The organism is bacterium (assembly GCA_030690305.1).
Classification (GTDB): Bacteria; Patescibacteriota; Minisyncoccia; order Phycocordibacterales; family JAGLPS01; genus JBBUCK01.
Genome location: JAUYHB010000020.1, coordinates 1 through 54,585, shown reverse-complemented (window position 1 = coordinate 54,585; position 54,585 = coordinate 1). Strand labels below are relative to the sequence as shown.

The following is a 54,585-nucleotide window of genomic DNA, read 5'->3' as shown; positions in this document are numbered from 1 at the left end:
AATATTTCAACCCTATGCCCAGGCTGTCTGTCTTTTGTCTCTTAGACAGGTTTATGTTTTTATCCTTATTTTCAGCAAAAATATCAACAGAAAATTTGAAAAATGTTAATAACTCTGTTGATACCGTGTATAAAAGACAAGGGAGATGTCTCTGAATAATAGACAAAAGGCCTAATATAAGCCATTAAATTATAAAAGACGTTGTAAAGAACAAAAATACGATAAAAGGTTTCACGTGAAAACTTTTAAATGTTTGACATGAAACAAAGACATCTAGAAGTTGGTCGTTTGGGAGAAGATATTGCCTGTCGATTTTTAAAATCTAAGGGATATTTGGTTTTCGAAAGAAATTTTAGAAAGAAACAAGGAGAAATAGACATTATCGCCAAAAAGGACTCAAAGACTTATTTTTTTGAAGTCAAAACTGTTTCATGTGAAAACATCGAACATGATGTTTCTTATGAAACAAAAGACACTTACAGACCGGAGGACAACATTCATCCTTTAAAATTAAAGAGACTTTCTGAAACCATATCCCTCTACCTGATAGAAAGAAAAATGGAAGATGTTGAATGGACGTTCGGGGCTGTTTCAATTTATCTCGACAGAGAGGGGAAAAAGGCAAAAATTGATTTACTCGAAGATTTAATCCTTTGATTTTAAAGGACAACTTTCGGCAATTCCTTTGCTGTGCTAGACTTCTTGCGACGGGGAATAGTGCAACGGTAACATACTCGCTTTGGGATCAATTTTGTGTCGGGGTGTAGTACAATGGTAGTATTCACGCTTTGGGAGCGTAAGACCCGAGTTCGATTCTCGGCACCCCGACAGAGAATTGATCGGATATTCGGGGAATATCCGTGGCTCCGAAGGAGAAACGACTCCGGGTGAAGCGTGCTGGGAGCGCGCTGCAAGACCTTGAGCATTTTGTTTTCAAAATGCGAAAGGTGTACAGAATCTGTAAGATTCAAATCCCGGTTCCCCGAATTTCAAGATAAAGACCTAATCGTGGACTAAATCCATGATCCTATCCTCAGTTTTTGTTTTTTTCCGCTATTTTATCCAAGAGAATTTTTTGTAAGGAAGGGAATTCAAAGTCTCTAAAAAACTTCATTTTTTCCTGAAGATTTTGAGAGAAGAATAATGGAATTGATTCACCAACTTCTTCAGAGAAACTTCGGTTGACGTGGCCTGTGGTTATTGCTCGCAACTCTCTTGTCTCGGTTTCCGATTCTTGGGTTGCTGTTGCAACAATTCCGGCAAGTTTTCCCTTCTCGTTGACCACTGCTCCCCCTGACGACCCTTTTTGAGAAACAATACTTCCACTTATGGAAAGCAGGTCAACCGTGGTCTCCTTGAAAGTAAAAATATTTGCAATATTATTTATGGTTGAAAGAATCGACAGACCATTTTCAATTGTTAATCCTCCCAAAAAGCCTGCGGCATATCCGGCAATGAGAACCGCATCATTTTGCTGAGGCTCATTCGTAAGCTCCATTTCAAGGTGGGGGAATACGCCCGGTAACTGTGAATTATTGGTTGTTTCTGTCACCAAAAGTAAGGCGTAATCGTTTTCTCCCGTACCCTTAGGATTGTCCGTGACGATACTCTTTGAGTTTTCCACTACCCATCTTTTTGAGATATACAGGAGAGAGGCTTTGTATTTTGCCGTTGCCGGACTTCCGGTTCTGATGAAGCAATCAACAAAATTATCAAGCAGAAAATATTGCCCTATATGGGCATTTGTGAGAATGACGCCCTTTTCGGACACAAAAACTCCGCTGCCGGTAATGGGCAGAAGACCTCCTCCTTTCGCAAGACAGAGAACATTTACCAAAGATTCTCGAGCCCTTGTGTTGATTGTTTCAAAGTCAATCGTGCTTTTTTCAGGTTGAGTTGCCACAATACTCACTTGTGGTTGCTCAGGCAAGTTTCCACTGGAGACCACGAGCATTTCAGGTTTTTCGGGAGTTTTCGTGTCTAAAACCGACTCTTTTTCTTTAATGGTTTCGGGGACTTTTTCTTCAGTTTCTTGTAAAAGAAAATCTTGTTTTTGGTCGGAAGCAGGTGTGGTAAATGAAAAATTTGTAGCGAGAGCAATAAAAAAGAGGATAAAAAATCGAAAAAATATGTTCATATGTTTGATTATAACAATCGGTAAAAAATTGCCCAACAACTGGATTTTTGCTACTATAGTTTTTACTTCGTCGAGCGAGAAGCGCCGCGAAAACTTCTAGGTTTCATGGTGTCCGAGCGACAACGAAGCAAAGGTGAATACCTTTATCTGCGGGTATAGTTTAGTGGTAAAACAACAGTTTTCCAAACTGTGGTCGGGAGTTCGATTCTCCCTACCCGCATAAAAACAAAATCCGCCTTCTGGGCGGATTTTGTTTTTTCCTCTAGAGAAAAATTTTACTTGACTGCATCTTTAAGAGCCTTGGCGGGTCGGAACTTCGGAACTTTCATCGAAGGGACCTGAATAGTTGCACCAGTTCTTGGGTTACGAGCTTGTCGCGCTGCACGTGTTTTGGTTGCAAAAATTCCCAAACCAGCTATCGAAACTTCTTCGCCTTTTGTCAAAGTTGAAACAATAGAGTCAATAAAAGCGTCTACAGCTTGTTCTGCTTGGGTTTTCGTTACGCCGATTTTTTCCGCGACAACGTCTACGATTGATTGTTTGTTCATAGATTCCTTGTAGGTTTACTAATAATTCTCTCGACCCCCTGGAACCCAAGCTCTAAGAACAGCGAAAAGCCTGAGTTAAGCCTTAAAGTAATTATATACAAGGGTTTTTCTCCCGCAAGGGCTTTACACAAAGGTTTTTTATTGCCTAGAGAGTGAGCGGAAAGAAAAATTCTTATTTTTACTTCCCGAACGAGCGACGGCAACAAAGGATTAATATCCTTTATCGTGCGAATTCAATAGCGCGCGTTTCCCTGATAACGTTTACCTTGATTTCACCGGGGTATTTAAGCTCCTGTTCTATCCGTAGAGCTATATCACGAGCCAGTTTTTGGGCATCGAGGTCGGAAATTTCCTCCGATCTCACGAAAATTCTTACCTCACGACCGGCGGAAATGGCGTACGCCTTCTCAACGCCGGAAAACGAATTGGCAACAGCCTCAAGGTCTCCAAGCCGTTTAAGGTAATTTTCCACGGTATCACGCCGCGCGCCTGGACGGCTTCCGGAAATCGCATCTGCGGCCTGCACAACGTATGATTCCGGCGTCTCATAGGGGTATTCGTCATGATGAGAACGCATCGCTTTGATAATTTTTTCATCGGCACCGAATTTTTGGAGTATACGGATACCTATTTCAACATGCGTTCCGGCAACTTCATGGTCAACCGCTTTTCCAATATCGTGAAGCAATGCTCCTGCCTTGGCAACATAGACATCGGCGCCTATCTCCTCGGCAATCATACCTGCGATATGCGCCATTTCAATCGAGTGCTGCAAAACATTTTGTCCGTAACTGGTGCGATAGTGGAGGCGTCCAAGAATGGCAACAATACGTGAGTCAAGATTGTACACTCCGCATTCATACACGGCCTGCTCACCCTTTTCTTTTATTGTTTCATTGATTTCCTGCTTTGCTTTTTCCATCATTTCCTCGATTTTTGCAGGTTGAATACGCCCGTCCGCGATAAGTTTTTCAAGAGCTACTTTGGCAACTTGACGTCGTACGGGGTCGAATGATGAGAGGGTAATAAGTCCCGGCGTGTCGTCAACAATAACTTCAATACCACTCGCGCGTTCAAATGCTTTGATATTCCTTCCTTCTTTCCCGATGATTTTTCCTTTTATTTCATCCGACGGAATGGCAACTGTTGTTGTCATGATGTCCGAAGAGACGGAGTTGGCATACCGGTGAATGGATGTCGTGAGTATTTCACGCGCTCTGCGCTCAAGCTTCTCTTTTCCAAAAGCCTCAAGTTTTTGCATCCGGACAAGAAGATCTTCCTCGGTTTCCTTCTCGACAATTTCCATAATTTCTTTTTTTGCTTCCTCCGCGCTTAATCGGGCCACTTTTTCAAGAGCGCCCTTTCGTTCGACTTCAAGAGCGTCTGTTTTTTCTCGAATCGTCTTTATTTCGGTGATTTTCTGCTTTATATTCTCGACTTCTTTGTCGATATCAACCTGTCGTTTATCGAGGAATTCTTCTTTTTTAACGAGACGCTCCTCGGTTTTTTTAAGACTGTCTTCTTTTCCCTTTATCTCTACCCGAGCCTCTTTTAGAGTTTCCTCGGCTTTCTTTTCTGCCTCAGCGGCAATGCGCGTGGCTCCGTCTTTCGCCTCAAGCAACATCTGCTTGATTCGCAGCTCCATGGACGTCTTGTTTCCCAGCGAGATAATCCATCGCAGGAAATAACCAAACGCCACTCCAAGGAGTGCTGCCGAAAGAGCGAAGAGAAGCGCTATTTTTAATGACATGGTAGCGTTACCCCTCGCTTTTTAGAATCCCAGCCTTATTACATTTAAGGAAATAGATAGAAAAACCTCTGATTTTAACGAATATCCTCTAGATCATCCAGATTGTCATCTTTTCTCCTCTGAGTGTGAAGGTAGGGGTGCATACCAAAAAGCGGAAGCGTAAAAATTAATTTGATTAACGCCCTAATAGTATAAGGTTTTTTCTGTTTTGTAAACGGGCCCGGTTTTTGCGAAAACCCCGCCGAGAGGCGGGGTTTTGTTATTGTCTAGCGAGTAAGTGGAATAAAAAAGCTCCCTTTTTTATTTCCGAACGAGCGACGACAACAAAAAGTTCAAAACTTTTTATTTTTGTTTCTTTTCAAGTACCATATCCGCGACTCCATATTTAACCGCTTCCTCGGCACTCATGAAAAAGTCGCGTTCCACGTCTTTTTCTATTTCCGAAAGAGATTTCCCCGTGTTTTTTGACATTATTTTATTAAGCTTGTCTCGCAGTTTGAGTATGTGTTTTGCCGAAATTTCAATGTCGGTTGCCTGCCCTTCTGCGCCGCCCAACGGTTGATGAATCATAACTTCTCCGTTTGGCAGGATGGCACGCTTGCCTTTTGCCCCGGAAGAAAGAATCCAGGCTGCTCCCGATGCGGCAAGACCGATGCAAAAGGTTTTAACGTCGGGTTTGATGTGGGTCATTGTGTCTATAATGGCAAGGGTTGCGGTAACGGAGCCGCCGGGAGAGTTGACATAAAGTTCCACATCCTTTTTAGGGTCTTCGGATTCAAGAAAGAGAAGCTGGGCAATGACGATGTTCGCCACGTTGTCGTCAATCGGCCCTCCGAGAAATATGATTCTGTCGCGCAAAAGGCGGGAATAGATGTCATATGCCCGTTCTCCAAACTGTGATTTTTCGATAACTGTTGGAATTAACATGGTTGTTTCAATGATTAATGTCAACACAATATAACAAGTTGACGATAATTTCAAATAACTTGCGCAAGAAGAATGCTTTGCCCATACTGACCCTATGCGCATTCATAGATTTTTTATTGACTCATCTTTTGCATCAAAAAAGACGCTTGATATAGAAAACACCGACACTCTTAATCAATGGCGGAATGTGTTTCGTTTTAAGGCGGGGGAGCGCGTTGTATTGTTTAACGGTTCCGGTTTTGATTTTTTATGTGAAATCTCCGTTTTAACAAAACAAAACGCAGTCCTTTCCGTTTTGAGCTCTCAAAAAAATATTGTCATACCAAAACGGGAAGTCTGGCTTTATTCCTCTCTTATAAAAAAAGATAAATTCGAATGGGTGGTTGAGAAGGGAACTGAAATCGGCGTGTCGCACTTTGTTCCCGTTATCTCCGAAAGAAGCGAAAAAAAGAATTTAAATCTCGAACGGCTGAAACGTATTCTTGTGGAGGCGGCGGAACAATCCGGGCACGCCGTGCTTCCAACCCTGCACCCGGTTGTTTCTTTGAAAGAGGCACTTGAGACACTTTCCGTACCCGCTATTTTTTTTGATGCTGCGGGGGCGGTGTTTACCCACTCTGCCTCAGAAAACACCGTGGCCGTATTTATCGGGCCGGAAGGAGGTTGGAGCGAGAAAGAAAAAGAAATCTTCGGAGAAAAAAATATTCCGTCGCTCAGTCTTGGCACAATGACTCTTAAAAGCGAAACGGCGGCTCTTGCCGCCGCCTCACTTTTGCTTATTGTCTAAACAACAACAAAAGGCTCGGTACTTTTTATTTCGGCGAGCGAGCGGTGTCGCGAGAGCGGTACTGTGCTCTCATGACCTGCGAGCGAAGACGAAACAAAGGTTAATTCCTCGGGGCTTTGCCCTGGGAATCTTTATTCGCTTTCTTTGGCGAGGCCTGATTCAAGAAACTCAAAAACCTTTTCGTTTCTTAAAATTCCTTTGACGTACACACGAGCCCGTTCCGGGTCGGCTTTCGGATAGTGGGAGAGAATATGTTCCACCTCCTTTTTCACCTGGTCTTCTTCCGGCTCTATTTTTTCTTTTACGGCGATTTCATCCAAAATAAGCTGGGTTTTAGCTCTTTTTTCTGCTGTCGGTCTCCATTCGTTTTTGAGCTCTTCCTCGGTTTTTTTTGTCTGCGCAAGGTAATCATTCCATGTGATTCCCATGTGCTCGACTTCGCCCGTAAATTGGGAAAGCATTTTTTCAAGTTCGTTTACAATCAAAATTTTCGGCAACGTTATCGAGGATTTTTTTAGAAGTTCGTCTATCGTTGCCCCTCTTTTTTTCTCTCTCGCTTTGATTTTTTTCTCGTACGAGAGATTTTCCTTTATTTTATTTTTAAAATCTTCAACATGCTCAAAATTTCCGAGGGATTTCACAAATTCATCAGTAAGCGCTGGAAGTTCGTTTTCTTCCGAAGCGTCTTTTTCTTTTTTCCCCGCTTTTTGTTTGCGTATTTCCTCAATGACGCGGTCGATTTCTTTCTCTTCCACCTCGACACTGTCTTTTTTCTCCATTTCGGTTTTAGCGATACGCATATAGTCGGGGAGCGTTATCGTCGGCATAACCGCAGTATGTAATTTGAATCCAAGGGGGTTTCCGGGGGCGAGTTTGGTGATATGAATATGAGGAAGCCCGATAGCGTTTATTTTTTCATTGAACAGAATAATCGGATATTCCTCCTGCAGAGCCATTTCCGCGGCTTCTTCAAGGAGGCGCATTTCTCCGACTTTCTTAACCACGATTTCAGTTGGCGCCTTGCCTTTGCGAAAACCGGGAATTTCAATTTCTTTTGAAATTGTGTCGAGCGCCTTATTTCTCAAATCGTTCATTCTTTGGGCGTCAATTTCACCCTCAATTTCCACTTCCGCATCCGGAAGCGCGGTCACTTTGATATTTTGGTAATGTGTTTTTTGTTCCGACATAATTAAGTTCTTAGTCTATCCGTTCTTCTTTTTGTTGTCTAGCAAAAACCACCCCGCTTGAAACGGGGTGGCGGGCAGAAATGGACACTAGAGCCCGGATGCTTCCAAATCGGAGTTTATTTGGTTGAGCTCGGCGTCAAGATTCTCAAGATCGGTGTTATCTATATCCGCTTCAATGGCAGTAAGGTCGTCCGATGAACTTTGGTTTTCAAGAGATTGAGTCATCGCATCATTCTCAAGCATTGGATCTATTCCGCTCCTGTCTACTCGTTGTCCCCAAAAATACATCCCACCGAGAACAATAATAATGACGACGATAATTATTCCGACGAGCGGTCCGACGGAAGAAGCCACTGGCTTGTTTGGGAGAGGATTTTGCATGTTATCCCTCGAATTCATGTTTGTATTTGAGATATTTTGGTTATCCATAATGATAAGAAATTAGTTTATTGATGGGGTAGTGGAAGCGTCCGACTGTGATTCCTTGACCATCTCCATAAGGCTTCCGATCGCTTTTTTCGCATTATCATGCGCGCTCTGTATCTCTCTTTTCGCTTCTTCAATAATAGTTTTCACATTTTCAAACGCTTTACGCATTTCTTCCGCAAGCAAACTTTCTTCAATTGCTTCCGGGATTTTTCCTACGAGTGCTTTTGCTTCGGAAATATCGGTTTTCATGGCTCCAAGATATGTTTCAGCCTCCGTGGTATCGATTCCGGTCACTTTTATTTTTTCGATTCGGGATGCGATTCTCTCGGCGATTTTCTCCATTCGTTCAATTGCGGCTCCCAGCCGTCTTTCCATTTGTTGGACAAAACCTCTTATTCTTGCTTTCAGTCTGTCTTTTATTTCTTTTGATAAAGCCTCACGGCGATCTTTTAGTGATTCTTTTTTCTCTTCCACATTCGTTCTGATGCCATCTTTTTTCTCTTGGATAGTTGCTCTACTCCTCTCCTTTTCGTCGGTTGTTGTTCCTGTCGCCGTATTTGTAATTTGGGCAAAAACACTGTTGCCCGCAAACAGGAAAGCGACAGAAGCTAAAACAAGGAATAACGATTTGCCGCACATTTGGATGTTCATAGTGTATACAGACGAATATTAAATTTATAACTTTCAAAACGGAGGGCTTACAAGAAAGGTGTTCTGAAATTATAAATAAAAAACCCCCGACAAACAATGTCGGGGGAGTGAAGAGTCACTTTTAAATTAAACTGTTAAAGCAGAAATGGCGCCAACAACAGGGCCACGATGTTCATTACTTTAATAAGAGGATTGATTGCCGGTCCCGCCGTGTCTTTGTACGGGTCGCCTACGGTGTCTCCTGTCACGGCAGCCTTGTGCGCCTCACTTCCTTTTCCTCCGAAATTTCCATCCTCGATATATTTTTTGGCATTATCCCATGCAGCACCTCCGGATGTCATTGAGATGGCCATGAAAAGACCCGAAATGATAACACCCATAAGTGCGCCGCCAAGGGCGATTGGACCGAGGAAAAAACCAACGAACAACACCGCCGCAATCGGCAAGAGGGAAGGAATAATCATTTTTTGCAAAGCTGCTTTGGTGACAATGTCCACGGCGCGGCTGTAGTCGGGTTTTGCCTTAAACTCCATAATGCCTTTTATTTCCCTGAATTGTCGGCGCACCTCTTCAACTACCGAACCCGCAACCTGTCCGACCGCTTGCATAGCAAGCGAGCCGAACAAATAAGGAACCGTGCCTCCAATGAAAAGGCCTGCGACAACCAACGGATCCCCAAGACTGAAAGAAATTTCTTTTCCGGCGCCTGCAAGTTCTTCGACATAGCCGGCAAACAATACAAGAGCGGCAAGACCCGCCGAACCAATAGCGTATCCTTTTGTAACCGCCTTTGTCGTGTTTCCAACCGAATCCAACGCATCGGTAATCGTTCTTACACCTTTGTCTGCGCCGGACATTTCCGCGATTCCGCCCGCGTTATCGGTAATCGGGCCGAATGAATCAATGGCAACAATAATGCCCGCAACCGAAAGCATTGCCGTGGCGGCAATCGCAATTCCCAAAAGTCCGAGTAAAGAATGACTCAATAAAATTCCCGCGACGATAACGATAATCGGTAAGAAGGTCGCTTCCATCCCGACAGCGAGACCGATGATGATATTTGTTCCGTGTCCCGAACGCGATGCTTCGGCAATAAGTTTAACGGGTCTGAAATTTTTTGCCGTGTAATAGTCGGTAATGACAACCATGGCAACGGTTACGGCAAGACCAATGCATGTGCTTAAAAATACCGGCCATGTTTCACCCGGGAAAAACATTGAACTTGCGAAGTAAAATAATCCGAGAGAAAGAAGAAGTGCCGCTCCCATACCCTTATAGAGTGCGCCCATAATATTTTGTGAGCTCGATAAACGGACAAAAAGTCCCCCAATAACCGAGGCAAGAATTCCCAAACCTCCCAGTACAAGGGGAAACCAGATTTGAGTGCCTGTGAATGTCATTAAACCGATAAGCATTGTCGCGGTAAGTGTGACGACATATGTTTCAAAAAGATCGGCAGCCATTCCGGCACAATCCCCGACGTTGTCCCCGACGTTGTCCGCGATAACCGCGGGGTTGCGTGGGTCGTCTTCCGGAATTCCCGCTTCAACTTTCCCCACGAGGTCCGCTCCGACATCGGCGGCTTTAGTGAAAATCCCTCCCCCAAGACGGGCGAAAACGGAAATCAAACTGGAACCGAACGCAAGGCCTATAAGAGATTTAACGTCTCCCGTATAAGCAAAAAATCCTGCGACTGCGAGAAGTCCGAGGGCAACAACGAGAAGCCCGGTAACCGAACCCGCTTTGAATGCAAGAGAAAATGACGCCCCGAGCCCTTGTTTGGCCGCTTCGGCGGTTTTACTGTTACTGCGAACCGAGATATTCATACCCACATACGCGGCAAGTCCGGAAAGGAAAGCTCCGAGAAGAAATCCCGTTGCCACAGTCCAATTAATCAAAAATCCGATAAGAAGAAAAAGGGCCACAGCAACTATTCCGATAGTTTTGCTTTGACGATTAAGATACGCGGACGAGCCCTCCTGAATTGCCTTGGAAATGGCGACCATTTTCTCGTTACCGGCGGGCTGGCGTCTGAGCCACAGAATAATATAGAGACTGTATAAGACCGCGATAGTGATTGGAGCGAATACGAGCCAGTATATTGTAGACATAACGTGTTAAAAAATAATTAATTATTACGTTTTAATTTTTTGATTTATTTCCGAACGAGCGACGGTAACTAAGGGTTTAATACTCCTTATACAGCCTCTTCTTTCTTCTCTGTTTTAACCGTTTCCGATACATCAACATGTTCACCGTCGGTTGCGGCAACGGACTCTCCTTGGGGAGATTGAATATCTATTTTCCACCCCGTTAATTTTGCTGCGAGCCTCACATTTTGTCCACCTTTGCCGATAGCGAGGGACTGTTGGTCTTCCGAAACCTCAACCCGAACCTTTCTTTCGTTCTCATCAATGATGGCCACACTTAATACTTTGGCGGGAGACAGCGCATCCTCAATAAACTGCTTCGGGTCCTCGGACCACTCTATAATGTCGATTTTTTCTCCACCCAATTCGCTCATAACGGTTGAAACACGAACACCACGCTGTCCAACCATTGAGCCCACAGGGTCCACATGCTCGTCTTTTGAATATACGGCAACTTTTGTTCGGGAACCTGCTTCGCGTGCGATAGCTTTAATCTCAACAACTCCCGCTCCTATTTCCGGAGTTTCAACTTCAAATAGTTTTTCAAGAAATTTCGGGTGTGAGCGGGAAAGACGCAAAAATACTCCTTTGGGAGTTTCTTCCACCTTATATAAATATGCCCTGATGCGTTCCCCGGGTCGGTAATGTTCTCCTCTGATTTGTTCTTCATACGGCAAAAAACCTGTTGCCCGTCCCATATCGACAAAAATATTTCCCCGTTCAACTCGCTGAACAGTGCCGCTTACGATTTCTTCTTCACGTTCCCCGAATTCTCCGAGTACGGATACTTTTTCGGCCTCTCTGATTTTTTGAATAATGATTTGTTTCGCGGTTTGCGATGCGATGCGGCCGAAATCTTCCTTTGCTTCAAGAGGAAAGATGATTTCTTCTCCGAGCTCTGCGTCCTTTTTTATTTTTTTCGCATCATTGAGGAAAATATGCTTCTCGGAATTAAAAACTTCTTTTACTTCACCCTCTTTACCTTCAATGCTTGTTTCTGTAACAGCCGCTTCCTCGTCCATGATGACCTGAGAAGGATCAACCACAATTTTTACCTGGTAGAAATTTGTTTCTCCGTTTTCCGCGTTGAAAGAGGCCCTGACAATTTGGCCCTTTTTTCCGTACTCTTTTCGGTACGCGGTTGCTAACGCCATCTCAATGGCTTCAATAACTTTTTCTTTTGGAATTCCCCGTTCTCCTTCAAGTTGCTGGAAGACCGAGTGAATGACTTTTAGATCAAATGACATACGTTATAAAAAAATGAGTCCGCCGTGAGGCGAACTTGATAATGCCTATATCATACACAATTAGCGCAATAAGTCAATCTGCGGCGCGGCTATGGTATAATTTTTGTACATATCGCTCCATGCACATTGAGGAAACCCAATTAAAAGAATTTATCCTTGATTCCGACCTGATTTCTCGGGAAGATTTTGAGTCCGCGGATAAAAAAGCATCCGAGCGCAAAGTAAGCGTCGGTCAATTACTCGTGGAAGAAGGAAAAATTACCGATGACGACCTGAGGAAGATTCAGGCGCATATTCTCGGTATTCCTTTTGTGGACTTGAAGGGAGAAAAAATAAATTTTGACGTGCTTTCTCTCATCCCTGAGCCCATCGCGCGCAACCACAATATTATTCCTTTCCGGGTCGCGGATAAAACTCTTGAAGTCGCAATGCTTGATACCGAAGACCTGGCGGCTATCGACTTTATCAAGAAAAAAACCGGTTTAAAAATTCTTCCGCGGCTTACCGACAAGGAATCGATGAAAAGTGCTCTGTTGCAGTATCAAAAGAGCCTCAAGGCGGAATTTGGCGACATTATTCAAAAGGAGGCGACCTCTCTTAAGATGATTTCGGAACAGGGGGGGGAGGGAGATGCGTCGGAAAGCGACCTGAAGAAACTTGCCGAAGACATTCCTGTCATCCGTATTGTCGATACACTCCTCAAACACGCAATTATTCAAAATGCCTCTGACATTCATATTGAACCGATGGAAGAACAGTTGCTTGTCCGATACCGTATTGACGGTTTGTTGCATGATGCCATGGTACTTCCCAAAAACAGTGCACCCTCCATCACCGCCCGTATCAAAGTGCTTTCAAATCTTAAACTTGACGAAAAACGTCTTCCGCAAGACGGGCGTTTCAAAATCGAGCTGAACGGTGAAAATGTGTCATTCCGCGTATCCACGCTTCCGACATATTTTGGTGAAAAAACCGTGATGCGCGTGCTCCGCGAAAGCGTTTCCGGGTTCACCCTTGAAGCACTTGGTTTTCACGGAGAGGCGCTCGAGAGTATTCATACCGCAATGAATCTCACGACGGGAATTATTTTAACCACTGGTCCGACGGGTTCAGGAAAAACAACAACTCTGTATACGATGCTTGATATTCTCAATACCCCCGATGTGAATATTTCAACCATTGAAGACCCGATTGAGTATCAAATGAAACGAATCAACCAGACGCAGGTAAAACCGGAAATCGGATTTACGTTTTCAAGCGGCTTGCGCACGCTTGTCCGTCAGGATCCGGACATTATCATGGTTGGTGAAATCCGCGACGGTGAAACGGCTTCTCTTGCCGTTAACGCCTCTCTTACCGGTCATTTGGTTCTTTCAACTCTGCACACAAACTCGGCTGCTGGAGCCATCCCTCGTCTTGTTGATATGAAAGTCGAACCATTCCTTCTTGTGTCGGTTTTAAACATCGTCATTGCCCAACGTCTCATCAGAAAACTTTCAGGTGCAAAAGAAGAGTATTTCCTAAGTAAGAACGAAATTAAATCTCTCGAAAGTTCCGTTGATATGGAAAAAGTTCTAGGTTTTCTCAAAAAGGAAAAAATTGTCAAAGAAGACGTCGATTGGTCGCAAGTTCCTCTGTATCATCCAAAAAAATCCGCGGATGCTCCGGACGGATATGCCGGTCGCATAGGAATCTATGAAGTGCTCCGAGTGACTCCTCCAATTAAGGATCTTATTATTAAAGGCGCGCCGGTGCAGGCCATAGACGATCAGGCAAAGAAGGAGGGCATGATGACCATGATTGAAGATGGGCTGTTTAAATCCGCACAGGGGCTTACCACCGTTGAAGAAGTTTTGCGGGTCGTCTCCTCGGAATAATTTTATTTTCACAATGCCACTATTCACTTTCAAAGCCATAAATAAGGAGGGACAGTCCTATGAGGGAACAATGGAAGCCCAAGACCGTGCCGGCGTGTACCAAAAAATAAAAAATGACGGGGAAGCGGTTGTATATGTCCATGAAATCGGGCAAAAAAATTCTTTTCTCAGCATGTTTCGCCTTGGAAATATTTTTGCCGGTAAAGTCAAAACACAGGAGAAAATACAATTTGCCCGCAACCTCGGTTCAATGATTGACGCCGGACTCTCGGTTTCCCGTGCCCTTTCGGTTTTGGAACGACAGACGAAAAACAAGAAACTCAAGGAAGTGCTCGCGGAGCTCATTGCATCAATTGATAAAGGAGAGACGATGAGTCAGGGAATGCAAAAATTTCCGGATGTATTCACCTCGCTCTTTATTTCCATGGTTAAGGCGGGAGAGGAAAGCGGAAATATGTCGCAATCCCTCAAAGTCATTGCCATGCAAATGGAGAAAATATACACCTTACAGAAACGCATTCAGGGGGCCATGATGTATCCGGCGGTCATTGTCGCGCTGATGGCCGTGATTGCCGTTCTGATGCTTGTATTTGTTGTACCTACCCTTACTTTAACGTTTAAAGAGCTTGGCGTTGAGCTTCCTCTTTCCACGCGTATTCTCATCGGAGTGAGCGATTTTTTGAGTAATAATTTTATTCTCACTATTCTATTTGTTGTTCTTTTCTTTTCTTCCATTACCGCTTTTGCCCGCACCAAACAGGGCTCGCGTCTTATTGATGTCATTATGCTCAAAACGCCCATCATAAACGGTCTTACAAGAGAAATAAATTCGGCGCGCACCGCACGAACACTTTCCTCCCTTCTGTCTGCCGGCGTCGATTTGATTATTGCCATACGTATTACCGGGGACGTGCTGCAAAACTCTTTCTACAAGGATCTTTTGAAAAAAGCGGAGATGCAGGTTGAAAAAGGAGAAAATATTTCCGAAGTGCTTTCCCAGCGAACCGACTTGTATCCGATTTTCGTATCCGAAATGGCAAGTGTCGGAGAGGAGACGGGGAAATTGACCGACATGTTCATGGGTGTTGCCCAGTTTTATGAAGACGAAGTCGACCAAAAGACAAGGGACATGTCGACCATTATTGAACCGCTTCTCATGATTTTTGTCGGAATCGGTGTCGGGTTCTTTGTTTTCGCCATGATCGGTCCGACGTACTCGCTTGTCGATGTTATTCAGTAGAATGAAAAAACAAAAAACAGGTTTTACGCTTGTTGAAACGCTCATTGGGGCCGCGTTGTTTTTGGTTATTGCCGTAAGTGTTTATCAGGGCTACTTGTCGGTGCTTCAGGCGGTCCGTCTTTCAACGTCCAAAATAGTCGCGGCAAACCTCGCAAACGAACAGTTTGAAATCATTCGGAATCTTCCGTATAGCGATGTCGGTATTATCGGAGGTTTGCCTTCAGGGAAAATCCCGTATCAACAAACGATTGTGCGCGACTCATACACGTTTCTCGTTACCTCAACCATCCGTAATGTTGACCTTTCCTTTGACGGTACTATCGGCGGAAGTCCGAACGACCTTTCCCCGGCTGATAATAAACTTGTCGAAATAACCGTTGATTGCACGACGTGCAATATATTTACACCGCTTACATTTACAACCCGAATTGCCCCGAAAAATCTTGAAACCGCCTCGACGAACGGTGCTTTGTTTGTTCGTGTGTTTGATGCAAACGGGGTAGACGTACCCGATGCCTCCGTCCATATTGAAAGCGTCTCGGGAACTCCCGCCATAAATATAAACGACGTGACCAATTCGCAAGGAATGCTCCAGATTGTCGATATCCCGCCCGGAGTTGAGCGGTATAAAATTACTGTTTCCAAGGAAGGATATTCAACCGTAACCACGTATTCAAGCAGTGAAGTCAATAATCCGGTTTCTCCGCATGCGACAGTGGTTTTACAGCAGGTGACTCAGTCAAGTTTTGCCATAGATCACACCGCAACGCTGTATCTTTCAACGGTGCGTGACAATTGTGCGGCTGTGGTTGACGTTCCTTTCACGCTCACAGGGTCAAAACTTATTGGGGCCGACCCGAATGTCATCAAGTTCAGCCAGAATTACCAAACTGACAACTCCAACGGAACAGAAACAATCACAGGCTTGGAATGGGACACCTATACATTGGTGGTTACCGACGCGTCCCACGATCTCATCGGTTCGAATCCCTTATTTCCTTTTGACGCCAATCCCGGGGCGATACATAACGTCCAAATCATACTTGCTCCGGAAAACCCCGACAGCCTTATGGTGACGATAAAAGACTCTGCGACGGGACTTCCTTTATCGGGGGCATCGGTTACTCTGGATGACGGTGCTTCGTATACGGAAACTCTTGTGACCGGACGAGGTTTCTTAACCCAAACTGATTGGTCGGGCGGTGCAGGACAAGCGTTTTTTGTTGACACGAATAAATACCTTGATTCCGACAGCAATATTGAGACCAACAACCCTGCCGGTATCATGACCCTTAAGCAAATATTCGGTTCATATGCTTCCGATGGGTGGCTTGTCTCATCGACATTTGACACGGGCTCGGAAAGTAATTTTTACAATATTATGTGGCAACCCCAAGACCAACCGCCGGCGACCGGAGCGGAGAGTGTGCGCATCCAAATAGCGACGACAAATGACCAGGCTACAACAACGTGGAATTATCTCGGTCCGGACGGTACGGCGGGCACATATTATACGGTTTCAAACTCCAACATTGCTTCTGCCCACAACGGCGACAGGTATTTGCGGTATAAAATATTTTTACACACCGATAATTCCTCCTTCACTCCGACTGTTGCCGATATTTCTTTTACTTTCACTTCCGAATGTACCCCTCCCGGGCAAATTATTTTTTCGGGAATTTCCGCAGATACCTATACATTGACGGTTTCCAAGCCCGGATACGATACAACTGTTGTTGAGGGTGTGCTTGTGAGTAGCGCGTGGCAACAACGAGAGGTTATTTTAATTCCAAGTCCGTAAAAAATGTTCAATAAGAAAAAAAACCAAGCGTACCCACAAAAAGGAATGTCTCTCCCGGAACTTGTTGTTGTGGGAGCGATTGCCGGCATTCTCATCCTTGCCGTGGGAACATTTCAGAGGAACATTCTTTATTTCGCGGGGTTTATAGACAAAAGTTTGCTTGGAACACAGGATGCACGTTCCGTGTTGCGTATTATGGTTCGTGAAGCGAGAAGCGCTTCGCCATCGGGCATCGGGGCGTATCCGATAGCCGAGGCGGGAACGCAAAGTTTTGCCTTTTACAGCGATATCGACAATGACGGTATTCAAGAAAGGGTGCGGTATTTTCTGTCCGCGACCGATCTAAAAAAGGGAGTGATTGAACCGACGGGGAGTCCTTTGCAATACAATCCGGCATCCGAACAGGTAACAACACTTCTTGCTCGTAACGTTCAAAACGGAGCACAGCCCGTTTTTACCTACTACGATACGAACTATGACGGCACGACCGCACCTCTTTCTCAGCCCGTAACCACCGCAACCATCCGTCTTGTGAAAATCAGCATTGTTATTGACGCGGACCCTAATCGGGAACCTGCTCCCAAAACATTCACAAGCCAGGTATCACTTCGGAATCTGAAAGATAACCTATGAGAGACGACATAAGAAAAAAGAATAGGGGAGTCATCATCGTTAACGTCCTTGTTTTCGCTTTCATCGCAATTGTGGTGACAACGGCCTTTGTGAGTTGGACTTCGCTTTTGCTTAAGGCTATCCGGCACATTGAAGTCCGGGAACAGGCGTTCCAAATTGCCGAAGCCGGCGCCGACTATTATCGTTGGCATCTTGCTCATGACGCCGATGATTATCAGGATGGAACCGGAGGTCCCGGCCCGTATTATCACGATTTTTACGATAAGGACGGAAACACAATCGGACAGTACAGACTCGATATTACTCCTCCTGCTACGGGCTCAACCATAGTGACTGTTCGGTCAACAGGAATTGTCACGTCGCCTATTTCCGTGTCCCGTGCCATAGAGGTCCGTCTTGCCATTCCGTCTTTTGCTAAATACGCTGTAGTGGCAAGTGACAGAATGCGCTTTGGAGAAGGGACCGAAGTGTTCGGGCCCATTCACTCGAATTTCGGAATCCGTTTTGACGGTTTGGCCCACAATATTGTCACAAGCGGTCAAAGTACAACAACAGACAGCGACTCCGATGCGTGTACCGTCGCCTCATGGGCGGTGCACACGTGTCTTTCCCCAGCGGATCCTGTGCCTCCTACGAACCCGCCATTGCGTCCCGATGTCTTTGAGGCCGGACGGCAATACCCGGTCGCCCCCGTTGACTTTTTGGGAATCACTTCGGACCTTTCCAATATAAAGGCCCTCGCGCAATCCGGTGGAAGGTATTTTGCCGCGTCCGGTTCACTCGGATACCATATTGTGCTTAAAACAAACGACACGTTTGACTTGTATCGCGTCAATACGGTCGTCTCGACTCCGTCGGGATGCGCTTCATCTCAAGAAAACTGGGGAACGTGGAGTATCAATACCCAGCAACTTCTCGGAACATACGCCAATCCGGCAAATGGTCTCATTTTTCTTGAAGACCATGTGTGGGTAAATGGAACCATAAATACGGCCCGTCTCACTATTGCCGCGGGACGTTTTCCGGATAATCCGACACAACGCCGCGACATTACCGTAAATAATGATCTTCTGTACACAAATTATGACGGCCAGGACGTTATTGCCCTTATTGCCCAACGAAATATAAACATAGGTATGGTATCCGAAAACGATTTGCGTATTGATGCCGCTCTTGTTGCCCAGAATGGTCGAGTCGGACGGTTTTATTACGCTCCACCTTCAGGAGGTTCCCAACGTTGTTCCCCGTATCATGACAGAGACACTATTACTTCGTATGGAATGATAGCCACGTACCAACGTTATGGTTTTGCGTATACCAACGGTACCGGCTATGAAACAAGAAACATTATTTACGACGGCAATCTCTTATACGGCCCTCCACCGAACTTTCCTTTGACCTCCGACCAGTATTCAACGATTTCCTGGAAAGAAATCTGAAGACCGCCCCACACAAGTGGGGCGGTCTTGCTATAATGGGGGAATGAAAAAATCAGAGAAACTCATTGTGGGTAACTGGAAACTTAACCCGACAAGCAAAGAAACGGCTAAAAAAACCTTTCTCTCTATCCGCAAAAAGCTCGCAAAAATAAGGAAAAGCAAGGTGGTAATCTGCCCTCCGTTCCCGTACCTTTCTTTATTACAGCCTCTTGTAAAAGGAAAGATTATTCTTGGTGCACAAAATGTTTTTTGGGAAAATGAAGGAGCGTTTACCGGGGAAGTGGGGTCAAAAATACTTAAAAACGTTGGGGTAACATACGTAATCATCGGCCACTCCGAACGGCGCGCTCTCGGCGAGACCAATGAAATAGTCAATCAAAAAATAAAAATTGCTCTCAAAGACGGACTCAAGGTTATTCTTTGCGTCGGAGAACGGGAACGCGATACTCACGGAGAATATCTTCAATTCCTCTCTTCCCAAATAAAACAGTCTCTCGACAAGGTCCAAAAAAAATCTCTTGAGAACGTTATTGTTGCCTACGAACCTGTCTGGGCGATTGGCAAAAGCGACAGTGAAGCTATCACGGGCGCCTCGCTCCATGAAATGGTGCTTTTCGTAAAAAAAGTCGTGTCCGATGTATACGGATACAGTGCGGGAATGAGTATGGCGGTTCTCTATGGGGGTTCGGTAAGTCCCCGCAACGCCGAAGACATTTTGGGCAAAGGTGAAGTTGACGGTCTTTTGGTTGGACGACAAAGTCTTGAACCCGAAGGTTTTGGAGAAATTCTTTCAATCGCGGAAAAATTGTAAAACATGCGTACCATTAAAGACATAGACAATTACGCGGGTGTCAGAGTTTTTCTGCGCGCTGATTTCAATGTGCCTGTTCTCTCGGGAGCCGTCATGGACGATTTCCGTATTGCTTCCGCGCTTCCCACCATCCGTTTCTTAAAAGAACGCGGCGCAAAAATTATTCTCGCAAGCCACTTTGAAGGAAAAGAGGAAAACTCTTTGTATCCGGTATTTGAATATCTGCAACAATTTTTCCCGCTTACTTTCGAGAAGGAGTATCTCGGCTCATCCGCTTTTGTGGATACAATGAAGGGGGGTGACATTGTCCTCCTTGAAAACCTGCGTCTCAATCCGGGAGAAAAAGAAAATAACGAACAGTTCGCCAAATCCCTTGCCTCTCTTGCCGACGTCTACGTCAACGAAGCCTTCCCCGCCTCCCACAGAACACATGCCTCAATCGTTGGCGTACCAAAATTCATCCCCGGATATGCGGGATTTCGTTTTATTGAAGAGGCAACCCAGCTTGGGGGGATAATGAATCCGGAGCATCCTTTCACATTTATTTTGGGTGGCGCAAAATTTGACACCAAACTGCCTCTTATAGAGAAATTCTTTTCTCTTGCCGATACGGTTGTTGTCGCGGGCGCACTTGCAAATAATTTTCTCAAAGAAAAAGGATTGTCAATCGGAAAATCCTTGTATACCGAGGGAGACTTTAACCTTGGAAATTTTTTAAATGACGAACGCCTTATCCTTCCGGAAGATGTCGTTGTAGAAAGGCGTGGCACGTCTCTTTCGATTCCTGTTTCTCACATCCAGGACAATGACAGAATCGTCGATGCGGGAGAACACACGCTTGAAAAAATCGTTGACGCGGTCAAGCGCTCAAAATCACTTTTATGGAACGGACCCTTGGGTGCCTATGAAGAAAGTTTTACCGAAGGGACGCTTGCTGTTGCAAAAGCCATTGCCGATTCTGATGCGCACTCTGTTGTCGGAGGAGGGGACACAATCGCTGCGATTGCAAAACTCAAACTAAACGATAAGTTCTCCTTTATTTCCACGGGAGGAGGAGCAATGCTTGATTTCTTGGCAAAAGGAACATTACCGGGAATTGAGGCACTGTCGTAGTTTCCCTTGACGCATATAGAATTTGTATTAGCATTGGCAAAAAGCTCTTTGATTGTGAACTAAAAAAAGGAGGTTCAGAATGTATTCCCAGTTTAAGCTCGACATACTTGCCATTCTTTGCACTATCTTACAAATTTTGTTGCTGGTAGTTATTTATATGATACTCTCTTTAGAATCCTCCGGTTTGCCTGTGTCTCGCTATCTCTATGAGGCAGTCGCAATTTGCGGATTTGCTTCAATAGTGAAGTTTTTTCTGCCACCCCCGCCAAGTGATAATCTCGCATTCCGATCGGTTGTAGCAATATCCGGTTTTGGGGTGATCATTATTTCTATGTTCTCTTGAATGTATTCTTGAATCCTAATCGCCACACATATGTATGTGTGGCGATTTCTTATTTTATTTTTTACAATGCCTTTTTTATATTCTCGGCGGCTTCTTTGAATTGTTCAGGAGTGAAATTTGGTTTTGCCGGCCAATGATGAAAACCGTCGTTTGAATAACGGGGAATGATGTGAACGTGGATGTGGAAGACAAGCTGTCCCGCTGCAGGTTCGTTGTTGTTGGCAATATTTATTCCTTCCGCGCCCATCCCTTTCTTCACGGCCAGAGTCACTTTCTTTACGGTTGCCATTATCTGTCCCAGAACTTCATCGGGGGTTTCATATACGTTTTTGAAATGCTCCTTTGGTATAACAAGGCTGTGTCCGAGGTTGTTCGGTTCAATGTCTAAAAAAGCGAACGTGTGTTCGTCCTCGTAAATTTTATCCGAGGGCACCTCTCCCCGCGCGATTTTGCAAAAAATGCACTCTTTTTCTTCCATGTTACACTCATTATACATGAGGAAGATTGTCTTCAAAAAACAGGAAATTCCGAAAGAACTGATGGATTTACCCGTTCTTCTTGCTACCCTCCTTTCCAATCGTGGAGTGAACAACGCAAAAGAGGCGGACATTTTTTTAAACCCCGACTATGAACGAGACCTCCATGACCCGTATCTATTGAAAGATATGGACAAAGCCGTCAAGCGCATTCTTTCGGCGGTTGAAAAAGGAGAAAAAATCGTTATTTACAGCGATTATGACGCGGACGGTATTCCGGGCGCAGTCATACTTTCGGATTTTTTCAAATACATCGGTTACACAAATGTTTCCGTATACATTCCGCATCGCCATGACGAAGGGTACGGGGTGCATAAAGAGGCGATTGACGAATTTTCGGAGCAAAATGTTTCTCTCATCATTACCATAGACTGTGGTACGACGGATGTTTCACCCATCACCCTCGCCCAATCTCGCAACATCGACGTCATCATTGTTGATCATCATGTGCCGGGAGAAAAACTTCCTCCGGCATATGCGATTCTTAACCCAAAAAGAGACGGATGCGAATATCCCGAGGACATGCTGTGCGGAGCGGGAGTGACGTTTAAACTTATTCAGGCGCTTCTTTTGGTAAAAAACTTTAATCTGCCGAAAGGAAAAGAAAAATGGATGTTGGACATGGTAGGTATCGCAACACTTTCCGACATGGTGCCTCTGACGGGTGAAAACCGCGCACTCGCTTTTTATGGTCTTACCGTTTTGCGTCACGCACGACGTCCAGGAGTAAAAGCGTTGCTTGAATCGGTGAAAATTTTCCCGTCGAAACTTTCCGAAGACGATATTTCTTTTATGATTGCCCCGCGCCTCAATGCAGCCTCGAGAATGGGAGACCCGTATGACGCGTTCAAATTATTGTCGACGGATGACAGACAGGAAGCACAGATGCTTGCATCGCATTTAAACTCCATAAACGATGAACGCAAAGGAATCGTTTCTTCTCTCGTTAAAGAAATCAAACACGTGCTTTCGGAACGGAAACTTTCAAATGTTGTCGTGGTTGGAAATCCTAAATGGAAACCGTCTTTGCTCGGTCTTGTTGCAACGCGTATTGTCGAAGAATATGAACGACCGGTTTTTTTGTGGGGACGAGCGGAATCGGAATCCATAAAAGGCTCGTGCCGTTCGGAGGGGAATACGGATGTTGTGTTATTAATGGAAGGTGCGAAAGACCATTTTCTGAAATTCGGCGGGCACAAACTTGCCGGCGGATTTTCCGTTTCGCACGAACATATTCACACACTTGAAGACAGTCTCAATAAAGTATTCAAAACGATTGAACACGTGGCCGAAGAATCGCTTATGCACGTTGACACAACCCTTTCTCTCGATGAAGTGAACGACAGAACATACGGTATTGTTTCGTCGCTTGCGCCGTTTGGAATTGCCAATCCCAAGCCGACATTTCTTTTCAAACAGGCGGATGTTTTTGACGTTTCACTGTTCGGCAAAGGAAAAGAGCATCTCAAACTCACGCTCTCGTCTCCCAACGGCAATCGGGTTTCAGCCATCGGATTTTTTATGAAACCGGAAAATCTTTCTTTCCCCGTTGAAAAAGGAGAAAAAACAAATCTTGTAGCGACGCTTGAAAAATCTTATTTCGCTGGTCGAACGGAATTACGCTTGCGCATCATTGATACGGTAGGATAAATCTTTCTTGTTATACTGAGTGTAATGAAGAATCAGACGATTATTTTTGCGGACGGTGCTTCATCGGGGAACCCAGGTAATGGGGGATGGGGAAGTATTATTGTCCAAAATGAAACGGTTGCGGAATTGGGAGGTGCGGCAAAAAACGTAACAAACAATGCCATGGAATTGGAAGCGGTTGTGCGGGGACTCTCGGCTGTGAAAAATGATACGCCGATCATCTTATTTACCGATTCCGCATATGTCGTGAACGGAGCGCAGAAGTGGCTTACGAACTGGCAGACACGCGGATGGAAAACAAAAGCCAAAAAAGAAGTCGCTAATCTTTCTTTGTGGCAAGATCTTGCCCGTCTTATTTCAGAGAAACAGATTGAGTGGAGGCATGTTTCCGGACATAGTGGACTTCCCGGAAACGAGCGAGTGGATATGATTGCCGCATCATTTTCAACGAGCACGGATATGAAACTCTATATCGGCCCGCTTCCCAAATATGGCATTGATATTTTAAATACCGACTATGACGAAGGAAAAAGAGAAAAACGCGAAGAAGGCAAGTCAAGAAAAAACGTGAAAGCGTACTCGTATGTGAGTCTGCTTGACGGTGTTATTCGGATTCACACAACATGGGGCGAGTGCGAGAAGGCCGTGAAGGGAAAACCTGCCCGGTTTCGAAAAACAAGCGACGACTTGGACGAGACGGCGCTCATAAAGGAATATGAAGGGCTTGGCGGCAGGGTTGTATAGTTTATTTTTCGGCTTTGTGGGCGGAGTTTTCCTCCGCTCTTTTGTTTCTCTTGATATTTATTCAATTTGTTTTTTCTTTCTCATTTCCTTTTATCTCTTTGTGTATTTTTTCTTTCTGAAGAAAACGCGCGGAAAAATCTTTGTGCCGCTTGCCTCTCTGGCAGTTTTCTTTTTGGCATTTGCTTTCGGGTCATTACGTTTCCATTTCGCTGTTCCGCAAGAGCGTTTCACGGATTTTGTTTCAGAACGTATTTCCGTTTCCGGGATTATCGTTGATGAGCCGCGGGAAGGGGACACGACCGCTCGGATTATCCTTCTCGCGCAGAACATAAATGGGACTGAAATTCCGGCCAATTTTTCCAAGAAAAACAAAATTCTTGTTACCACAGATCCATATCAATCGTTTCAGTACGGCGATACGGTTTTCCTTTTAGGCATACTTGAAAAGCCGAAGTCATTTGAAAATGAATATGGAATTACCTTCGATTATGTTTCGTATCTGAAAAAAGACGGCATTCTGTATACGATAAAAAATGTGCAGATACAATCGGTTTCGCCGAGTGCAAGTTTCTCTTTAAGACGGGAATTGCTTGCCATGAAAAAGACATTCACCCAAAGCCTTATCCGCACTCTTCCGGAACCGCACGCTTCCCTGGTTGCGGGAATGTTGCTCGGTGAAAAACAGTCTATTCCGAAAGATGTTGAAGATGAATTCAGGAAAACGGGCATTATTCATATTGTCGTTTTGTCCGGTTACAACATTTCTCTCGTGGTGCTGGCAAGCCTTTGGCTTTTCTCTTCTTTTCTTCCGCGTACAATCGCATATGTCCTCGCGTCGACATTTGTGTTGCTGTTCGTTTCAATGGTTGGTTTTGAAGCGAGCATTGTCCGCGCGGCGCTCATGGCCCTTGTTGTTATTCTTGGGAAATTGCTTTATCGGCATGCCGCTCCGGTGCGGCTGTTATGTCTTGTCGCTTTTCTTATGATACTTTTCAATCCTTATACCGCCGCTTTCGACCCGTCATTCCAGTTGTCTTTTCTTGCCACACTCGGGCTCATAGCAATTTCTCCCCTCATAGAAAAATATTTTTCAAAAATTCCGGCACAGTTTAAAGAAATTGCCGTTGCAACCATTGCCACGCAACTCCTTGTCTTACCTTTGATTGTTTACCGGGGAGGGGAGTTCCCGCTTATGGCGTTTCCGGTCAATCTTTTAGTCCTCCCTCTTACTCCGCTTATCATGTTTAGCGGTTTTGTGACGGCGTGTGTCGGTTTATTTTCTCCCGTGCTTGCAGCGCCATTTTCTCTTTTCACTTCTATTATTTCTTCATATGTTTTTGCCGTTGCCCATTTCTTTTCAAATCTTCCGTTTTCCGTCGCGGTGATTCATTTGTCCGGTTTTGTAACCGCTGTGTTATATATTTTTATTTTTCTATTTTTATTTCGACGAGCGAGAAGCGTGTGAGCATGTCTTCATGTTCATAGCGTTCGAGTCGAAGTCGAAACAAAGTGTTTAATACCCTTTATTTCCAAAAAAAAACAGCCCGTCTTGATGTATATCAAGACGGGCTGTGAGTTTTTGAGAGAGTCGTTTATAGAATATTTCCTATAACCCGATTGAGGCCAGCCTCCAATTCCGGTAATGCTTGAGGGAATTTCAGGTTGACCTTGTTTGCCGTGCTGACTATCCGAGTCCTGTAAATTATCCAATCCGACTCGTCGCTGACGTTCTGCGTCAGAGAGGTCGATGTTCCTTGCCTTATGCTCCCGGCCATTTGTTGAGAAACTTTTTTATTCGAATGGGCGGAAACCTGCACGTCCGTAACCATCATATAGGTTACGTCCTTCACGCTCGCGTTTATCATTGTTTCAATCAGTCCTCCCAGAAGTGCACCGCCGATACCTCCTGCAGCCGCAGTTCCGTATCCTCCGCGAGATCCGATAGATGCTCCGGCCACTCCGCCGACAAGCGCTCCGCCGTAGCCGTTGAGAAGCGATTGCTGTGCGGCCGAAAGCGATGTCTTTTCGGCTTGTAGCAAATTAACCTGAAGCCTTAGGTTGTGAGGCTCTTTGTAACTTGAGACTATTCTATAGCCCCTTGCTTGAAGAGTTGAAATGATTCCTCCAAGGTCGACGTCTTTGTCGGACGTGTTTTTCAAATCAACCCAAACGGTTTTGTCCCCCAATTCCTCGGGAGACAGAAAGATGGTGTCAGACATTTTTGTCTGAACATCAAGGTTTTTGTGCTCCATTGCAATCTGGGTTGCGGCGCATCCGCAGAGCGAAAAGATTGTAACAATTGCAATAACAAAAAGCATAAAGGTTCTATACCTCATAGCCCCCTCCTTTTTCGGTTGGCAATGAACTTAATCTTTAAAATAGACTCTCAAACAGACTCTCTCTTCTACTCGTAGAATAGTCTTGTTTTGCAAGAAGTCAAATGACCTCTTTCAATCTTTTTTCCACAGTCTCCCAATTAATGTTGGAAAGAAAGGCTGTAATATGCTCTTTTTTTTGTGCGGGGAGATAGTCCACCATATATGCATGCTCCCACATATCCATAGCCAAAATTACAGGCAAAGAACCGAGGTGCCCGATGTGATGTTCGTCTACCCAAATGACATGAGGAGTTTTGCCAATGGGGTCGTAGTAGAGAATTGACCAGCCGTTTCCGCGCGTGAGTCCGACGGTCGTAAAGTGCTCGATAAACTTTTGCCAGCTTCCGTATTTTTCGGAAACGCTTTTTGCCAATTCGCTTTCGGTATTCGCTTCCTTGGAGCCTCCTTCAAATGATGTGAAATAAAATTCGTGCAAACGCATGCCGTTGAATTCAAAAGCGAAGCGACGACGGATTTCCGAAGCAAGATAATTATTCTTTTCCGGCTCGGTGTTCAATTCCTGTATCCGCTCGCGGATGAGGTTGACGTGCTTGACGTATCCATCGTAGAGGACCAAGTGTATATCAATCTGCTTTTGCGAGATTCCTTTTAACGTCGGGATGCTGAATTTTTGTGGTGAGTATGTATGCATAATATTCCCATTTTATCACATTTGTGTTTTTTGAATTCAAAAAGTCAGATAATTTTTGGCCTTAAATATTGATTTTTCCATTGATATGTGGTATTATTATGAGATGAAACGCGAGAAAGAATTAAAACCGAGCGAAATGCAGATATCTCTTTCTGCTTTTTTGGAATTCTATAATAAAAATATGCCCGAAGGCTATCCGCGCGCCTCTGTCGAGTTGTTAAAAAAGTTTCAAAGCGCACACTCAATGCTTTTTAAGCACGGCAACCTATGGTCGCTTGACCAGCATCGCAAAAAACTTATCGATTGGCTTCCACGAAACGTCAACGTTTCATAATCAAGCCTAAAGAAATTAAGAAAATCTCCTTGTGCTAAAATAGGTTAACTAAAACATTGTATTAATAACACACGTAGTCAATTTGCATGTACATAGACAGCGAAGGAAACATTTTTGGTATCCATCAGGCCAACAAAAACGCGAAGTACCCACTTGAAGAAACGTAAACACAGAAGTAGTTTCCAATGAATTACTACACACGTTTCAGGGTTTTTGTTCTCGTCTTTCTTTTTATTGTCAATGGTTTTATATGGTATGCGGTTTATGGCGAAGAGAGGGGACATCTTACTGTCACCTTCCTTGATGTCGGACAAGGTGATGCAATTTTTATTCAAGCACCAAACGGAAATCAAATGCTTATTGACGGCGGAAAAGGGAAAGCGGTGCTCTCGCAGCTTTCCAAAGTGATGCCCTTATATGATAAATCTATAAATATCGTGCTTGCCACCCACCCTGACGCCGACCATATCGGTGGGCTTCCCTCGGTGTTTGAACATTTCAATATAAAAACTTTTATTGAACCGGGAGTTTCCTCCGATACGGCGATATATAAGACACTTGGAAAATCTGTTGCTAATGAAGGTGCTAAAAAAATTCTTGCAAGGCGCGGAATGAAAATCAATTTGGGAAGTGGCGTCTCTTTTCTTGTCCTGTTTCCTGACAGAGATGTCACTGATTTTGAAACGAATACCGCCTCTATCGTGGGAATTCTTACTTATGAGGAATCATCCTTTCTTTTAACCGGGGATTCTCCGAAAGAAATTGAAAATTATCTTACATTTCTTAACGCAACAGGCGTTGATGTTGATGTCTTAAAAGCCGGACATCACGGGTCAAAAACTTCCACGGGAAAAGCATTCGTAAGCGCGACTTCTCCGGACTATGCCGTGATTTCCGCGGGTGAAAATAATTCATATGGGCATCCGCACGCGGAAGTCCTTCAGACCCTCTCCGATTTTGGCGCACAAATTGTACGAACTGATGAAATGGGAACAATCATATTCACCTCTGACGGGGGAGAACCCGTACTTGCAAACTAAAATCCGCCGAGAGGCGGATTGGGTTAGATAAGGCCTGCTTTTTTTAGAGTGGCGAAAGCACCGTTCTTTTGGATTGTCTTTATTGCTTTTGTGGAAAGCATCAGAGCAATTGTTTTCTTGAGTTCCGGAATATAGATTTTCTTTTTCTGAATGTTGACCTGCTTCCGGCTTTTCCCGACAGGGTTAAACTGCGTGGCACGCGTTCTGTTGCTGTAGCCACCGCCGTTTTTCGATGATTTGTTTGTTATCGGGCAAATATTAGCCATATTTTTGTAATTTAGTACCTGATGGTATCATTAACGACATTACTATGCAAGAGTTGGACTTCATTTTTGCCATAGCCATTCTTATTATGTCCGTTGTTTCTCACGAGGTGTCGCATGGCTATATGGCCCTTGCTCTGGGAGATGATACGGCAAAAATTTCCGGAAGACTGACACTTAACCCGTTTCGCCATATCGACCCCCTCGGATCGGTAATTGTTCCCGCGATTTCTTACTACGCGGGAGGATTTATTTTCGGGTGGGCGAAACCGGTTCCGTACAATCCGTACAACCTTAAAAGTCCAAGGTGGGGAGAGGCCCTCGTCGCCGGCGCCGGTCCTGCAACAAATCTTGTACTCGCTAGCGTATTTGGGCTGCTCGTGCGTTTCGGTCTTTTATACGGATTTCTTCCGGAAACTTTTCTTTCAATCGCGGTGCTTCTTGTTCAGATAAATCTTATATTGGCGGTTTTTAATCTTATCCCTATCCCACCGCTTGATGGTTCAAAAATCCTTTTTGCCCTTTTTCCGCACCGTCTCTATGAGTGGCGGGCCCGCATTGAGGAATGGAGCCTTTTTCTCCTCCTTATATTTGTATTCTTTCTTTGGGGATTTATTACGCCAATTGTCGCCTTTCTCTTCTCTCTTATTACCGGTATTTCGTTCCAATGATGCTTGCATTTTTAGGCCGACCATATTAAAGTATTGGCTACTAAAGCGGAAGCGCTTTTTTGTTTATTTTGACGAGCGAGGAGCGGCATTCCTGCTCATATGTTTCCGCAACGTTAAAACAAAAATCAGGTTTTTATTTTGACAAGTATGTCGACGATCAACCAATTGGTAAAACACAAAAGAAAAAGCCCAAAACGGAAGTCAAAGACCCTTGCTCTGACACGCGGTTTCAACGTGCTCAAAAACCGTCCCATTGCTTACAACTCTCCTTTCAAGAGAGGTGTGTGCACGAAAGTAACGACCAAAACTCCAAGAAAGCCTAACTCCGCTATCCGTAAAATCGCCCGTGTGCGTCTGACAAACGGAATGGAAGTAACCGCCTATATCCCCGGGGAAGGACACAACCTTCAGGAACACTCGGTTGTGCTTGTCCGCGGAGGAAAAGTTCGTGACGTCGGTCTCCGTTATACAATCGTTCGCGGTATTCTTGACGCGTCTGGAGTTGAAGCCCGCCGAAAAGAGAGAAGTGAATATGGAACCAAGAAACCAAAATCTTCATAACATATGCGCAGAAAACTAAGTAAAAAAATAGAAATTCGACCCGATTCGACCTACCAGTCCGTAAAGATTTCGAAATTCATCAATTACATAATGAAAAGCGGGAAGAAAAACACCGCACGCACGCTTGCGTACGCAACATTTGACGTGCTGAAAGAAAAAGGGAAAACCGAAAGCCCGCTTGAAATTTTTGAAACCGCACTCAAAAACACCGAGCCTTTGGTTGAAGTCCGTTCCCGACGTGTCGGTGGGGCAAACTATCAGATTCCCCGCGAAGTTCGTCCGGAACGAAGACAGTACTTGGCAATGAAGTGGATTCTTGACGCCGCCAAAGCAAAAACCGGAGTACCGATGCACATGCGTCTTGCCGATGAAATTCTTTTGGCAAGCCAAAATCAAGGCGAGGCCGTCAAAAAACGAGAAATGACTCACAAAATGGCCGAAGCAAACAAAGCCTTCGCTCATTTCGCCTGGTAATTATTTTTTAATAGAGCAGTATACATTTAGTTTTTTATGAATCGCGATTATCCCCTAGAGAGAGTCAGAAATTTCGGTATCATCGCTCACATTGACGCCGGCAAAACAACGACGTCAGAGCGTGTTCTCTTTTACACGGGAATGACGCACAAAATCGGGGAAGTGCACGAAGGAGACACAGTAACGGACTGGATGGAACAGGAACGAGAGCGCGGCATTACGATTACCGCCGCCGCCATTACTTGTTTTTGGAATCCAACCTACATGAAGACGGATGTTTCGGAAAAATGTCGCTTTAACATTATTGATACTCCCGGGCACATCGATTTTACTGCCGAAGTGAAACGCTCTTTGCGTGTTCTTGACGGTGCGGTTGTCGTCTTTGACGGCGTTGCCGGAGTAGAACCGCAGTCCGAAACAAACTGGAGGTATGCCGACGAAGGGAACGTGCCCCGTATTTGTTTTATCAACAAACTCGACCGAATGGGAGCGAGTTTTGAACACTCGTATAAAACAATTCTTGACCGACTAAGTAAAAAAGCCGTGCGCATGCAAATTCCCATCGGTCATGAAGAAAATCATAAAGGAGTTATTGACCTGCTTACAATGAAAGCGTTTTACTTTGACGGACAAATGGGAGAGGAGGTCCGCGAAGAAGAAATTCCGGCGGAGTTTCTCGACGATGCGAAAAAACATCGCGCGGAACTTATTGAAAGAATCGTTGAACACGATGACGCTCTCACGCACGCATACTTTGAAGGAAAAGAAATCAGCCTTGCGGATTTGAAGAAGACGTTGCGCAAAGCCGTTATCGAGGCGAAAATTTTCCCTGTTCTTGCAGGCTCCGCTCTCAAAAACAAAGGAGTTCAGCTTGTCTTGGATGCTGTTGTGGACTATCTTCCATCTCCTCTCGACATGCCCGCAGTCGTAGGGACCGACCCCAATACGGGAGAGAAAATTACCCGGCACGCGTCAGACGAAGAACCGTTTGCCGCTCTCGCATTCAAACTTCAAGTTGACCCGTTTGTCGGACAACTGACATTTTTCCGCGTGTACTCCGGAACGATTGAAGCGGGGACATACATTTACAACGTTTCAACGGGGAAAAAGGAGCGCCTTTCCCGCATCGTGCGATTGCAGGCGAATGCACGTGAAGAAGTGCAGACGGTTTATGCCGGGGAAATTGCCGCGGCTGTCGGACTAAAAGACGCAAAAACTTCTCACACGCTTTGTGATGAAAATAATCCTATCATTCTTGAAGCGATTAAATTCGTTGACCCTGTTATTTCCTTGCGCATCGAACCTAAGACCAAAGCCGACCAGGAAAAAATGGGCATGGCGCTCAAACGTCTTTCCGATGAAGACCCGACGTTTAAAATTTCTTCAAATCCCGAAACGGGCGAAACCATTATTTCAGGCATGGGCGAATTACATCTTGAAATCATGGTTGACCGCATGAAGCGGGAATTCCATGTTGAGGCAAACGTCGGCAAACCGCAGGTTGCATACAAGGAAACCATTACCATGGAAGCGGAAGCCGAAAACAAATACATCAAGCAGTCAGGCGGAAAAGGCCAGTATGGCCACGTCAAAATTACGGTTAAACCTCTCGAAAAACTTGTTGAGGGGAAGAAAATTCCCAAAAATACATACCGCGAAGACCACTTTGAATTTATAGACTCCATCAGAGGAGGCATTATTCCCGCTGAATTTATTCCGGCCGTAAAGGAAGGTGTTAAGGAAGGAATGAGTAGGGGAGTTGTTGCGGGGTACCCGATGGTTGATGTTTCAGTCGAACTGACATTCGGTTCATATCACGATGTTGACTCTTCAGAAATCGCATATAAAATTGCCGCATCACAGGCGTTTCAGGATGCCGCCCGCCGCGCTAAACCGGTATTACTTGAACCGATTATGAAAGTTGAGGTGTTGACTCCGGAAAAATTCATGGGTGATGTTACAGGAAGCCTCAGTTCAAAACGTGGTCAGATTGAAGGAATGGATGACCGCGCGGGTCTCAAAGTAATTCGGGCGAAAGTTCCTCTTTCCGAACTTTTTGGCTATGTCACTTCTTTGCGTTCAATGACGGAGGGCCGTGCAAGTACCAACATCGAGTTCGATCAATACGCCATTGTTCCTCAAAATGTCGCTTTAACTATCGTTGAAGCAAGAAAATAAATTAAAAATCCGCCGAAAGGCGGATTTTCTTTCCGAGAGCACGGCCTACTGGTTGACTATTGTAAGCCTTCTGTTATGATGTGTTCTACGCTTACGCGTGGTGTTTTTGTTTTTATTTAACACCGCAAGTCGATTATTAAAAGAGAGGTTAACTGTCTAAATTGAGCAACCTTCTCGCGCGCTCAATTTATACAGTTAATCCAGCTAAATTGTAAATTACACATGGCAGATTTTGATCGTTCAAAACCGCACATCAACGTGGGTACAATCGGACACGTTGACCACGGCAAAACGACGCTTACTGCGTCCATCCTCCGCACACTCGACCTCAATAAAGACAAGGGGTACGGTGCGCGTGTTGAGGCGGTCGACCAGATTGACAATGCTCCCGAAGAGAAAGCGCGTGGCATTACCATCGCCTTGCATCATTCGGAGTATTGGACCCCTACCCGTCACTACGCTCACATTGATGCACCGGGACACGCGGACTACATTAAAAACATGATCACCGGTGCCGCCCAGATGGACGGTGCGATTCTTGTTGTTGCCGCAACCGACGGTGTTATGCCTCAGACTCGCGAGCACATTCTCTTGGCTCGTCAGGTTGGTGTACCGAAAATTGTCGTATTTCTAAACAAATGCGATATGGTTGCCGACAAAGAACTTATCGACCTCGTTGAAGAAGAGGTGCGAGAGCTTCTCTCCAAACAGGAATATGACGGAGCAAACGCCCCGATTATCCGCGGCTCGGCTTTAAAGGCTGTTGAAGCCTCTTCTGCCGCCGATGAATGGTCTCAGAAAGTTCTCGAACTTATCAACACACTCGACACGTACATTCCGATGCCGAAACGAGAAGTCGACAAGCCGTTCCTAATGCCTGTCGAAGACATCTTCTCTATTGAAGGCCGTGGAACCGTTGCTACCGGAAAAATCGAACGCGGTACCGTGAAAGTCGGAGAAGAAATCGAGCTTGTTGGTCTTAAACCTACCTCAAAAACTACCGTTACCGGAATCGAAATGTTCAACAAGTCTCTCCAGGAAGGTATGGCGGGAGACAACGCCGGAATTTTGCTCCGTGGATTGAAAAAAGAAGACATTCACCGCGGACAGGTTCTTGCAAAAACAGGTTCGGTCACTCCTCATACGGAGTTTGAATCGGAGGTGTATGTCCTCAAGAAAGAGGAAGGAGGACGCCACACGCCGTTCTTTACCGGCTACAAACCTCAGTTCTACATCAGAACGACAGACGTGACAGGAGATGTCACCTTGGCGGAAGGAGTAGAAATGGTTATGCCGGGAGACAATGCCAAATTCAAAGTAAAGCTTGTTGCGCCGATTGCTCTTGAAGAGCAACAGCGTTTCGCTATCCGTGAAGGTGGTAAGACGGTTGGTGCCGGTGTTGTTACAAAAATCATCGCCTAACCCATGAGCAAAGAGACGACAGGCACAAAAGCAAAAACGACAAAGGCGGCAAAGACTTCCAAAAAAGAAGGTGTGCCGCAGCGTTTGCGGATACGGGTGAGCGCGTACGAGTATAAAATTCTCGATGTTTCGGTAAAGCAGATAATGGACACCGCAATCCGCTACGATGCGGAGGTGCAGGGCCCTATTCCGCTTCCAACGGAAATCAAGAAATATACCGTTAACCGCTCATCCTTTGTCCATAAAGATGCGCGAGAGCAGTTTGAAATGCGAGTTCATAAGCGTCTCATTGATATCATGAATCCGACACAAAAGCTTATAGAGTCGCTCACAAACTTGAGCTTGCCGTCCGGCGTCAACATAGACGTCAAAATGCTCTAACATTTAATGAGCTTTCATCCGGCTCTTCTCTCCTTCGGGGGAAGAAGGGCCGGATCCTAAGCTCCTTAACCTCTTTTTGAAGGGGGATAGACAAATGATTGAAAAATCGGTAGCATACGGAGTTTAAAGACACAATATGAAATTTCTTATCGGAAAAAAAGAAGCAATGACACAGATTTTTTCGGAGGACGGGAAAGTCCATCCGGTGACTGTTATTGAAGCTGGACCTATTGTTGTTGCACAAATTAAAACCAAAGAAAAAGACGGATATAGCGCGATTCAATTCGGTTTTGGTGCTGCAAAGGAAAAACGAATGACTAAGGCCGAAAAAGGTCACCTTAAAGAAGTCGGCAATCTTGCCGTACTCAAGGAATTTCGTGTCACGCAAGAAGAAGCTGGAAAAATGAAGAACGGAGACCGTCTTGACGTCTCAATTTTTTCTGAAGGAGAAAAGGTTACCGTATCTGCAATTTCGAAAGGAAAAGGTTTCCAGGGCGGGGTGAAACGACATGGTTTCCACGGAGGACCCAGAACCCACGGTCAGAAACACTCGGAACGCGAACCCGGTTCAATCGGCGGAGGTCTTCGAACCCGTGTTCCGAAGGGAATGAGAATGGCCGGACGCATGGGAGGGGACAGAATTACGGTCAAAAATCTCAAAGTGATTGCGGCAAATAAAGAAAAGAATCTGCTTCTTGTACAGGGAGCGGTTCCGGGGCGCCGTGGCACCGTAGTTGAAATCAAAGGATAATCATCATGGAAGCAAAAATTTACAACCAGGAAGGGAAAGAAGTAAAAACAGTCGCGTTACCGGAGGATATTTTTTCGGTTGACTGGAATGCCGACCTTGTGCATCAAGTTACAACTTCAATTCTTTCGAATGCTCGCAATCCGATTGCTCATACCAAAGACAGAAGTGAAGTACGCGGTGGAGGAATCAAGCCATGGCGTCAAAAAGGCACCGGCAGGGCTCGTCACGGCTCAACCCGTTCCCCGATATGGGTGGGTGGTGGAGTAGCTCACGGTCCTCGAAACGAGAAGAAATATGGCAAAAAGGTAAACAAGAAGATGAGAACGAAAGCGTTATATGCCGTGCTTTCAAGAAAGCATAAAGACGGAGAAATTTTATTTATTAACTCGATTGCAATTTCCAAACCCTCGACCAAGACAGCCAAAGGGGTTGTAAGTGCCCTCTCCTCAATCAAAGGTTTTGAGTTTTTTACATCACGAAAAAGAAACCTTGCCTACATTGCTTTACCCAAACAAGAAGATGCTGTTGAAAGAAGTTTTCGTAATTTCGGGAACTTGAGTATAGAGCCGGTATCGCAACTCAATATAGTGGATGTTCTCAATAACAAATACCTTGTTGTTGTCGGTCCCGATGTATTTTTCAAAACCGTGCAAGATAAGAAAAAATAAATAATTTTCAATGGTCACACTCAAGGTAAAACAAAATAAAGCTCCGAAAGCAGAAAAAGCGGAGAAAAAAGAAAAAAACGAAAAGGTAATTTCGTCTCATGACAGCCGAATTGAATCGGTTATCAAACGTCCTCGTATTACCGAAAAAGCGACTTTTTCCGCCTCAAAAAACGTCTATGTATTCGAGGTTTCTCTGGAAGCGAACAAAATGGAAGTAGCAAGAGCGATTAGACATGTGTATTCGGTTACTCCGCAAAAAGTCCGTATCGTAACCATTCCTTCGAAACGTGTTTTTGTCCGTGGTACGTGGGGCATAAAAAAAGGAGGACGAAAGGCCTACGTATACCTTAAGAAAGGAGACAAAATAGAAATTGTTTAACCATGAAAAAATATAATCCTATCACCCCATCACAGCGGCAAATGACCGGTATACTCTACCGAAAGGAATTGACCGCATCGGAACCCAAAAAATCTCTTACCAAAGGGGTACACCGTTTTGTGGGAAGAAGCAAAGGAAGAATCAGTACCCGACACAAGGGAGGCGGACACAAACGCCTTTTCAGAGCTGTTGATTTTATGTTTGATAAAAAAGATATTCCGGGAAAAGTAACTACTATCGAATACGACCCTAACCGCAGCGGCTTTATCGGTCTTCTCACATATGCCGATGGAGAAAAACGGTACATATTGCTTCCTCAAAAAGTAGTGGTGGGTGAAACACTTATCGTATCGGAGAACGCCCCTCTTAAACCGGGGAACCGACTCCCTCTTTCCCGTATTCCTCTCGGAACATTTATATATAACGTAGAAATCAAAAGCGGAGGAGGGGCAAAGCTCGGACGCAGTGCCGGAACCTATATCCAAATATTGGCTAAAGATAACGGCTACGCCGACCTGAAGATGCCGTCGGGAGAAGTGAGAAAAGTTCCGGAAACAGCCTGGGCATCGCTCGGAGAGGTTTCCAATCCCGAAAGCAAGCTTGTCGTCATAGGGAAAGCGGGGCGCTCCCGATGGCTTGGCATTCGTCCGACGGTTCGGGGTAATGCCATGAACCCTGTTGATCACCCTCACGGTGGTGGTGAAGGACGCCAGGGCCGCGGACGAAAACGCGCGAAGAGCAAATGGGGTAAACCGACAGGCAAAGGACAAAAGAGCCGAAGAGCAAACAAATATTCAAACAATCTTATTGTTTCCCGACGCGGAAAGAAAAAAGCATAATACCAAAACACTCTCCAAATTTCTCGGAGAGTGTTTTTTATTCGATTCTCGATTATAATATTCCATATGCCGAATAACGTTGAGTTCTACGAAGAAGAAAACTTTGGCGTCGTAAGACGCTCGCGCCAACTGCGCCCACTTTTTGTAAAGTGGGTTATGAGTACCGGTATAGCCAAAAATGAAGACCAGGCGAACGTTATTCTTGTCATCCTGGCCATTTTCATATTTGTTCTTAGTGTCTTTGTTTTCATTTCGATTTTCAGCGGGAATGGCAATATTCCTGCCGAAGGGCAAAGTCTCGCCTCTTTTTGAAAGGTCGGAAGTGGGGGAAAGAAGCCCGTAGAAAGGCCGCAACTTGACTATTAAAATCGGTTTGTTATCATTACGTCTACGCGTTTTTACGCGTTTTTTGTAATTGTTTTATTCAACAACCTATAGCCCATGACCCGATCACTACGCAAAGGTCCATACGTCTACGAAAGACTTCTAAAAAAAATTGGAGGTAAAAAACCGGAACAGGCCGGCGTTGTTAAGACGTGGGCCCGTGATAGCCAAATTGCTCCCGAAATGGTCGGCTTCACCTTTGGCGTGCATAACGGAAGGGAACATATTCCCGTACTCGTAACCGAAGACATGGTGGGACACCGCTTTGGCGAATTCGCTTTGACACGCAAGTTTGTTAAACACGGAGGAAAGATGCAGAAAGAGCTTGAAATAAAACAAAAAGAGTCGGAGATTGCAGCTGCTCAAGCCGCTAAAACAACAACCACTCCGGGTGCAGCCGCCGCACCGGCCGCTAAATAAAGACTATGGCAACAGCGATTCTTCGTAATTTAAGGCAGTCACCAAGAAAAGTACGATTACTTGCCGATGTTGTGCGTGGGAAAAAAGTTCCTGCCGCTCTTATAATTTTAAAACACGCGACGAAACGCAGCGCCTCTCCTCTTTTGAAACTTCTCGAGTCGGCAGTTGCAAACGCAAAAATGCAGAACCTTTCCCCTGAATCTCTGATAGTTAAGGAGATAACCGTCAATGGAGGCGCTATCGCGTACCGTCAAATGCCTCGGGCTCGCGGTACGGCTTACCGTATCCGAAAAAGAACAAGTCATATTTCTATGACGTTGGAGGAACCCGTGACAAAGAATAAGAAAAAGACCGCCAAAGAAAGCCAAGAAAAGAAATAAACATCATGTCTCATACCGTTCACCCATATGCGCATAGATTAGGCATCATCAAGGATTGGAAATCCCGTTGGTTTTCCACGGGTAAAAAATATCGGGAATTTCTTAAAAGCGACATCCTCATCAGGAAATATCTTGAAGAAAGATTGAAAGGTATGTATGTGGCGTCCATAGAAATGGAGCGTAGCGAAAAAGCCCTACGGGTTATTATCGAAACTTCACGTCCCGGAATGATTATTGGACGAAATGGGGAAGGAAGCACCAAGCTTCGCGACGACCTTGTTGCTTTTATACAAAAAAACAAACTTTCAGCGGCGGGTGAAATCAAAATAGACATCAAAGAAATCCGTTCACCGGAATCGAATTCCGCTATTATTGCTCAAATGATTGGGGAAGGTCTCGTAAAACGCTTGCCGTTTAGACGTGTGGCAAAACAAACTCTTGATAAAGTGATGGCAAACCGGGATGTGCTGGGAGCGAAACTTATTCTTTCGGGCCGTCTCGGAGGAGCCGAAATGGCCCGTATAGAAAAATTGAAGCGAGGACGCATTCCGCTTCAAACGTTCCGAGCCGATATAGATTACTGCGCATATGAAGCGCTGTTGCCCTACGGGAAAATCGGTATTCGGGTATGGGTGTATAAGGGAGAAGTGTTTGAGAAAAAATAAACCACCACCATGTTATTCCCTAAAAAAGTAAAATATCGCAAGTGGCATACGTTCAGAGAACATCCGACAAAAGTCGGTGTTGCTTCTCGCGGCACAGCAATCTCTTTCGGTTCTTTCGGCCTTAAGGCAATGAGTCCGAGACGTGTCACTTCAAACCAACTTGAATCCGCCCGAAAGGTACTTGCTCGCGGAGCCGGAAAAACGGGCAAAGTATGGCTTCGTGTTTTCCCGGACATGCCATTCACAAAAAAGCCTGCCGAAGTAAAACTTGGAAAAGGGAAAGGAGATCCTTCGGGATATCACGTTCCCATCAAACCGGGACGCGTTATCTTTGAGATTGACGGAGTATCGGAAGAGGCCGCCCGCGAAGCGCTTCGCAAGGCGGGAACCAAACTCCCGCTCAAGACAAAAATCGTCAGTCGGAAAGGTTGACGTAAGCGGTTAGTCGGGTAATATGGACAACCATGACTTCTTTTAAAGAATTACAAGAAAAAAACGAAAAAGATTTGATTAAACTGCTCGCCGAAAAGCGGACGGCTTTGAGAAATTTTCGTTTCGGGGGAACCGGAAGTAAAACCAGAAATGTAAAAGAGGGAATGTTTCTTCGCAAGGAAATCGCTCGTGTTCTCACAGCCCTTAAAGGTAAAAAGTCCTAAATTTTATAATGGAAACATCACACGAACAAAACAATACGCCGCGGCAAAACAAGACTTTTAAAGGCGAAGTCGTTTCCGTTTCCATGAAAGATACGGTTGTGGTTCGGGTCTCAGACTACAAAAAACACCCAAAGTATAAAAAATTTCTCGTACACCGAAAACGTTATAAAGTGCACGATGCCGGCAATACATGCAAACTTGGTGATGTTGTGGAGATTGAGGCGACAAAGCCGATTTCCAAAGAAAAGCATTTTAAAGTAAGCCGCATTGTCTCAACGAAAACAATATGATACAGCCACGCTCATTGGTAAAAATTGTCGACAACTCCGGAGGTAAAATCGGCAGGATTTTCAAAATTGTCGGAAGTACGCGCAAACGCTACGCCCAAATAGGGGACATGGTTATTCTTTCCGTCCAAAAAGCGGACCCCCGCAAACTTGTCAAACACCACGATGTTTTGTACGCGGTGGTAGTCCGCCAAAACAGGGCATTCCGAAGAAATGACGGTTCCTATATTCGCTTTGACGAGAACGCCGTCGTGATTCTTGAAAAAGGGAAACAAGATCCGATCGCTGCCCGTGTTTTCGGGCCGATCCCGAGGGAAATCCAGGAGCGAGGATTCCAGAAAATTGCGTCATTGGCTCCCGAAATCGTTTAACGAATACATTTTATATACATGAAAATCAAAAAAGGCGACAATGTAATAATTATTTCCGGAAAGGACAAAGGAAAGACCGGAAAAGTGACTCGCGCGTTTCCCAAAGAGGGAAGCGTAGTTGTCGCCGGAGCAAATATTAAAAAACGTCACCGTAAGGCAAGAAAAAGCGGAGAAAAAGGACAAATAATTGAAAAAAGTCTTCCAATTCCCGTTTCAAATGTAATGTTTGTCGATCCGAAAACTTCAAAACCAAGCCGCATCGGCAAGAAAAAAGTCGGCGATAAATGGCTACGTATAAGCAAGAAAAGCCAGACGGTTCTCGATAAATAAAACGCCATGGAAATGACCAAAGAAAAAGTAAAATCAGCGTTTGCCGCCCTTAAAGAAAAAATGGCGTATAAAAACCCTATGCAGTCTCCTCGCCTTGTTAAGGTTGTATTGAACGTTGGAACCGGATCAGTGCAGGATGCAAAGAAAAAAGAACTCATTGCCGACAGGCTCAATCGTCTCACCGGACAAAAGCCATCAATACGCGGAGCGAAACAATCGGTTGCATCTTTTAAAATAAGACAGGGTGACAATATCGGGTACAAGGTAACCTTGCGGGGACCGCGCATGTACGATTTTCTCGACAAACTAATCCATATCGCATTACCTCGGACAAAAGATTTCAGAGGAGTCTCGCCCACAGCTCTCGACGATATGGGAAACTACACACTTGGAATCAAAGAGCATACTATTTTCCCTGAAACATCCGATGAGGATATCAAGGACGTCTTCGGCATGGCCATTACGGTAGTGACAACGGCAAAAGGGAAAGAGGAGGCAAAAGCGTTCCTTTCCCATCTCGGATTCCCTTTTGGGAAGGTTCCGGAAAAGAAGGAAAAAGCCAAGAAAGAGGCTAAAAAGAAAGCAAAATAAGCCTTTGACAAGGATATACCTTCTTGCTAGTATGGAGTCCACGCTTTTATTTGAAAGGCATTTTTAATTTATATGGCAAAAAAATCAGTCATTGCACGATCGAAGAAACCCGTAAAATACAAAACGCGCGTGGTTCGTCGTTGCTTTAGCTGCGGACGGAAACGAGGGTATATGAGAGACTTTGATTTATGCCGTATTTGTTTTCGGGAGTTTGCGAATCAAGGAAAAATTCCCGGAGTTAAAAAATCATCCTGGTAAACCATGCACGATCCCATTGCCGACATGATTATACGCCTCAAGAATGCCCAAGATGTTGGAAAAACATCGATTGTTTTTCCGTATTCAAAAATGAAATTGGCTGTCGCGGAAATTTTACAGAAGACGGGGTATATTAAGTCAACCCTGAAAAAAGGGAAAAAAATCGCAAAATCGATAGAAGTTGAATTGGTGTACGACGGCGATTTGCCGAAAATTCGCGGAGTCAAAAGAGTTTCAAAATTTTCTCAAAGAATATATAAAGGTGCAAAAGATATTTTCCCTGTAAAGCAGGGGAAGGGTATGTCAATCATTTCAACTCCTCAAGGAATTCTTACCGACAAAGAAGCAAGGAAAACAAACACCGGAGGCGAAATTTTATTTGAAATTTGGTAACAAACGCCATGTCACGAATCGCTAAAAAAACAATTCCCGTTCCCGCAAAAACCGAAATTACCGTTTCGGGAAACGTGGTGCGTGTAAAAGGGCCCCTCGGTGAAGCGTCTCGGGTATTTCGTCCGGAAGTAATTTCCGTTGAAGTGTCATCCGAAGGCGTTACCTTAAAGCCCGTTCGAATGACGCTTGAGGCCGAGTCGTTGTGGGGCACGTACGCATCACACATCAAAAACATGCTTGCCGGAGTAAACACCCTTTACCAGAAGACTCTTATCATTGAGGGAATCGGTTTTAAGGCGGAGGTGCAAGGGAATAACATGGTTTTTGGTTTGGGTTTTTCACACCCCGTTAAGATAGCAATTCCTGCCGGACTTAAAGTGACAAGCGAAAAAAACATCATTACAATTTCGGGAGTGGACAATGAGACGGTCGGACAGTTTGCCGCGATATTGCGCGACCTCAAAAAGCCCGAGCCGTACAAAGGGAAAGGTATCCGGTACAGCGATGAAGTGATTCTTCGAAAAGAAGGCAAGAAATCGGCAGTATAAACCACATACCATGAGTGCACATAAAGAAAAAATATTAAAACGAAAACGAAAACACGCGCGCATCCGAGCGAAAGTCCACGGTACGGCAAAAAGGCCGCGTCTTGCCGTTTTTGTTTCAAATCGATACTCATATGCCCAATTGATCGATGATGATGGCATGAACACTATTTTCCAGGTTACTTCAAGGGAAGTGAAGAAGGGTACGATGCTTCAGAAGGCAAAAGAGGTGGGAAATTTAATCGCCAAAGGAGCGAAAGACAAAAAAATCAATGAAGTTGTTTTTGACCGCGGAGGCTTTCTTTACTCGGGGAAAGTGAAAGCAATCGCTGAGGGGGCGCGCGAAGGAGGCCTTAAATTTTAATTTTTTCATGGAAACAAAAGAAATTACAACTGAATCCGTTCCCGAAACAAAAGACGTAAAAGTCGTTTCTCAGGACGTACCGAAAAACAAGCCCGCCGACGTAAGACCCGCATTCGGAAGAGACGTGCGAAAGAACATGAGACGCAAGCCCTCTCGTCGCAGTGCTCCTCGTTCCGAGTACGACCAAAAACTCATCAGCTTAAGACGTGTGGCGCGTGTTGTTGCAGGTGGTCGCCGATTTACTTTCAGTGCTTCCATTGTCATAGGAGACAAGAAGGGAGGGGTTGGAGTCGGAGTCGGAAAGGGTGCTGATACCGCGCTTGCTATTGAAAAAGCCCTCCGGGATGCAAAGAAAAACATGGTGCGCCTATCACTTACCAAAACCATGTCCATTCCGTACGAAGTGTCGGCGAAATACGCAAGTGCCTATGTATACATCAAGCCTGCGGCGGAAGGCCGTGGATTGGTTGCCGGCCGTGCCGTGCGCACCGTGCTTGAGCTGGCTGGCGTTAAGGACATTGTGTCTAAAATTCTTTCCGGCAGCAAAAACCAGCTTAACAATGCCCGAGCCGCCGTAGAAGCCCTCTCTGAATTTTCCTCATCGAAGAAATAATTTTTATTACCATGCAGTTACACAACATACAACGTCTTCACGAAAATAAAAAAGCCCGCCAAGTAGGCCGTGGTGGCAAAAGGGGAAAAACATCGGGGCGGGGCACGAAAGGCCAAAAAGCGCGCGCCGGAGGCAAAATTCGTCCGATCATGCGGGATATAATCAAGAAAATACCCAAGCGCCGCGGTTACCGTTTTAAGAGTTTCCAAGTAAAACCCGTTACTGTCAGTCTTGCCGTTCTTGAAAAAGCATTTTCAGCAAACGATAGCATTACCCCCGCAACACTTGCTTCCAAAGGATTTGTTTCTTTGAGCAAAGGGAGATACCCGAAGGTGAAAATTCTTTCACAGGGTGAAATCTCCAAAAAGTTTAAAGTTTCCGGATGTATTTTGTCTGCCGCCGCAGCGGAAAAAATAACAAAGGCGGGAGGAACAGTCGGAGTTTAAAAAACAATGAACGAATTTTTAAGAAAAATAGCCTTTGCCGTCGGAGATCGTACCTTGCGGATGCGTTTTCTTTTTACCCTCGGTGCCCTTGTTGTTTTTAGAGTATTGTCAAACATTCCGATTCCGGGAGTTGATACTGCCCGTCTCCAAACTTTTTTCTCGGGCAATGAATTTTTCGGTCTCATAAACGTTTTTTCCGGGGGAGGATTGGCAAATCTCTCATTGGTAATGTTGGGCGTGGGACCCTACATCACCGCCTCGATTATCATGCAGTTGTTAACGATCATGTTCCCGAAGCTCAAGGCGATGTATCAGGAAGAGGGGGAAGCGGGCAGAAAAAAATTTACACAATACTCTCGGTTACTTACCGTACCCTTGGCGCTTGCTCAGTCATTCGCTTTCTTGAATATTCTTGAGCGCAACGGTGTTGTCACTCATCTCTCGTCATTTGACCTGCTTGTAAACGTTATTGTTGTCACGGCAGGTTCGATGGTTCTCATGTGGTTGGGAGAATTAATGACGGAGTTTGGAATAGGAAACGGCGTATCGATTATCATTTTTGCCGGTATCGTCGCCTCACTACCTTCGCTTATTGCACAGATTATCTTCACGTTTGACCCCGCTCAGATTCCTTTATACCTCGCTTTCCTTGCAGTGGCCCTTATCGTCATTAGTGGAGTAGTGATTATTACCGAATCGGAACGTCCCATTCCCGTTACCTATGCCAAACGCATTCGTGGAGCCCGTGTATACGGTGGCCTCTCAACGTACCTTCCTTTGCGTCTTAATCAGGCGGGGGTTATTCCGATTATTTTTGCCCTTTCCATTCTTTTATTTCCACAACTCATCAGTAATTTTCTCTCGCAGATGGGAAACGAAGTTTTGCGCAATATCGGTTCTTTTGCGACAAGCTTGCTTCAAAATAACTGGTTTTACGGCGCATTGTATTTTATCCTCGTATTCCTCTTTACCTACTTTTACACCGCTCTTACGTTTGATCCGGTCTCCATTTCAACCAATCTTCAAAAAAGCGGAGCGTTTATCCCCGGAGTTCGTCCGGGCGTTTCTACCGCCGAACACCTGGCCCGTATACTCAATCGCCTGACCCTTTTTGGGGGGCTCTTCTTGGGAGTTATCGCAGTCTTGCCGATTATCGTCCAGGGTATCACCGGAATTCCCTCCCTTACCATCGGGGGTACTGCGCTTCTCATTGTTGTTTCGGTCGTCATTGATCTTATAAAGAAAGTTGACTCTCAGGTATCCATACGAGAGTATTAATCGTATGTCTCCGGAAACCTTTATTTTTTTCGGGAGGTCCGGGTCAGGGAAAGGAACTCAGGCGGATTTGCTTGGGGAATATCTTAAGAAAAAAGACCCGGGACGTAACGTTCTCCATATTGAAACGGGAAGGCGTATTCGAGAGTTTCTCGAAGAAAAATCACATACGAGCGAACTGACAAGTGCAGTGGTGAAAAACGGAGGACTATTGCCGGCTTTTTTGCCTATTTGGGTATGGACCGAATACCTTATAAAGAATTTTACCGGCAACGAACATCTTATCCTTGACGGGCTCTCACGACGGGGAAGTGAGGCTCCCGTGTTTGACTCGGCACTTTCCTTTTACGGAATAAAACATCCCTTTATTGTGCCTATTAACGTTTCGAGAGAGTGGGCGAGGGACCGTCTTTTGGCAAGGGGCCGGGCGGATGACACCACGATGGATATTGAACGAAGACTCGATTGGTACGAAAATAACGTTGTTCCCGCGATTGAATTTTTCAGAAGCAAGCCGGAATATCGGTTTGTCGAAATAAACGGGGAACAGCCGATAGAAAAAGTTCAAGAAGACATTCTCAAAGGTACCGGTCTGGAGTAATTTTATGATTACAATCAAAAATGAAAAAGAAATAAACCTCTTGCGGGAAGGGGGCAGGCGCCACGCATTGATACTGTCAAAACTTGCCGAAGCGGTTACCCCCGGAGTTTCTACCGATACGCTCAATTCTCTTGCGCTCTCACTTTCAAAAGAACATGAAGTTATTCCGGCATTTCTTGGGTACACTCCATACGGGGTGCATCGTCCGTTTCCCGGAGCAGTGTGCATTTCAATTAACGAGGAAGTGGTACATGGCATTCCCAATGAAAATCCGAGAATAGTTTCGGAAGGAGACATTGTAAGTGTTGACCTCGGTCTCTCGTACAAGGGAATGATTACCGACGCCGCTGTTACTGTCGCGGCGGGGAAGACGGATGCGGAATCAAAACGATTACTTGAAATAACAAAAAAGGCTCTCATTGCCGGTATCAAAGCCGCAAAAGGGAATGGACATATAGGCGATATCGGATATGCCATTGAAAAAACCGTATCCGGAAGCGGTTTTAGTATTGTTGAAACACTCGCCGGGCACGGAGTAGGTTACGCTGTTCATGAAGACCCGTATGTGCCAAACACCGGAAAAAGGGGGGAGGGAGATTTACTCAAACCCGGGATGGTGCTTGCGATAGAGCCGATTATCAATGAGGGAAACGGGCGTATTCTTTTTTCCAAAGACGGATACACAACGAAAACAGCGGACGGAAAACGAAGCGCCCATTTCGAGCACACTGTCCTTATTACGGACGGGGAGGCGGAAGTGCTTACCTGATAAACGCTCTGTGGTATACTAGCCTCAATTAACTTTCATGAAACGCCCTAAACAAGAAAAAACCCTCGTTCTTATAAAGCCGGACGGCATTCAGCGCTCACTCATTGGAGAGGTGGTCCGTCGATATGAACGAGTGGGGCTAAAACTTGTCGCATTGAAAATGCTCGTGCCTGACGCATCGCTTATTGAAAAGCATTACCTCATTGACCCTTCGTGGAAACAAAAAGTGGGTGAGAAAAGCATAAAAAGTTACAAAGAAAAAGGACTAGTGCCTCCCGCCGAGGACCCTCTTAAAATAGCGGATACGATTCTTGAACGGCTGAAGAAATATCTGACAAGCGGTCCCGTGATTGCGATGGTTTGGCAAGGGGCGCATGCGATTAAAATTGTCCGAAAAATTACCGGAGGCACGGAACCGTTGAGCACCGATGTGGGAACCATCAGAGGAGACTTTGTTGTTGATTCATATGAAATTGCCGACTTTTCAAATCGCTCAATAAGAAACATTGTTCACGCGTCCACCGACAGTGAGGAACAGGCGGGGAAGGAAATAGAGTTGTGGTTTCCGGAAGGCCCAATCAGCTATTCTTTGGTGCAGGAAAAAATTCTCTACGACGTGAATCTCGATGGAATTTTAGAGTAAAAAACGTTCGTAATTACTTTTTCAGAGTGCGGATATTTTCCTGCTAGAAAATTCCTCGAGCTCACACCGTCGTGTTCGCTAGTCTCTGAAAAGGTAATTGCTCACTCTAACGGGCGGAAGGAGGGATTTGAAACAAGCCTAAAAAGTGCCTTCAATCCTTGATTTTTTTCCTCTTGTTTTTTAATTGTGAAAGGGTATACACTTAAAGTAGGGTTATTTGGGATATTATCTAGATTAAAGATATTTTAAGGGAGCCCTACATCTCAGAGCACCGTGGTGTTTCTGATGCGAGCACCCACCTAGTATTTCACTAGGTAAATATCAACCAAATAACCCTTATAGAGGCATCCGCCTTAGGCGGATGTTTCCATTTTATCCCCTAATTAATAAGGGTTCGCCTAAAGTGGGACGGACGAGCAACAGCGACAAAGAATTTTATATCTCTATGAACATTCGATACGTTTCTTTTTGGATAATTGTTTGCGTGGGTCTTTTGGTTGCGATTGTCCAATTCTTGGCAGACAAGTTTTTTTTGTACTGGCAATGGTGGTGGCTTGATGTTGTGACGCATTTTCTAGGAGGAATTTTTGTTGCCGCCCTTTTCATTTGGGCATATGCTTTTTTTCTGAAAAAAACTCCCGGCCTTCTCCCGACTTTACTTGTTGTTCTTGCAGTTGGTATTTTATGGGAACTATTCGAGTATTCTACCGGAATGATGCGTACCGATATGGAAGGATACGCGTTTGACACCGTCAGCGATATTATAATGGACGTGTTGGGGGCCGGGACACTTGTGTATCTCCTTCTTGTCGCATACGGCGCAAACAAAAACCCGCTTGAGGCGGGTTTTTAGAGGATTTCTCCAACGAGCCGTTTAAATGTTTCGGGCTCATTCTCTGCGAGATGGGCGAGTACTTTTCTGTCGATTGATATGTTTTTCTTTTTTAACGCCCCGATAAACTTACTGTAGGAGAGGTTGAATGTGCGCGCCTGGGCTCCTATTTTAATGTTCCATGTTCTGCGGGCCTCCCTTTTTTTTGTTCTGCGGTGGGCGAATGCGTACGAACCGGCATGACTGATAGCCGTTTTCGCTTCACGTTCTTTTGTACTTCGTCCGAAACGATATCCTTTAGTCTGTTCCAGAATGTTTCTGCGTCGTTTCAGCGCGTGAACCCCCTTTTTTACTCGTGTCATGGTATTACTTGTTAACTAAATAGTGTTAATCAAATATCGGCTCTTAAGTTTATTTTTCAGCACAAGCTGGTTTGACCCCTTCTTATGCAGACCGGTTCTGCCGCTTTCTTTTGCGTTAAAATGGTTTTGTCCCGATTTTCGAGAGATTATTTTACCGTTCTTGGTCACTCGAAGCCGTTTTGTGTATGCCTTATTTGTTTTCATGTTCTATTTTCTTTCTTTTTCTATAACCGACGTGAGGCCTTTCGGGCCTTTTGTAATCGGCTCCGCCATTGAATAGTTTTCAGTAAGAAGTTTGAGCAACCGCTCAAGACGGGTTCTGAGGAAACCAAACTCGAGATATTTTGCCCTTCCTGAAAGAAATAAATCCACTCGGACCCGATTTCCTTCCTTTAGCCATTCGGATACTTTTTTTGCTTTAAGAGCCAAATCGTGGTCACCCGTCCCTATTTTTACTTGAATGTTCTTTACTTCTACGGTATGAACTTTCGTTCGCGTAATCTTCTGCTTTTTCTGCTCGGCGTACTGAAACTTACCATAATCAAAGATTTTTGCAACGGGAGGCGTGGCTGCAGGGGAAATCTCAATAAGATCAAGTCCCATCTCCTTGGCTTTTGAAAGAGCCTCACTAAGAGAGATGACCCCGAAGTTTTCTCCTTGGGGCCCAATAACCCGCAGTTGCGGTGCCCGGATGGCGTTATTAATTCGTATGTGTATAGCCAAAAAGAGTCTTTCGATTGATTAAGATAACTCAAAAAGTCTACCACGAATCAAAAATCTAGGCAAATAAGGGTGTTTTCCTCAAAATGGCCCTTACTTTAGAAGCGGACAAGGTTGAATGTTAAGCACAGAATGGCCATGTGTCGCCAATATATTGGTGGTATCATATAGCCATGCATGTGTATCTTGTACTGTATCTTTCGCTTCTATTTTCAAACATTCTTATCCCCGGTCTTATTGGTTTGTTTCTTTTTCTCACGACGTACAGAACAAATCCGACGGTCCGGGGTTTTGCAAACCTCTCGTTCGCTATCGTTTTTTGGGCAATTTTTAACTTTCTTTCCCTCCTCTCTCAATACCCGGAGCAGGCATCTCTTTTGGTGAGTGTTTCTTATTTTGGACTTATTTTCACCCCTGTCTTTTTTGTTGAACTCTCTTCGTCTTTTGCCGATCAAATCGCGGGGACATCATACCGCCGACATCTTCACATTTTTCAAAAAATTGCCCTGCTCTTGGCAGGCGCGAACCTTCTCGATATTTTTTTCGGAACCAATTTTATTTTGGGTTCCCTAAAGGACGTTTTATGGACTCAAAATTGGCCGATTCCGGGAAGCCTTTTTGAAATATTTCTCATCTACTATAGCGCCAGTTTTACCGTGGGTAATATTTGGCTTGTTAAAGCGAGAAAAAGAGCGAATGCGCTTTACCAGAAACAAATAGATTATATTGTCTGGCCGAGCGTTGCTGCGGCAGTCGGAGGAGGTTCGATGTTTTCTATTCTGTATGACCTTCCTTTCACCATGCCTCCCGTCGGCGGTTTTATTATTCCGATTTATGCGATTTTTCTTTTTTACGCCATTACACGGTTTCATTTATTTAATCTCAAAGTCGTTACGGCGGAATTGTCAACGATTATTATCTGGCTCCTGCTTTTTGGTCGTATTCTTATTGACCAGGACTTGATACAAAGGTCCTTTGATATAGGTCTTTTTGTTCTCTCGGTCTTTTTTGGTTTTCTCACTATCCGAAGCGTTTTGACCGAGATGAAACAGAAGGAAAGCCTTGACGAGGCCAACCGAAAACTTACCGATCTCAATACTCACCTTGAAGACCGTGTCCGCGGCCAGACTGTTGAAATCCGCAAGGCGTATGAGGTGGAAAAAAGGGCGCGTATAGACATCGAAGAACTCGACAAAACCAAAGACCAGTTTATTCTCACCACCCAGCACCACCTCCGTACCCCGCTTACCGTTATAAAAGGTTTCGTCGATTTATTAAAAACCGGAGAAAAAAATCTGAGCCCCGAAGGAACGCACGCGCTTTCAAAAATAGACGAAGCCTCAAAACAAATGGCGGGTATGGTCAATGACTTCCTTGATATCGCTCAGCATGAAGTTGGAAAAGCGAGCTTTGAGCGTGCCCCCGTTTCTTTATGGCAAATCCTCAAGGATATTCAGGATGAATTGAGTTCCGAATTGGAACGGAAAAAGATTCGTTTCGAAACGGACTTTTCCGGCGAAGCGCAAAATACCTTTGTGTATGCGGATAAATCCATTAAACACGCGATTTTCAATCTCATTGATAATGCCGTCAAATATACCCAGGAAGGAAGAATCTCAGTACATGGTTCCGTCCTTATTCACCCAATCGAAAAAACAAAAATATTCCGTCTTGAAGTTTCTGACACGGGTATCGGCCTCACCCAGGGCGAAATTTCGAAAATGTTCAAGCGTTATTTTGAACGGGGAGAAGAAGCGCGAAAAATCAACACAACAGGGAAGGGAATCGGCCTGGCTATCACAAAAAACACCATTGAAAATCACGGAGGAAAAATTTCAGCGTCATCGGAGGGGAGAGGCCTTGGCACCACGTTTGTTGTAGAATTGCCGATAAACAGGAAAGAATATTAACGATACGCCATGACTCCATCGATTTACTCCATACCTCCTTTTATAAGCGCCATTCTTTTCATCTACCTTGGTCTGTTTGTTTTTTTCAAAAATCCCAAATCGCCCGTGCACCTGTCCTTCTTTATTGTTTCCATTGTTACATTCATATGGGAGTTCAATGCCGCTCTGCTTTTTAACGAAACGGATCCCACAAGAGCCATCATTTTTGCGAAGCTTCTTTATATCGGAGTAACGGGGATTCCTGTCGCGCTGCTTCATTTCTATTTGTCACTTTTTGAACTCAAGAAAACATTTCACAAGGTCCTTCTTTTCAGTTCATATGCCGTCACTTCCTTCTACATAATCTCAATTTTTGCGACCGACCTCATGATTTCCGGCACGTATACATACTTTTGGGGTTTTTATCCAAAAGTAGGTCCACTGCACCCATCGTATCTTGTTTTTCTTTATTCCCTTGTTGGGTATTTATATTTTATTCTTTTTAAAGCATTCAAAAATCCAAAAGATTCCCAGCAGCATCAGTATGCAAAAGCAAGCTTTTGGGCTTTTTCTTTTTACGCCCTTGCCTCGGCTGATTTTCTCGCAAACTATGGAATTCAGGTGTATCCGTTTGGTTTTGCGGGCATTTTGCTTTATTTGACCATCATTGCGTATTCAATCGTTCGGTATCATCTTTTCAATATGAGGGCGGTCGTCGCCGAAATCTTGACACTGTCTCTTCTTATAATCCTCGGTCTGCGTTTTTTCTTTGCGAACATGTTCCAAAATACGGCTTTTGACTTTGCCCTTCTCGGAGGAGTTTCTATCATCGGAATTTTTCTTATCAAAAGTGTGGCGAGCGAGGTGAGGCAGAAGGAAGAGTTGTCGTCTCTCAACGCCAAACTTGATTCTGCAAATAAGAAACTTGCCGATCTCAACAACCATCTCGAAGAGAAGGTGGAAGAACAGACCGCCGAAGTTCGTAAGGCATACGAGGTGGAAAAGAAAGCGAGAATCGAACTTGAAGAATTGGACAAAGCCAAAGACCAGTTTATTCTTACTGCCCAGCACCACCTACGTACCCCGCTTACCGTTATCAAGGGTTTTCTTCAAATGGCGCTTGATAAGCAAAGCGGTCTTGATGACGATACGCGGACATATCTCGTTAAAGCCTCTGATGCTTCGGAAAAAATGAAAGATCTCATCAATGATTTTCTCAACATCTCGCAGGTTGAAGTCGGAAAGGCCTTAATCAATCCCGAGCCGACGGACATCTCTTCGGTTATCGAGGAGATAAAAAACGAGCTAAAACCTAATATAGAGCAGAGACATCTTTCATTCAAAGTCTCGTTCACCCCGGAAGCGCAGGTGCTTAGAATTCCCGCCGACCGGCGCATTATAAAAGCGGCACTTTTTAATTTGATTGATAACGCGGTGAAATACACGCAAGAGGGGGGAGTATCGGTGCTGGGAGTTGTTTTTATCCATCCCATAGACAAAAAGAACTTCCTTCGGATTGAGATTAAGGATACGGGTATCGGCATATCCAAAGACGATCTGTTAAAAATATTTAATCACTATTTTGAAAGAACTCCTGAGGCCCAAAAAATGTATGCGACAGGAAGAGGGCTTGGGTTGGCTCTTTCGAAAAATATGATTCAGTTGCACGGTGGCCGGGTTTTTGTTGAGTCCGAGGGGCCGGGGAAGGGCTCAATATTCACTGTGGAATTACCGACTGGGTAAACAAAAATCCGCCTCTCGGCGGATTTTATGTTATGAAACGTATGTCTTTTCAGGGACCGGAGACAGGAGAGGTTTCTCATTAGGTGTCGCAATGACTGTTGCAGGCTTCTTTGTTCGTCTTTTTGTGCTGAATATCGCTTTGAAGTCCGGATTGAACTTCATTGCCAAAAAAGTTCCTGTTGCAATTCCCAAAGAGAACACAATAATGGCGAGCACGCTCCTTGTGCTATCGAGTGCTGTCAGTATGTTATATACGACCGCCATATTCACTACCATTGCCAGAAACGAAAAGAACGCCGCGGAAAAGGGTTTTTCCTTGGCAACGTAACGCCAGTTAAGGGTTACAAAGAAATCCTCCAGAGCTCCCGCGAGGAAGTAGAGAATAAGAAAATAGTCCATAGTGGGAATGGTTTGTTCCTTTGTAATATCGACTCTTATATGGCGGAGATAACCAGGAGTAAAATCACAGTGCGTTTCGCGGGCGATCTTACTTCTACCTATAAACTCCGCTAACCCCTATTATAACATAAAAAGGACTTCACAACAAGTCCTTTTTGTTTTACAATTTTGGCTTTATTAAGCGCTTTTTCCCCCAGAACCGTTGGTTTTTTCTATAAGATCCTTCACCTGCTTAACAAAGAGACGGGGGCTAGTATCGATTTTTAGAACATGGCTCGTATTGGGGGTTTTCTGGATTTCCTGCTTTATTTCATCCGTGCCGTAGTTGGTAAGCATTATGACCGGAACCAGGTCGAAGGCACGGTCTCTGCGAACCTCTTTGAGGATCTCCAGGCCGGAAACATCGGGGAGGAGGATATCAAGAATAATCAAATCAGGTCGAATGCTTGAGTCTTTTTTGTATTCCTCAAGACGCCTGAGTGCCTCGGTGCCGTTGGCGAAACTTTCAATTTCAAAACCGTTACTGCTAAACGACATACAATACAAGTCGGCAATTCCCGGCTCATCTTCAACGAAGAAAATTTTGTGTTTTTTATCGGTCACAGTCAAAATATGTTACAAGGATAATTATAAGCGGAAAAACAAAGTCAATCAACCCCGTTGTATACAGGTTTTTTCTCAAAATCTTGGTATCATAATTACTGTGGACCCCATTGTGTTTATTTATCTCGTTTCCCTCTCTCTTAACGTTGTCACAAGCGGCATCTCCGGGCTTTTTCTGTTTTTCTCCGCTTGGCATAATCGTGCCGCTCGCTCATTGGCGTATTGTGATTTTGGGTGGATGTTTTGGTCGGGGAGTCATTTTGTCGCCATTGTCGCTCCCACGGAAGCCGTGAGTGTTCTTGCATGGCAGATTGGTTTCTTCGGGTTACTTGCGGGGTGCGTGTTTTTTGCCGACTTTGCCGCACGTCTGGTTGAAGAACATAATAAAGTTTCGTATCGGGTATTCCAGCGAGTAATCTATACCTTCACTCTTACCATTGCCGGGATTCTCCTTTCGGACCTTCTTTTTGAAACAAACATTATCCTTTCTTCTTCCGTCAGTCCGAGGCTGTGGTTTGACCAATGGCTTGTTCCGGGCAGATTTCTTACGGCATTTATCGGTTTCTTTCTTTTCTGTTTTTCTTTGGCGTATGTCTATTTTTTTCTCGGATACAAACAGAGTAAAGAGAAAGTATTCCAGCAAACCATCCTTTTACTCTTCTGGACAACGATTGTTCCCGCCATTGGGGGTTCAACCCAATACCTCATTTGGTACGATGTTCCGCTGCTTCCCCTGGGGGGCTTTACCATACCTGTTTATGTTTTTGGAGTGCTGTATGCCGCAACCCGTTTCCATCTGTTCAATGCCAAAGTCATCACTGCCGAATTGTTTACGATAATTATCTGGATGATTACGTTCGGGCGTATTCTCGTGGCCCGTGACAGCTTTGAATTTACCGTGAGTATCGGCGTGTTCCTCCTCACCCTCTTTTTCGGCCTCCTCACCATCAGAAGCGTTATCACCGAAGTGAAGCAAAAAGACAGCCTTGAACAGGTGACCAAAGAACTCGACCATGCCAACAAAAATCTGGCTGACCTCAATTCAAATCTTGAAG

66 protein-coding genes and 2 tRNA genes are annotated in these 54,585 nt (G+C 44.8%); 50 read left to right on the top strand and 18 right to left on the bottom strand.

Going from position 1 to position 54,585, the window contains the following annotated elements; all coding sequences use genetic code 11:
• The first annotated feature begins 258 nt into the window (after positions 1-258).
• A complete protein-coding gene (locus Q8O71_02040; protein MDP2705161.1) occupies positions 259-657 on the top strand; it encodes a YraN family protein in 399 nt (132 codons plus the stop codon).
• 100 nt (positions 658-757) lie between these two features.
• Positions 758-828: transfer RNA gene (locus Q8O71_02035), tRNA-Pro, on the top strand.
• 205 nt (positions 829-1,033) lie between these two features.
• Here Q8O71_02035 and Q8O71_02030 read toward each other — a convergent pair.
• Positions 1,034-2,137: a serine protease gene (locus Q8O71_02030; protein MDP2705160.1), complete on the bottom strand. Its 1,104-nt coding sequence runs from the start codon at positions 2,135-2,137 to the stop codon at positions 1,034-1,036.
• 149 nt (positions 2,138-2,286) lie between these two features.
• On the opposite strand from Q8O71_02030, the gene Q8O71_02025 reads away from it, so the two are divergent.
• A tRNA-Gly gene (locus Q8O71_02025) sits at positions 2,287-2,357 on the top strand.
• Positions 2,358-2,412: 55 nt separating this feature from the next.
• Here the strand turns inward: Q8O71_02025 and Q8O71_02020 are convergent.
• The 3 genes from Q8O71_02020 to clpP form a co-directional block, all read right to left on the bottom strand.
• On the bottom strand, positions 2,413-2,685 hold the full coding sequence (locus Q8O71_02020) for an HU family DNA-binding protein (protein ID MDP2705159.1): 273 nt from the start codon (positions 2,683-2,685) through the stop codon (positions 2,413-2,415).
• 220 nt (positions 2,686-2,905) lie between these two features.
• A complete protein-coding gene (gene rny / locus Q8O71_02015; protein ID MDP2705158.1) occupies positions 2,906-4,435 on the bottom strand; it encodes a ribonuclease Y in 1,530 nt (509 codons plus the stop codon).
• A 342-nt stretch (positions 4,436-4,777) separates the two neighbouring features.
• Positions 4,778-5,362, bottom strand: a complete 585-nt coding sequence (gene clpP / locus Q8O71_02010; protein ID MDP2705157.1) for an ATP-dependent Clp endopeptidase proteolytic subunit ClpP — start codon at positions 5,360-5,362, stop codon at positions 4,778-4,780.
• 94 nt (positions 5,363-5,456) lie between these two features.
• Between clpP and Q8O71_02005 the strand changes: the two genes are divergently transcribed.
• Positions 5,457-6,149: an RsmE family RNA methyltransferase gene (locus Q8O71_02005; GenBank protein ID MDP2705156.1), complete on the top strand. Its 693-nt coding sequence runs from the start codon at positions 5,457-5,459 to the stop codon at positions 6,147-6,149.
• A gap of 131 nt (positions 6,150-6,280) precedes the next feature.
• Here Q8O71_02005 and Q8O71_02000 read toward each other — a convergent pair whose 3' ends face one another.
• The 5 genes from Q8O71_02000 to nusA form a co-directional block, all read right to left on the bottom strand.
• Positions 6,281-7,336 (bottom strand): trigger factor, encoded by a 1,056-nt coding sequence (locus tag Q8O71_02000; GenBank protein MDP2705155.1) that lies wholly within the window; start codon positions 7,334-7,336, stop codon positions 6,281-6,283.
• Between the two features lie 87 nt (positions 7,337-7,423).
• Positions 7,424-7,717: a hypothetical protein gene (locus Q8O71_01995; GenBank protein ID MDP2705154.1), complete on the bottom strand. Its 294-nt coding sequence runs from the start codon at positions 7,715-7,717 to the stop codon at positions 7,424-7,426.
• Positions 7,718-7,777: 60 nt separating this feature from the next.
• On the bottom strand, positions 7,778-8,416 hold the full coding sequence (locus Q8O71_01990) for a hypothetical protein (GenBank protein ID MDP2705153.1): 639 nt from the start codon (positions 8,414-8,416) through the stop codon (positions 7,778-7,780).
• 134 nt (positions 8,417-8,550) lie between these two features.
• Positions 8,551-10,527: a sodium-translocating pyrophosphatase gene (locus Q8O71_01985; GenBank protein ID MDP2705152.1), complete on the bottom strand. Its 1,977-nt coding sequence runs from the start codon at positions 10,525-10,527 to the stop codon at positions 8,551-8,553.
• A gap of 86 nt (positions 10,528-10,613) precedes the next feature.
• On the bottom strand, positions 10,614-11,813 hold the full coding sequence (gene nusA, locus Q8O71_01980; GenBank protein ID MDP2705151.1) for a transcription termination factor NusA: 1,200 nt from the start codon (positions 11,811-11,813) through the stop codon (positions 10,614-10,616).
• 119 nt (positions 11,814-11,932) lie between these two features.
• On the opposite strand from nusA, the gene Q8O71_01975 reads away from it, so the two are divergent.
• From Q8O71_01975 to Q8O71_01945, 7 genes are all read left to right on the top strand, one after another.
• Positions 11,933-13,690, top strand: a complete 1,758-nt coding sequence (locus Q8O71_01975) for a GspE/PulE family protein (GenBank protein ID MDP2705150.1) — start codon at positions 11,933-11,935, stop codon at positions 13,688-13,690.
• Between the two features lie 70 nt (positions 13,691-13,760).
• Positions 13,761-14,930 (top strand): type II secretion system F family protein, encoded by a 1,170-nt coding sequence (locus tag Q8O71_01970; GenBank protein ID MDP2705149.1) that lies wholly within the window; start codon positions 13,761-13,763, stop codon positions 14,928-14,930.
• 1 nt (position 14,931) lies between these two features.
• Complete coding sequence (locus Q8O71_01965; GenBank protein ID MDP2705148.1) at positions 14,932-16,731, top strand: hypothetical protein; 1,800 nt, start codon at positions 14,932-14,934, stop codon at positions 16,729-16,731.
• 3 nt (positions 16,732-16,734) lie between these two features.
• A complete protein-coding gene (locus Q8O71_01960) occupies positions 16,735-17,364 on the top strand; it encodes a prepilin-type N-terminal cleavage/methylation domain-containing protein (GenBank protein MDP2705147.1) in 630 nt (209 codons plus the stop codon).
• Positions 17,361-18,803 carry a hypothetical protein gene (locus Q8O71_01955; protein MDP2705146.1) on the top strand — a complete coding sequence of 481 codons (1,443 nt, stop codon included), beginning with the start codon at positions 17,361-17,363 and terminating at the stop codon, positions 18,801-18,803. The genes Q8O71_01960 and Q8O71_01955 overlap by 4 nt, the downstream gene beginning before the upstream one ends.
• Positions 18,804-18,846: 43 nt before the next feature.
• The gene (tpiA, locus tag Q8O71_01950; GenBank protein ID MDP2705145.1) at positions 18,847-19,614 is read left to right on the top strand and encodes a triose-phosphate isomerase; all 768 of its coding nucleotides are present in this window, start codon (positions 18,847-18,849) and stop codon (positions 19,612-19,614) included.
• 3 nt (positions 19,615-19,617) lie between these two features.
• A complete protein-coding gene (locus Q8O71_01945; protein MDP2705144.1) occupies positions 19,618-20,727 on the top strand; it encodes a phosphoglycerate kinase in 1,110 nt (369 codons plus the stop codon).
• A 404-nt stretch (positions 20,728-21,131) separates the two neighbouring features.
• Here Q8O71_01945 and Q8O71_01940 read toward each other — a convergent pair whose 3' ends face one another.
• The gene (locus Q8O71_01940; protein MDP2705143.1) at positions 21,132-21,548 is read right to left on the bottom strand and encodes an HIT family protein; all 417 of its coding nucleotides are present in this window, start codon (positions 21,546-21,548) and stop codon (positions 21,132-21,134) included.
• 16 nt (positions 21,549-21,564) lie between these two features.
• Between Q8O71_01940 and recJ the strand changes: the two genes are divergently transcribed.
• From recJ to Q8O71_01925, 3 genes are read left to right on the top strand one after another with little or no spacing between them, the layout of a single operon-like run.
• A complete protein-coding gene (gene recJ / locus Q8O71_01935) occupies positions 21,565-23,256 on the top strand; it encodes a single-stranded-DNA-specific exonuclease RecJ (GenBank protein MDP2705142.1) in 1,692 nt (563 codons plus the stop codon).
• A gap of 24 nt (positions 23,257-23,280) precedes the next feature.
• Entirely contained in the window at positions 23,281-24,000 is a 720-nt protein-coding gene (locus Q8O71_01930) for a ribonuclease H (protein ID MDP2705141.1), read from the top strand.
• Positions 23,972-25,465, top strand: a complete 1,494-nt coding sequence (locus Q8O71_01925) for a ComEC/Rec2 family competence protein (protein ID MDP2705140.1) — start codon at positions 23,972-23,974, stop codon at positions 25,463-25,465. Before Q8O71_01930 ends, Q8O71_01925 begins: the two co-directional genes overlap by 29 nt.
• 127 nt (positions 25,466-25,592) lie before the next feature.
• On the opposite strand, the gene Q8O71_01920 is transcribed toward Q8O71_01925, so the two are convergent.
• Complete coding sequence (locus tag Q8O71_01920) at positions 25,593-26,336, bottom strand: complement resistance protein TraT (GenBank protein MDP2705139.1); 744 nt, start codon at positions 26,334-26,336, stop codon at positions 25,593-25,595.
• A 100-nt stretch (positions 26,337-26,436) separates the two neighbouring features.
• A complete protein-coding gene (locus Q8O71_01915; protein ID MDP2705138.1) occupies positions 26,437-27,030 on the bottom strand; it encodes a Fe-Mn family superoxide dismutase in 594 nt (197 codons plus the stop codon).
• Between the two features lie 103 nt (positions 27,031-27,133).
• Between Q8O71_01915 and Q8O71_01910 the strand changes: the two genes are divergently transcribed.
• Positions 27,134-27,364: a hypothetical protein gene (locus Q8O71_01910; protein MDP2705137.1), complete on the top strand. Its 231-nt coding sequence runs from the start codon at positions 27,134-27,136 to the stop codon at positions 27,362-27,364.
• 185 nt (positions 27,365-27,549) lie between these two features.
• On the top strand, positions 27,550-28,404 hold the full coding sequence (locus Q8O71_01905; GenBank protein ID MDP2705136.1) for a ComEC/Rec2 family competence protein: 855 nt from the start codon (positions 27,550-27,552) through the stop codon (positions 28,402-28,404).
• Positions 28,405-28,427: 23 nt separating this feature from the next.
• Here Q8O71_01905 and Q8O71_01900 read toward each other — a convergent pair whose 3' ends face one another.
• Complete coding sequence (locus tag Q8O71_01900) at positions 28,428-28,670, bottom strand: L28 family ribosomal protein (protein ID MDP2705135.1); 243 nt, start codon at positions 28,668-28,670, stop codon at positions 28,428-28,430.
• A gap of 44 nt (positions 28,671-28,714) precedes the next feature.
• Here Q8O71_01900 and Q8O71_01895 point away from each other — a divergent pair, with 44 nt between their 5' ends.
• The 31 genes from Q8O71_01895 (at position 28,715) to Q8O71_01745 (ending at position 47,835) form a co-directional block, all read left to right on the top strand.
• The gene (locus tag Q8O71_01895) at positions 28,715-29,338 is read left to right on the top strand and encodes a site-2 protease family protein (GenBank protein ID MDP2705134.1); all 624 of its coding nucleotides are present in this window, start codon (positions 28,715-28,717) and stop codon (positions 29,336-29,338) included.
• A gap of 147 nt (positions 29,339-29,485) precedes the next feature.
• Positions 29,486-29,899, top strand: a complete 414-nt coding sequence (rpsL, locus tag Q8O71_01890) for a 30S ribosomal protein S12 (protein MDP2705133.1) — start codon at positions 29,486-29,488, stop codon at positions 29,897-29,899.
• Between the two features lie 3 nt (positions 29,900-29,902).
• On the top strand, positions 29,903-30,373 hold the full coding sequence (gene rpsG, locus Q8O71_01885; protein ID MDP2705132.1) for a 30S ribosomal protein S7: 471 nt from the start codon (positions 29,903-29,905) through the stop codon (positions 30,371-30,373).
• A 36-nt stretch (positions 30,374-30,409) separates the two neighbouring features.
• The gene (gene fusA, locus Q8O71_01880; protein ID MDP2705131.1) at positions 30,410-32,551 is read left to right on the top strand and encodes an elongation factor G; all 2,142 of its coding nucleotides are present in this window, start codon (positions 30,410-30,412) and stop codon (positions 32,549-32,551) included.
• Between the two features lie 222 nt (positions 32,552-32,773).
• Positions 32,774-33,973 carry an elongation factor Tu gene (gene tuf, locus Q8O71_01875; GenBank protein ID MDP2705130.1) on the top strand — a complete coding sequence of 400 codons (1,200 nt, stop codon included), beginning with the start codon at positions 32,774-32,776 and terminating at the stop codon, positions 33,971-33,973.
• 3 nt (positions 33,974-33,976) lie between these two features.
• A complete protein-coding gene (rpsJ, locus tag Q8O71_01870; protein MDP2705129.1) occupies positions 33,977-34,354 on the top strand; it encodes a 30S ribosomal protein S10 in 378 nt (125 codons plus the stop codon).
• A 136-nt stretch (positions 34,355-34,490) separates the two neighbouring features.
• Positions 34,491-35,105: a 50S ribosomal protein L3 gene (rplC, locus tag Q8O71_01865; GenBank protein ID MDP2705128.1), complete on the top strand. Its 615-nt coding sequence runs from the start codon at positions 34,491-34,493 to the stop codon at positions 35,103-35,105.
• A 5-nt stretch (positions 35,106-35,110) separates the two neighbouring features.
• Positions 35,111-35,773, top strand: a complete 663-nt coding sequence (gene rplD / locus Q8O71_01860; GenBank protein ID MDP2705127.1) for a 50S ribosomal protein L4 — start codon at positions 35,111-35,113, stop codon at positions 35,771-35,773.
• Between the two features lie 10 nt (positions 35,774-35,783).
• Positions 35,784-36,152, top strand: coding sequence for a 50S ribosomal protein L23 (locus Q8O71_01855; GenBank protein ID MDP2705126.1), 369 nt, complete (start codon positions 35,784-35,786; stop codon positions 36,150-36,152).
• Between the two features lie 2 nt (positions 36,153-36,154).
• Positions 36,155-36,991, top strand: a complete 837-nt coding sequence (gene rplB, locus Q8O71_01850) for a 50S ribosomal protein L2 (protein ID MDP2705125.1) — start codon at positions 36,155-36,157, stop codon at positions 36,989-36,991.
• Positions 36,992-37,057: 66 nt separating this feature from the next.
• The gene (locus Q8O71_01845; protein ID MDP2705124.1) at positions 37,058-37,303 is read left to right on the top strand and encodes a hypothetical protein; all 246 of its coding nucleotides are present in this window, start codon (positions 37,058-37,060) and stop codon (positions 37,301-37,303) included.
• A 129-nt stretch (positions 37,304-37,432) separates the two neighbouring features.
• Positions 37,433-37,795, top strand: coding sequence for a 30S ribosomal protein S19 (gene rpsS, locus Q8O71_01840; protein ID MDP2705123.1), 363 nt, complete (start codon positions 37,433-37,435; stop codon positions 37,793-37,795).
• A gap of 5 nt (positions 37,796-37,800) precedes the next feature.
• On the top strand, positions 37,801-38,175 hold the full coding sequence (gene rplV / locus Q8O71_01835; GenBank protein ID MDP2705122.1) for a 50S ribosomal protein L22: 375 nt from the start codon (positions 37,801-37,803) through the stop codon (positions 38,173-38,175).
• A gap of 5 nt (positions 38,176-38,180) precedes the next feature.
• Positions 38,181-38,840: a 30S ribosomal protein S3 gene (gene rpsC / locus Q8O71_01830; GenBank protein ID MDP2705121.1), complete on the top strand. Its 660-nt coding sequence runs from the start codon at positions 38,181-38,183 to the stop codon at positions 38,838-38,840.
• Between the two features lie 9 nt (positions 38,841-38,849).
• Positions 38,850-39,272, top strand: coding sequence for a 50S ribosomal protein L16 (gene rplP, locus Q8O71_01825; protein MDP2705120.1), 423 nt, complete (start codon positions 38,850-38,852; stop codon positions 39,270-39,272).
• A 32-nt stretch (positions 39,273-39,304) separates the two neighbouring features.
• Positions 39,305-39,496 carry a 50S ribosomal protein L29 gene (gene rpmC, locus Q8O71_01820; GenBank protein MDP2705119.1) on the top strand — a complete coding sequence of 64 codons (192 nt, stop codon included), beginning with the start codon at positions 39,305-39,307 and terminating at the stop codon, positions 39,494-39,496.
• A gap of 8 nt (positions 39,497-39,504) precedes the next feature.
• Positions 39,505-39,786 carry a 30S ribosomal protein S17 gene (gene rpsQ / locus Q8O71_01815; GenBank protein MDP2705118.1) on the top strand — a complete coding sequence of 94 codons (282 nt, stop codon included), beginning with the start codon at positions 39,505-39,507 and terminating at the stop codon, positions 39,784-39,786.
• Positions 39,783-40,154, top strand: a complete 372-nt coding sequence (rplN, locus tag Q8O71_01810) for a 50S ribosomal protein L14 (GenBank protein MDP2705117.1) — start codon at positions 39,783-39,785, stop codon at positions 40,152-40,154. The genes rpsQ and rplN overlap by 4 nt, the downstream gene beginning before the upstream one ends.
• Before the next feature lie 18 nt (positions 40,155-40,172).
• Positions 40,173-40,484, top strand: coding sequence for a 50S ribosomal protein L24 (gene rplX / locus Q8O71_01805; GenBank protein MDP2705116.1), 312 nt, complete (start codon positions 40,173-40,175; stop codon positions 40,482-40,484).
• Positions 40,485-40,490: 6 nt separating this feature from the next.
• Positions 40,491-41,075, top strand: a complete 585-nt coding sequence (gene rplE, locus Q8O71_01800; GenBank protein MDP2705115.1) for a 50S ribosomal protein L5 — start codon at positions 40,491-40,493, stop codon at positions 41,073-41,075.
• Positions 41,076-41,147: 72 nt separating this feature from the next.
• Positions 41,148-41,333, top strand: a complete 186-nt coding sequence (locus tag Q8O71_01795) for a type Z 30S ribosomal protein S14 (protein ID MDP2705114.1) — start codon at positions 41,148-41,150, stop codon at positions 41,331-41,333.
• Positions 41,334-41,336: 3 nt separating this feature from the next.
• Positions 41,337-41,726, top strand: a complete 390-nt coding sequence (gene rpsH, locus Q8O71_01790) for a 30S ribosomal protein S8 (protein ID MDP2705113.1) — start codon at positions 41,337-41,339, stop codon at positions 41,724-41,726.
• Between the two features lie 8 nt (positions 41,727-41,734).
• Positions 41,735-42,274, top strand: a complete 540-nt coding sequence (rplF, locus tag Q8O71_01785; GenBank protein MDP2705112.1) for a 50S ribosomal protein L6 — start codon at positions 41,735-41,737, stop codon at positions 42,272-42,274.
• 10 nt (positions 42,275-42,284) lie between these two features.
• Positions 42,285-42,635, top strand: a complete 351-nt coding sequence (gene rplR / locus Q8O71_01780; GenBank protein MDP2705111.1) for a 50S ribosomal protein L18 — start codon at positions 42,285-42,287, stop codon at positions 42,633-42,635.
• Between the two features lie 7 nt (positions 42,636-42,642).
• Entirely contained in the window at positions 42,643-43,248 is a 606-nt protein-coding gene (locus Q8O71_01775) for a 30S ribosomal protein S5 (protein MDP2705110.1), read from the top strand.
• 11 nt (positions 43,249-43,259) lie between these two features.
• Positions 43,260-43,694 carry an uL15 family ribosomal protein gene (locus Q8O71_01770; protein MDP2705109.1) on the top strand — a complete coding sequence of 145 codons (435 nt, stop codon included), beginning with the start codon at positions 43,260-43,262 and terminating at the stop codon, positions 43,692-43,694.
• A gap of 6 nt (positions 43,695-43,700) precedes the next feature.
• Positions 43,701-44,972, top strand: coding sequence for a preprotein translocase subunit SecY (gene secY / locus Q8O71_01765; protein ID MDP2705108.1), 1,272 nt, complete (start codon positions 43,701-43,703; stop codon positions 44,970-44,972).
• A 4-nt stretch (positions 44,973-44,976) separates the two neighbouring features.
• Positions 44,977-45,570, top strand: a complete 594-nt coding sequence (locus Q8O71_01760) for a nucleoside monophosphate kinase (GenBank protein MDP2705107.1) — start codon at positions 44,977-44,979, stop codon at positions 45,568-45,570.
• Between the two features lie 4 nt (positions 45,571-45,574).
• Complete coding sequence (map, locus tag Q8O71_01755) at positions 45,575-46,339, top strand: type I methionyl aminopeptidase (GenBank protein MDP2705106.1); 765 nt, start codon at positions 45,575-45,577, stop codon at positions 46,337-46,339.
• Positions 46,340-46,376: 37 nt separating this feature from the next.
• Entirely contained in the window at positions 46,377-46,982 is a 606-nt protein-coding gene (locus Q8O71_01750; protein MDP2705105.1) for a nucleoside-diphosphate kinase, read from the top strand.
• Between the two features lie 445 nt (positions 46,983-47,427).
• Complete coding sequence (locus tag Q8O71_01745; protein ID MDP2705104.1) at positions 47,428-47,835, top strand: hypothetical protein; 408 nt, start codon at positions 47,428-47,430, stop codon at positions 47,833-47,835.
• On the opposite strand, the gene rplT is transcribed toward Q8O71_01745, so the two are convergent.
• Genes rplT through infC form a run of 3 tightly spaced genes read right to left on the bottom strand, consistent with a single transcriptional unit; the run spans position 47,832 to position 48,899 of the window.
• Complete coding sequence (rplT, locus tag Q8O71_01740; GenBank protein ID MDP2705103.1) at positions 47,832-48,176, bottom strand: 50S ribosomal protein L20; 345 nt, start codon at positions 48,174-48,176, stop codon at positions 47,832-47,834. The genes Q8O71_01745 and rplT overlap by 4 nt on opposite strands.
• 15 nt (positions 48,177-48,191) lie before the next feature.
• Entirely contained in the window at positions 48,192-48,380 is a 189-nt protein-coding gene (locus tag Q8O71_01735; GenBank protein ID MDP2705102.1) for a 50S ribosomal protein L35, read from the bottom strand.
• A 3-nt stretch (positions 48,381-48,383) separates the two neighbouring features.
• On the bottom strand, positions 48,384-48,899 hold the full coding sequence (gene infC / locus Q8O71_01730) for a translation initiation factor IF-3 (protein ID MDP2705101.1): 516 nt from the start codon (positions 48,897-48,899) through the stop codon (positions 48,384-48,386).
• Positions 48,900-49,036: 137 nt separating this feature from the next.
• Between infC and Q8O71_01725 the strand changes: the two genes are divergently transcribed.
• Both Q8O71_01725 and Q8O71_01720 read left to right on the top strand, forming a co-directional pair.
• Positions 49,037-50,806: an ATP-binding protein gene (locus Q8O71_01725; GenBank protein ID MDP2705100.1), complete on the top strand. Its 1,770-nt coding sequence runs from the start codon at positions 49,037-49,039 to the stop codon at positions 50,804-50,806.
• A 9-nt stretch (positions 50,807-50,815) separates the two neighbouring features.
• The gene (locus tag Q8O71_01720) at positions 50,816-52,528 is read left to right on the top strand and encodes an ATP-binding protein (GenBank protein ID MDP2705099.1); all 1,713 of its coding nucleotides are present in this window, start codon (positions 50,816-50,818) and stop codon (positions 52,526-52,528) included.
• Between the two features lie 30 nt (positions 52,529-52,558).
• On the opposite strand, the gene Q8O71_01715 is transcribed toward Q8O71_01720, so the two are convergent.
• Positions 52,559-52,927 (bottom strand): hypothetical protein, encoded by a 369-nt coding sequence (locus Q8O71_01715; GenBank protein MDP2705098.1) that lies wholly within the window; start codon positions 52,925-52,927, stop codon positions 52,559-52,561.
• Positions 52,928-53,104: 177 nt separating this feature from the next.
• Entirely contained in the window at positions 53,105-53,530 is a 426-nt protein-coding gene (locus Q8O71_01710) for a response regulator (protein ID MDP2705097.1), read from the bottom strand.
• A 100-nt stretch (positions 53,531-53,630) separates the two neighbouring features.
• Here Q8O71_01710 and Q8O71_01705 point away from each other — a divergent pair.
• Positions 53,631-54,585, top strand: a 955-nt coding sequence (locus Q8O71_01705; protein MDP2705096.1) for a hypothetical protein, incomplete at its 3' end; no start/stop codon positions are given.

Bases quoted from the DNA above. Each gene is read 5' to 3' on its own strand.
- rplN (MDP2705117.1), top strand. From the start codon at position 39,783: ATGATACAGCCACGCTCATTGGTAAAAATTGTCGACAACTCCGGAGGT.
- Q8O71_01855 (MDP2705126.1), top strand. From the start codon at position 35,784: ATGGTCACACTCAAGGTAAAACAAAATAAAGCTCCGAAAGCAGAAAAA.
- nusA (MDP2705151.1), bottom strand. From the start codon at position 11,813: ATGTCATTTGATCTAAAAGTCATTCACTCGGTCTTCCAGCAACTTGAA.
- Q8O71_01970 (MDP2705149.1), top strand. From the start codon at position 13,761: ATGGAAGCCCAAGACCGTGCCGGCGTGTACCAAAAAATAAAAAATGAC.
- rpmC (MDP2705119.1), top strand. From the start codon at position 39,305: ATGACTTCTTTTAAAGAATTACAAGAAAAAAACGAAAAAGATTTGATT.
- fusA (MDP2705131.1), top strand. From the start codon at position 30,410: ATGAATCGCGATTATCCCCTAGAGAGAGTCAGAAATTTCGGTATCATC.
- Q8O71_01845 (MDP2705124.1), top strand. From the start codon at position 37,058: ATGCCGAATAACGTTGAGTTCTACGAAGAAGAAAACTTTGGCGTCGTA.
- Q8O71_01955 (MDP2705146.1), top strand. From the start codon at position 17,361: ATGAGAGACGACATAAGAAAAAAGAATAGGGGAGTCATCATCGTTAAC.
- map (MDP2705106.1), top strand. From the start codon at position 45,575: ATGATTACAATCAAAAATGAAAAAGAAATAAACCTCTTGCGGGAAGGG.
- Q8O71_01720 (MDP2705099.1), top strand. From the start codon at position 50,816: ATGACTCCATCGATTTACTCCATACCTCCTTTTATAAGCGCCATTCTT.
- Q8O71_01770 (MDP2705109.1), top strand. From the start codon at position 43,260: ATGCAGTTACACAACATACAACGTCTTCACGAAAATAAAAAAGCCCGC.
- tpiA (MDP2705145.1), top strand. From the start codon at position 18,847: ATGAAAAAATCAGAGAAACTCATTGTGGGTAACTGGAAACTTAACCCG.
- Q8O71_01915 (MDP2705138.1), bottom strand. From the start codon at position 27,030: ATGCATACATACTCACCACAAAAATTCAGCATCCCGACGTTAAAAGGA.
- Q8O71_01795 (MDP2705114.1), top strand. From the start codon at position 41,148: ATGGCAAAAAAATCAGTCATTGCACGATCGAAGAAACCCGTAAAATAC.
- Q8O71_01975 (MDP2705150.1), top strand. From the start codon at position 11,933: ATGCACATTGAGGAAACCCAATTAAAAGAATTTATCCTTGATTCCGAC.
- rpsJ (MDP2705129.1), top strand. From the start codon at position 33,977: ATGAGCAAAGAGACGACAGGCACAAAAGCAAAAACGACAAAGGCGGCA.
- Q8O71_01895 (MDP2705134.1), top strand. From the start codon at position 28,715: ATGCAAGAGTTGGACTTCATTTTTGCCATAGCCATTCTTATTATGTCC.
- rny (MDP2705158.1), bottom strand. From the start codon at position 4,435: ATGTCATTAAAAATAGCGCTTCTCTTCGCTCTTTCGGCAGCACTCCTT.
- Q8O71_01920 (MDP2705139.1), bottom strand. From the start codon at position 26,336: ATGAGGTATAGAACCTTTATGCTTTTTGTTATTGCAATTGTTACAATC.
- Q8O71_02005 (MDP2705156.1), top strand. From the start codon at position 5,457: ATGCGCATTCATAGATTTTTTATTGACTCATCTTTTGCATCAAAAAAG.
- Q8O71_01930 (MDP2705141.1), top strand. From the start codon at position 23,281: ATGAAGAATCAGACGATTATTTTTGCGGACGGTGCTTCATCGGGGAAC.
- Q8O71_01990 (MDP2705153.1), bottom strand. From the start codon at position 8,416: ATGAACATCCAAATGTGCGGCAAATCGTTATTCCTTGTTTTAGCTTCT.
- rplC (MDP2705128.1), top strand. From the start codon at position 34,491: ATGAAATTTCTTATCGGAAAAAAAGAAGCAATGACACAGATTTTTTCG.
- rplT (MDP2705103.1), bottom strand. From the start codon at position 48,176: ATGACACGAGTAAAAAAGGGGGTTCACGCGCTGAAACGACGCAGAAAC.
- rpsS (MDP2705123.1), top strand. From the start codon at position 37,433: ATGACCCGATCACTACGCAAAGGTCCATACGTCTACGAAAGACTTCTA.
- Q8O71_01925 (MDP2705140.1), top strand. From the start codon at position 23,972: ATGAAGGGCTTGGCGGCAGGGTTGTATAGTTTATTTTTCGGCTTTGTG.
- rplF (MDP2705112.1), top strand. From the start codon at position 41,735: ATGTCACGAATCGCTAAAAAAACAATTCCCGTTCCCGCAAAAACCGAA.
- rpsQ (MDP2705118.1), top strand. From the start codon at position 39,505: ATGGAAACATCACACGAACAAAACAATACGCCGCGGCAAAACAAGACT.
- clpP (MDP2705157.1), bottom strand. From the start codon at position 5,362: ATGTTAATTCCAACAGTTATCGAAAAATCACAGTTTGGAGAACGGGCA.
- rpsC (MDP2705121.1), top strand. From the start codon at position 38,181: ATGTCTCATACCGTTCACCCATATGCGCATAGATTAGGCATCATCAAG.
- recJ (MDP2705142.1), top strand. From the start codon at position 21,565: ATGAGGAAGATTGTCTTCAAAAAACAGGAAATTCCGAAAGAACTGATG.
- tuf (MDP2705130.1), top strand. From the start codon at position 32,774: ATGGCAGATTTTGATCGTTCAAAACCGCACATCAACGTGGGTACAATC.
- rpsL (MDP2705133.1), top strand. From the start codon at position 29,486: ATGTCGACGATCAACCAATTGGTAAAACACAAAAGAAAAAGCCCAAAA.
- rplR (MDP2705111.1), top strand. From the start codon at position 42,285: ATGAGTGCACATAAAGAAAAAATATTAAAACGAAAACGAAAACACGCG.
- Q8O71_01905 (MDP2705136.1), top strand. From the start codon at position 27,550: ATGAATTACTACACACGTTTCAGGGTTTTTGTTCTCGTCTTTCTTTTT.
- Q8O71_01995 (MDP2705154.1), bottom strand. From the start codon at position 7,717: ATGCAAAATCCTCTCCCAAACAAGCCAGTGGCTTCTTCCGTCGGACCG.
- rplE (MDP2705115.1), top strand. From the start codon at position 40,491: ATGGAAATGACCAAAGAAAAAGTAAAATCAGCGTTTGCCGCCCTTAAA.
- Q8O71_02040 (MDP2705161.1), top strand. From the start codon at position 259: ATGAAACAAAGACATCTAGAAGTTGGTCGTTTGGGAGAAGATATTGCC.
- Q8O71_01750 (MDP2705105.1), top strand. From the start codon at position 46,377: ATGAAACGCCCTAAACAAGAAAAAACCCTCGTTCTTATAAAGCCGGAC.
- Q8O71_01960 (MDP2705147.1), top strand. From the start codon at position 16,735: ATGTTCAATAAGAAAAAAAACCAAGCGTACCCACAAAAAGGAATGTCT.
- Q8O71_01945 (MDP2705144.1), top strand. From the start codon at position 19,618: ATGCGTACCATTAAAGACATAGACAATTACGCGGGTGTCAGAGTTTTT.
- Q8O71_02020 (MDP2705159.1), bottom strand. From the start codon at position 2,685: ATGAACAAACAATCAATCGTAGACGTTGTCGCGGAAAAAATCGGCGTA.
- Q8O71_01735 (MDP2705102.1), bottom strand. From the start codon at position 48,380: ATGAAAACAAATAAGGCATACACAAAACGGCTTCGAGTGACCAAGAAC.
- Q8O71_02030 (MDP2705160.1), bottom strand. From the start codon at position 2,137: ATGAACATATTTTTTCGATTTTTTATCCTCTTTTTTATTGCTCTCGCT.
- Q8O71_01940 (MDP2705143.1), bottom strand. From the start codon at position 21,548: ATGGAAGAAAAAGAGTGCATTTTTTGCAAAATCGCGCGGGGAGAGGTG.
- rplP (MDP2705120.1), top strand. From the start codon at position 38,850: ATGTTATTCCCTAAAAAAGTAAAATATCGCAAGTGGCATACGTTCAGA.
- Q8O71_01900 (MDP2705135.1), bottom strand. From the start codon at position 28,670: ATGGCTAATATTTGCCCGATAACAAACAAATCATCGAAAAACGGCGGT.
- rplV (MDP2705122.1), top strand. From the start codon at position 37,801: ATGGCAACAGCGATTCTTCGTAATTTAAGGCAGTCACCAAGAAAAGTA.
- rplB (MDP2705125.1), top strand. From the start codon at position 36,155: ATGAAAAAATATAATCCTATCACCCCATCACAGCGGCAAATGACCGGT.
- Q8O71_01775 (MDP2705110.1), top strand. From the start codon at position 42,643: ATGGAAACAAAAGAAATTACAACTGAATCCGTTCCCGAAACAAAAGAC.
- Q8O71_01910 (MDP2705137.1), top strand. From the start codon at position 27,134: ATGAAACGCGAGAAAGAATTAAAACCGAGCGAAATGCAGATATCTCTT.
- rplD (MDP2705127.1), top strand. From the start codon at position 35,111: ATGGAAGCAAAAATTTACAACCAGGAAGGGAAAGAAGTAAAAACAGTC.
- Q8O71_01985 (MDP2705152.1), bottom strand. From the start codon at position 10,527: ATGTCTACAATATACTGGCTCGTATTCGCTCCAATCACTATCGCGGTC.
- rpsG (MDP2705132.1), top strand. From the start codon at position 29,903: ATGCGCAGAAAACTAAGTAAAAAAATAGAAATTCGACCCGATTCGACC.
- rplX (MDP2705116.1), top strand. From the start codon at position 40,173: ATGAAAATCAAAAAAGGCGACAATGTAATAATTATTTCCGGAAAGGAC.
- Q8O71_02000 (MDP2705155.1), bottom strand. From the start codon at position 7,336: ATGTCGGAACAAAAAACACATTACCAAAATATCAAAGTGACCGCGCTT.
- Q8O71_01965 (MDP2705148.1), top strand. From the start codon at position 14,932: ATGAAAAAACAAAAAACAGGTTTTACGCTTGTTGAAACGCTCATTGGG.
- secY (MDP2705108.1), top strand. From the start codon at position 43,701: ATGAACGAATTTTTAAGAAAAATAGCCTTTGCCGTCGGAGATCGTACC.
- rpsH (MDP2705113.1), top strand. From the start codon at position 41,337: ATGCACGATCCCATTGCCGACATGATTATACGCCTCAAGAATGCCCAA.
- Q8O71_01745 (MDP2705104.1), top strand. From the start codon at position 47,428: ATGAACATTCGATACGTTTCTTTTTGGATAATTGTTTGCGTGGGTCTT.
- Q8O71_01715 (MDP2705098.1), bottom strand. From the start codon at position 52,927: ATGGACTATTTTCTTATTCTCTACTTCCTCGCGGGAGCTCTGGAGGAT.
- Q8O71_01760 (MDP2705107.1), top strand. From the start codon at position 44,977: ATGTCTCCGGAAACCTTTATTTTTTTCGGGAGGTCCGGGTCAGGGAAA.